39 protein-coding genes (1 of these 39 running past the window's edge) are annotated in these 57,671 nt (G+C 43.7%); 15 read left to right on the forward strand and 24 right to left on the reverse strand.

The window, feature by feature from the left end:
* The 9 genes from BLQ81_RS15555 to BLQ81_RS15595 all read right to left on the reverse strand — a co-directional run.
* Positions 1-3,656: MBG domain-containing protein (locus BLQ81_RS15555; protein WP_175454249.1), on the reverse strand; the 3,656-nt coding region annotated here is incomplete at its 3' end.
* A 325-nt stretch (positions 3,657-3,981) separates the two neighbouring features.
* Positions 3,982-5,655: a pseudouridine synthase gene (locus tag BLQ81_RS23030; protein ID WP_092731742.1), complete on the reverse strand. Its 1,674-nt coding sequence runs from the start codon at positions 5,653-5,655 to the stop codon at positions 3,982-3,984.
* 314 nt (positions 5,656-5,969) lie between these two features.
* Positions 5,970-6,782, reverse strand: coding sequence for an N-acetylmuramic acid 6-phosphate etherase (gene murQ, locus BLQ81_RS15565; RefSeq protein ID WP_092731745.1), 813 nt, complete (start codon positions 6,780-6,782; stop codon positions 5,970-5,972).
* On the reverse strand, positions 6,779-7,621 hold the full coding sequence (locus BLQ81_RS15570; protein ID WP_092731748.1) for an N-acetylglucosamine kinase: 843 nt from the start codon (positions 7,619-7,621) through the stop codon (positions 6,779-6,781). The genes murQ and BLQ81_RS15570 overlap by 4 nt, the downstream gene beginning before the upstream one ends.
* Before the next feature lies 1 nt (position 7,622).
* A complete protein-coding gene (locus tag BLQ81_RS15575; protein ID WP_092731751.1) occupies positions 7,623-7,850 on the reverse strand; it encodes a cytochrome b5 domain-containing protein in 228 nt (75 codons plus the stop codon).
* The gene (locus tag BLQ81_RS15580) at positions 7,850-9,004 is read right to left on the reverse strand and encodes a formimidoylglutamase (RefSeq protein WP_092731754.1); all 1,155 of its coding nucleotides are present in this window, start codon (positions 9,002-9,004) and stop codon (positions 7,850-7,852) included. Before BLQ81_RS15580 ends, BLQ81_RS15575 begins: the two co-directional genes overlap by 1 nt.
* 82 nt (positions 9,005-9,086) lie before the next feature.
* Positions 9,087-10,388: an NADH:ubiquinone reductase (Na(+)-transporting) subunit F gene (gene nqrF, locus BLQ81_RS15585; protein ID WP_092731757.1), complete on the reverse strand. Its 1,302-nt coding sequence runs from the start codon at positions 10,386-10,388 to the stop codon at positions 9,087-9,089.
* 134 nt (positions 10,389-10,522) lie between these two features.
* Positions 10,523-11,365, reverse strand: coding sequence for an acetyl-CoA carboxylase, carboxyltransferase subunit beta (accD, locus tag BLQ81_RS15590; RefSeq protein ID WP_092731760.1), 843 nt, complete (start codon positions 11,363-11,365; stop codon positions 10,523-10,525).
* Between the two features lie 207 nt (positions 11,366-11,572).
* On the reverse strand, positions 11,573-12,121 hold the full coding sequence (locus tag BLQ81_RS15595; protein ID WP_092731763.1) for a protein N-terminal glutamine amidohydrolase: 549 nt from the start codon (positions 12,119-12,121) through the stop codon (positions 11,573-11,575).
* 267 nt (positions 12,122-12,388) lie between these two features.
* On the opposite strand from BLQ81_RS15595, the gene BLQ81_RS15600 reads away from it, so the two are divergent.
* Complete coding sequence (locus tag BLQ81_RS15600) at positions 12,389-14,023, forward strand: carbon starvation CstA family protein (protein WP_092731766.1); 1,635 nt, start codon at positions 12,389-12,391, stop codon at positions 14,021-14,023.
* 9 nt (positions 14,024-14,032) lie between these two features.
* Here the strand turns inward: BLQ81_RS15600 and BLQ81_RS15605 are convergent, their stop codons facing one another.
* The 8 genes from BLQ81_RS15605 to BLQ81_RS15640 all read right to left on the reverse strand — a co-directional run bounded on the left by BLQ81_RS15605 (position 14,033) and on the right by BLQ81_RS15640 (position 22,848).
* On the reverse strand, positions 14,033-14,260 hold the full coding sequence (locus BLQ81_RS15605) for a hypothetical protein (RefSeq protein WP_175454250.1): 228 nt from the start codon (positions 14,258-14,260) through the stop codon (positions 14,033-14,035).
* Positions 14,261-14,356: 96 nt separating this feature from the next.
* Complete coding sequence (locus tag BLQ81_RS22340; protein WP_175454251.1) at positions 14,357-14,533, reverse strand: hypothetical protein; 177 nt, start codon at positions 14,531-14,533, stop codon at positions 14,357-14,359.
* A gap of 28 nt (positions 14,534-14,561) precedes the next feature.
* Positions 14,562-16,103: a phosphatase PAP2 family protein gene (locus BLQ81_RS15610; RefSeq protein WP_092731769.1), complete on the reverse strand. Its 1,542-nt coding sequence runs from the start codon at positions 16,101-16,103 to the stop codon at positions 14,562-14,564.
* 12 nt (positions 16,104-16,115) lie between these two features.
* Positions 16,116-17,036 carry a transporter gene (locus tag BLQ81_RS15615; protein WP_092731772.1) on the reverse strand — a complete coding sequence of 307 codons (921 nt, stop codon included), beginning with the start codon at positions 17,034-17,036 and terminating at the stop codon, positions 16,116-16,118.
* A 162-nt stretch (positions 17,037-17,198) separates the two neighbouring features.
* Entirely contained in the window at positions 17,199-17,744 is a 546-nt protein-coding gene (locus BLQ81_RS15620) for a hypothetical protein (protein ID WP_092731775.1), read from the reverse strand.
* 381 nt (positions 17,745-18,125) lie between these two features.
* Positions 18,126-21,062 (reverse strand): translation initiation factor IF-2, encoded by a 2,937-nt coding sequence (gene infB / locus BLQ81_RS15630; protein ID WP_092731781.1) that lies wholly within the window; start codon positions 21,060-21,062, stop codon positions 18,126-18,128.
* A gap of 62 nt (positions 21,063-21,124) precedes the next feature.
* Positions 21,125-22,369 (reverse strand): transcription termination factor NusA, encoded by a 1,245-nt coding sequence (gene nusA / locus BLQ81_RS15635; RefSeq protein ID WP_092731784.1) that lies wholly within the window; start codon positions 22,367-22,369, stop codon positions 21,125-21,127.
* Between the two features lie 5 nt (positions 22,370-22,374).
* Complete coding sequence (locus tag BLQ81_RS15640; RefSeq protein WP_092731900.1) at positions 22,375-22,848, reverse strand: ribosome maturation factor RimP; 474 nt, start codon at positions 22,846-22,848, stop codon at positions 22,375-22,377.
* 319 nt (positions 22,849-23,167) lie between these two features.
* Here BLQ81_RS15640 and BLQ81_RS15645 point away from each other — a divergent pair, with 319 nt between their 5' ends.
* Genes BLQ81_RS15645 through rodA form a run of 5 tightly spaced genes read left to right on the forward strand, consistent with a single transcriptional unit; the run spans position 23,168 to position 28,630 of the window.
* The gene (locus BLQ81_RS15645) at positions 23,168-24,196 is read left to right on the forward strand and encodes a rod shape-determining protein (RefSeq protein ID WP_092731786.1); all 1,029 of its coding nucleotides are present in this window, start codon (positions 23,168-23,170) and stop codon (positions 24,194-24,196) included.
* A 7-nt stretch (positions 24,197-24,203) separates the two neighbouring features.
* Positions 24,204-25,043 carry a rod shape-determining protein MreC gene (gene mreC / locus BLQ81_RS15650; RefSeq protein ID WP_092731789.1) on the forward strand — a complete coding sequence of 280 codons (840 nt, stop codon included), beginning with the start codon at positions 24,204-24,206 and terminating at the stop codon, positions 25,041-25,043.
* Positions 25,033-25,557, forward strand: coding sequence for a rod shape-determining protein MreD (locus BLQ81_RS15655; protein WP_092731792.1), 525 nt, complete (start codon positions 25,033-25,035; stop codon positions 25,555-25,557). Before mreC ends, BLQ81_RS15655 begins: the two co-directional genes overlap by 11 nt.
* Positions 25,554-27,356 (forward strand): penicillin-binding protein 2, encoded by a 1,803-nt coding sequence (gene mrdA, locus BLQ81_RS15660; protein WP_092731795.1) that lies wholly within the window; start codon positions 25,554-25,556, stop codon positions 27,354-27,356. Before BLQ81_RS15655 ends, mrdA begins: the two co-directional genes overlap by 4 nt.
* Positions 27,356-28,630, forward strand: a complete 1,275-nt coding sequence (rodA, locus tag BLQ81_RS15665; protein WP_092731798.1) for a rod shape-determining protein RodA — start codon at positions 27,356-27,358, stop codon at positions 28,628-28,630. The genes mrdA and rodA overlap by 1 nt, the downstream gene beginning before the upstream one ends.
* Positions 28,631-28,744: 114 nt before the next feature.
* Here rodA and BLQ81_RS15670 read toward each other — a convergent pair whose 3' ends face one another.
* Positions 28,745-29,860 (reverse strand): hypothetical protein, encoded by a 1,116-nt coding sequence (locus BLQ81_RS15670; protein ID WP_092731801.1) that lies wholly within the window; start codon positions 29,858-29,860, stop codon positions 28,745-28,747.
* A 33-nt stretch (positions 29,861-29,893) separates the two neighbouring features.
* Between BLQ81_RS15670 and BLQ81_RS15675 the strand changes: the two genes are divergently transcribed.
* From BLQ81_RS15675 to BLQ81_RS22965, 5 genes are all read left to right on the forward strand, one after another.
* Entirely contained in the window at positions 29,894-30,220 is a 327-nt protein-coding gene (locus BLQ81_RS15675; protein WP_092731903.1) for a 2Fe-2S iron-sulfur cluster-binding protein, read from the forward strand.
* A gap of 2 nt (positions 30,221-30,222) precedes the next feature.
* Positions 30,223-30,807 carry a thymidine kinase gene (locus BLQ81_RS15680; RefSeq protein WP_092731804.1) on the forward strand — a complete coding sequence of 195 codons (585 nt, stop codon included), beginning with the start codon at positions 30,223-30,225 and terminating at the stop codon, positions 30,805-30,807.
* Between the two features lie 459 nt (positions 30,808-31,266).
* Entirely contained in the window at positions 31,267-31,956 is a 690-nt protein-coding gene (recO, locus tag BLQ81_RS15690) for a DNA repair protein RecO (RefSeq protein WP_092731811.1), read from the forward strand.
* Between the two features lie 204 nt (positions 31,957-32,160).
* On the forward strand, positions 32,161-33,990 hold the full coding sequence (gene rho, locus BLQ81_RS15695; protein WP_092731814.1) for a transcription termination factor Rho: 1,830 nt from the start codon (positions 32,161-32,163) through the stop codon (positions 33,988-33,990).
* 635 nt (positions 33,991-34,625) lie between these two features.
* The gene (locus tag BLQ81_RS22965) at positions 34,626-39,905 is read left to right on the forward strand and encodes a T9SS type A sorting domain-containing protein (protein ID WP_139183649.1); all 5,280 of its coding nucleotides are present in this window, start codon (positions 34,626-34,628) and stop codon (positions 39,903-39,905) included.
* 658 nt (positions 39,906-40,563) lie between these two features.
* Here BLQ81_RS22965 and BLQ81_RS15740 read toward each other — a convergent pair.
* Positions 40,564-44,847, reverse strand: coding sequence for a hypothetical protein (locus BLQ81_RS15740; RefSeq protein ID WP_139183650.1), 4,284 nt, complete (start codon positions 44,845-44,847; stop codon positions 40,564-40,566).
* A 1,131-nt stretch (positions 44,848-45,978) separates the two neighbouring features.
* On the reverse strand, positions 45,979-47,013 hold the full coding sequence (locus tag BLQ81_RS15745; protein WP_092731845.1) for an RluA family pseudouridine synthase: 1,035 nt from the start codon (positions 47,011-47,013) through the stop codon (positions 45,979-45,981).
* Between the two features lie 17 nt (positions 47,014-47,030).
* On the opposite strand from BLQ81_RS15745, the gene BLQ81_RS15750 reads away from it, so the two are divergent.
* On the forward strand, positions 47,031-47,978 hold the full coding sequence (locus tag BLQ81_RS15750) for a 1-aminocyclopropane-1-carboxylate deaminase/D-cysteine desulfhydrase (RefSeq protein WP_245693280.1): 948 nt from the start codon (positions 47,031-47,033) through the stop codon (positions 47,976-47,978).
* On the opposite strand, the gene BLQ81_RS15755 is transcribed toward BLQ81_RS15750, so the two are convergent.
* The 3 genes from BLQ81_RS15755 to BLQ81_RS15765 form a co-directional block, all read right to left on the reverse strand.
* Positions 47,968-48,603, reverse strand: a complete 636-nt coding sequence (locus BLQ81_RS15755; protein ID WP_092731848.1) for an AlbA family DNA-binding domain-containing protein — start codon at positions 48,601-48,603, stop codon at positions 47,968-47,970. The genes BLQ81_RS15750 and BLQ81_RS15755 overlap by 11 nt on opposite strands.
* Before the next feature lie 147 nt (positions 48,604-48,750).
* Entirely contained in the window at positions 48,751-50,793 is a 2,043-nt protein-coding gene (uvrB, locus tag BLQ81_RS15760; RefSeq protein WP_092731851.1) for an excinuclease ABC subunit UvrB, read from the reverse strand.
* A gap of 57 nt (positions 50,794-50,850) precedes the next feature.
* Positions 50,851-51,993 carry a lipoprotein N-acyltransferase Lnb domain-containing protein gene (locus tag BLQ81_RS15765; RefSeq protein ID WP_245693281.1) on the reverse strand — a complete coding sequence of 381 codons (1,143 nt, stop codon included), beginning with the start codon at positions 51,991-51,993 and terminating at the stop codon, positions 50,851-50,853.
* An 88-nt stretch (positions 51,994-52,081) separates the two neighbouring features.
* Between BLQ81_RS15765 and BLQ81_RS15770 the strand changes: the two genes are divergently transcribed.
* From BLQ81_RS15770 to BLQ81_RS15780, 3 genes are all read left to right on the forward strand, one after another.
* Entirely contained in the window at positions 52,082-54,385 is a 2,304-nt protein-coding gene (locus tag BLQ81_RS15770; RefSeq protein WP_092731856.1) for a T9SS type A sorting domain-containing protein, read from the forward strand.
* A gap of 77 nt (positions 54,386-54,462) precedes the next feature.
* On the forward strand, positions 54,463-55,776 hold the full coding sequence (locus tag BLQ81_RS15775; protein WP_092731858.1) for a gluconate:H+ symporter: 1,314 nt from the start codon (positions 54,463-54,465) through the stop codon (positions 55,774-55,776).
* A gap of 179 nt (positions 55,777-55,955) precedes the next feature.
* Complete coding sequence (locus BLQ81_RS15780) at positions 55,956-56,429, forward strand: RidA family protein (RefSeq protein ID WP_092731861.1); 474 nt, start codon at positions 55,956-55,958, stop codon at positions 56,427-56,429.
* Here the strand turns inward: BLQ81_RS15780 and BLQ81_RS15785 are convergent.
* Positions 56,426-57,671 carry the 3' portion of an MltF family protein gene (locus tag BLQ81_RS15785; protein WP_092731864.1) on the reverse strand. 146 nt of this gene lie beyond the right edge of the window, so the window shows 1,246 of its 1,392 coding nt (coding positions 147-1,392); the start codon falls outside the window, past its right edge — the gene reads right to left on this strand; the stop codon is at positions 56,426-56,428. The genes BLQ81_RS15780 and BLQ81_RS15785 overlap by 4 nt on opposite strands.

Genomic DNA, 57,671 nt, shown 5'->3' on the forward strand with positions numbered 1-57,671 from the left:
ACGTTCGAGGACTGGGTAGCTGTCGTGCTGATGCTTGGCTCGGTCGTCACCTTCGTGTCTCCGTTGACCAGACCTGTGTAGCTGAAGGTCAGGGCAGGATTTGCTTCGCCATACGTTTTCTGCTTGTCATCAGCCGTGATGGTCAATGCCTTTTTATCGATGGTTAGCGTACCGTTCACCAAGGTGATCGCGTAGTTATCGTCCGATCCGCCTTCTAGCGTGATTGGGTACGTGCCTGCGTTCGAGCTTGCCAGAGCAGTCGTGCTGATGCTTGGCTCGGTTGTCACCTTCGTGTCTCCGTTGACCAGACCTGTGTAGGTGAAGGTCAAGACAGGATTCGCTTCGCCGTAGGTTTTCTGCTTGTCATCGGCGGTGATCGTCAGTGCTTTTTTGCCTACCGTCAGTGTTCTCTCGACCGGCTCTGCCGCAAAGTTCACCTCATCCCCATCCTGTGTTGCAGTGATCGTAGTCGAGCCTGCTTTCAGAATTGTTGCCTGATTTCCAATGATGCTGACTACTGTCGGATCAGTGGCAGTGTAGGTTACCGTCAGCCCTTGGTCTGTCTCAGCATTTCCTAAGGTAAAGGTAGGATCACCATAGGTCTTGGTTTCGATTTCAGGGAAGGTAATGGTCTGATTCAGTTTGTTGATGGTCGTAAATGACCAAGTGTAGGTATAGGCACTAAAGCCAACAAAGGAATTTCCAACCAAGTCCGTTACAAAGCCTGTCGGAATCGCCAGGATCACCTGGGTGTTTACCGGCAGGTTCTCTGTGAGAACCAAGGACACCGTAAGCTTATCCTCAGATAAAGTAAACAAGGACCTTTCATCCGGATCACTCAGGTCAAATTCCAAAATTGAAGTAATGGTACATCCATCCCCGTCGACTTTGCCAAGACTGAAAATCCCTATATTTCCCAGAGTTACCTCATCATCAAATGTGATAATCAAGGTAGGCTGCAAGGCAACCCCAGTTGCGTTATTCCCCGGCACAAATTCGGAAACTATTGGAGCAACATTATCGACTGTGGCATTGGACGTATCAGCCGTTGTCGTTGTTTTACTTGAACTGTTGGTTGCTGTCACACTAACATTCCGATTTGCGGCATTAATCTCCCCCGCTGTTAGGGTATAGGTAGCTGTCCAGATGCCACTATTATTGGTAGCAACAACAGCTGAACCTCCTCCAAACTGGGAGAAGTCCATAGTAACCGAGCTTATAATCTCGGTGTTGTTATCACCAGCTAAGGTATTGTTCCAAGTTGCAGTTATTGTATTCCCTATTTTGAAAACACCACCTGTACCTGTAGCACCGGAAATAATAATATTTGCATCAGTCACTGTCGGAGCAGGAATAAAAATCTCCAGCCCCGGTATCGGATTCACTTCCGGCTCCTCGCCAGGGGAATCATAAGTAAGGGTTCTTAAGTAAGGATAAGAACTATATCCGGCAGGATTGATATTCCAGATGTCCTGAAAATTCCAGTCTGTAAAATTTCCCTGAGTTTTCATCTCAGCTGTAGTCTTTCCTTCACCGCCTGATGAAGTTGCACGATCTGATGTTTCAGTATCCCAAAAGGAATTCACCACTGTACCGCCATCATTTTCACCAATCAAGCCTCCGGGATTAACCGCCCCGGTCACTTGACCTATTGCGTAACTTTTATTGACTGAGCCTCCATTATAACCTACTAATCCTCCTACAGAACTTCCAGCACCTGTCACAGACCCCGTTGCATAACTGTTGCTGATTGCACCACCATTGAAGCCTGCCAATCCACCAATTCCAGTCCAGCTTTCATCTGATCCCTCTACTGCTCCGGTAGCATAACTGTTATTGACTGTTGCGTTGACATTTACAGCACCTATTAGTCCGCCGATTTGATAAGTCCCTATTACATTAACAGAAGCAAAGCAATTGACTACTGTTCCATAAACACTGCCTGCCAAACCTCCCGAGGTATCCTCTTCGCTTTTTACATATCCTTTGGCATAACAATTATCTATAATCCCTTCCGTTGCCATAAAACCAACCAAACTCCCAACAGTAGCTTTGCCCTCTACCATAACTTCTTCAAGGCCAACATTGGAAATAGTAGCTCCATTAGCAATACCGAACAAGCCTACTCCAGATAAATTGAGCCGCTTAATCTTGAGGCCCCTAATTGTTTTAACACGACCATCAAAGTTTCCGGAAAAGGCATTCGTAGTATTACCATAAGTACCAATCGGCAACCAACCTAAATTTTCATTTGCTGCAGACGAAGCATAGGTGGCATATCCGGTTGAATTTTGGTCCAGATCATTTAACAGGATGAAATACGATGAAAGATTCTGCCGGACATTGTGTAGATGTCTCCAATCACTGATCTGATATGGATCCAGTTCTGTCCCGGAACCTCCGGCATATAATGATGCTGGTGCCTCTATGGTAAAACTCTCCACTCCCCCATAACTCGTCCCCACACTATTGGTTGCAAATGCTCGTACGAAATATGTTCCTGGCATCAAAGCAGGAGTAGATCCAGAAAAAGCACCAGTTCCTGAGCCAATTATGATTTTATTATCTGTTGTTGTTGGATTCGTTGAGGTTCCATAAACAAAACCCCTTTCTGTCACTGTTTCTCCATTGTCACTTGTGACATTCCCATTAACTGTAATCACACCATTGCTTTCAGAAACTGATTCAGTTAGAATCACAGGAGCTCCGGCTTGAATCTCAGTCGCACCTTTCAAGTCATAGCTAAAGTTGTCAAATTTGGTTACCCGATGACCGGAGAAATTGAAATAACTATAGAGTTGTGAAGCACTCGAAAGCGTTGAATTTGTGACCCCATTAACTTCAAAGATAGCAGTAGCCTCTGATGGAAAACGTAAGGTTCCATCTTGATTTGCAGGCCAAACTTCAACTCTCATATCAAAGTTGGAGATGGTAGACCTCGTTACTTTGAAAACTATTTTAAACCATTTGTCCGGAGATCCACAACTTGTATTGTTGTTAATTAAATCACTACATGTAGATGCCTTGATAGTAGTAATCGATCCACTAGAATAGGTTACACCCCAACTTCCTGAGTAGTTTACAGTTCCATTATGGAATTCAAAACCGCCTCCATGTACCGAAATACCAAGGGCATCATTTGGTCTGTAAACAGGAGAAGTATGAAACGATGTCGTAGGTGAGCTTGCAGTAAATCCTACTCCACTATAGCCACTATTTCCCTCACTTTTAATAAATGTTTCAAAAGTGTAAGAGCTACCAACTACTCCCAAACTATAACTATTTTTAGTAGTGAAAACAGCATTAGTTGAAGAATTTGGTACAGAGACGGAACCGGAATTATTCAAACCGCCATCTGAGGCTTGAACCACATTAGAGACATGCGTTCCGGAACCGTTAAAATTGTTACTCAGTTGCCCAGTTGTATTAAAGTTAAATTCGCTGGTTTGAGCCATGCTTACCTGTGAACTAAAAAATAGAAACAATAAAAACGGAAGATTTTTAAATTTGAATAACTTGGAATCCACTCTTTTCAAAAGCGGGAAAAATAGGTTTTCTTTCAATGTGTCTTTACTAAAATCTGCTAATTCATCCATAAAATGGACTATTCCAGTGGAATTTTGAACACAAGTTTCGGAGTAAAAACTTCCTTTCATAGATCTAAAATTTAAAGTGAGCTGAGGATTAAAAGCAATAATTTCGGGTGTAAGCCGAAACATGCATCGAAGAACTCAACATTCTTTTTCGTTTCAAACCCTTGCCTTGGCAAGTGCAGGGATTAGTAAATGAAGTGCAGCACTATTATTAAAAAAGTAGAGTTTAACTCCGCCAATTGGGGATTTTTTTACCGACTGACAAGGAATCCTTTTACTCTATCCGATAAAACAAAAGATCATTCTCACCTAAAAATCACTTGAATGGGGAATTTTCCAAAAAATTAAAGGCATAAAAAAAGGCCCCAATTAGGAGCCTTTACTATTTTTAGGTGAAGAATTTCAAGCGGATCACTTCCTGTTCGGTGAGGAATCGATAATGCCCGCGCTTCAGATCTTTCTTGTCCAAACCGGCAAAAATAACCCGATCCAGTGCCGTAACCTCGTAGCCCAAATGGGCAAAAAGCCTTCTTACGATCCGATTTCTTCCGATGTGGATTTCCAAGCCCATGATGGTGCGATCCAAGGATAGCACTTGCATATCGTCCACTTTCACGTCACCGTCTTCCAATGTCAATCCTTCCCGGATCTCCAATTCATGATTATGTGTCAAGGGTTTGTCAATCGTCACCTGATAGATTTTTTTCACCTCATTGGAAGGATGCGAAAGCTTGGCTGTCAACTCTCCGTCATTCGTAAAAAGCAGCAACCCTGTCGTATTTCTATCCAATCTTCCCACAGGGAATATTCGCTCTTCGCAGGCATTCTCTACCAATTTCATCACCGTTTTTCGTTCCATTGGATCATCAGTAGTGGTGATGAAATCTTTCGGCTTATTCAAAAGCAGATAGACAGGCTTTTCAGGATTGATTTTCTTCCCCTGATAGATGACACGGTCTGATTTTTTGACCTTGTAACCCATCTCTGTTATTACTTGCCCATTGACCGTGATCAGCCCTTTGGCAATCAAGTCATCCGCTTCTCTGCGTCCGCAGATGCCAGAATTGGAAATGTACTTATTCAGACGGAATGAGTCTGTTTCTTCCTTTCCTTTGACCTTTCTTGCCGGTAGGGCCTCAAAATTATAATCCGGTCTATCCAGGTCTAAGGCCTGTCGGTTGGGACGGTTTTTACCAAATCCTCTTTTTTCGCCTGATTTCTCTTCTGCTGCTTTCGGTTGTTCGGGTGCAAAAACCGGCTTTTGATCCCGTCCTCTGCCTTTATAAACCAATCGCTCGCCGTGCTCCTTTGGAGACTGATCCGGCGTGGAATCCTTCTGGAAAAATTGCTTTTCCGGTCGTGGCTTGGGCTCATCCCCAACATTCCGTCTGTCTGAATCTTTCTTCTCAAATCGGTCCAGCTTATCACCGTAGGTCTTTTTGGGAGTATCCGAACCTTCACGTTTTTCAAACTTCTTACCTGAAAAGCCATCCTTTTTAAACCGATCCGGTTTATCGCCAAAAGTTTTCTTGGTATAGTCTGAGCCTTCTCTTTTTTCGAATTTCTTACCGGCAGCGTCGTCCTTTCTGAAGCGATCCGGTTTATCTCCAAATGCTTTTTTTGGATAGGATGAACCTTCCCGCTTTTCAAACTTCTTCTGGAATCCGTCTCCCTTTTCGAAACGCTTCTCACCAAATGGCTTTCGTTCTGAATCGCCACTGCCCGGGCGTTTTCCAAAAGCAGGCTTATCCGAACCTCTTTCGTCAGATTTGAAAAATTTTCCTCTTGGCTTATCGCCAAAAGTCGGTTTAGAATCGGACTTGAAATCCGGTTTTTTGCCAAAAGAAGGCTTGCTGCGGGAACCATCCCTCTTTCCAAACGAAGGCTTACTGTGGGAGTCGTCCTTTTTACCGAATGATTTTTGGTTGGATGAGAACTTCGAGTCTCCGTTTTCAGATCGACGGCCACCTCTTGCTGAAAAATCTGATTTCCCGGACTTTGAAGAGCCGGAGTCTTTGCGATCGTCGTTGAAAAACGGCTTTCTTGAATTGTTTTTTTTCATAGTATGCAGCATCACTGCTGTAGTTAAATGGTGTAGAATAAGCGACTGAAATCGAGCAAAACGAACAGGTCAAACATTGGAATGAAGATTCATATTGCGAGATTCCATGCGTCCAATGAAAATAAAATCATAAACACATGAAATCAAGCATGACCCAAAGCGTCACACACTGGGATGATTATAATTCATGCGAATATTCCATCTGACAAATAAAAATCAAATTATAAACAGATGAAATACAAACGCTTAATCGGGCTGTAAAGATATGGCGAAAGAAGGTAATTATTGCTATGCATTCAAAATATTCTTAACGATCAAGCCTTGTTTTTATAATAATATTCTGTGGCATTCCGTACTGAACCCTCAGATAGTAATAAATCATTGGCTGTTTGATAGTCCAAGCCTGTGGCTTCCATGATCATTTTCGTGCCGCGATCGACCAATTTTGCATTGGAAAGCTGCATATCCACCATTTTATTTCCTTTCACCCGGCCAAGTTTTATCATGACCGTAGTGGAAATCATGTTCAGCACCAGTTTTTGGGCAGTTCCGGATTTCATTCGTGTACTTCCGGTGACAAACTCCGGCCCAACCACCACCTCAATGGGAAATTCTACAGATCTTGCCAAAAGTGACTCTGTATTGCAGGTAATACATCCTGTGAGTAAGCCGTTTTCTCTCGCTGCTTTGACACCACCAATCACATAAGGTGTCGATCCTGAGGCGGCAATTCCGATCACTGAATCCAATTCCGAAACACCATATTCCTGGATGTCTTTCCAGGCCATTTCCGGATCATCCTCTGCATTCTCCACGGCCTTCCGAATCGCTGCATCTCCACCGGCGATCAATCCAATTACCCAATCATGGGGCACTCCGTACGTCGGAGGGCATTCTGAGGCATCCAAAATCCCCAACCTTCCACTTGTGCCCGCACCGATATAAAAAAGCCTTCCCCCTTCTCTCATTCGGGGAACAATCTGATCCACCAAGGCTGAAATCGCAGGAATATTTTCCTTCACGGCTGGGGCAACTTTATGATCTTCCGCATTGATATGATGGAGCAGTTCGGAAACTTCCATACGCTCCAGATTCTCATACTTCGAGCTACTTTCGGTTGTCTTCATAGTAATTCATGATGGTATAGTGTAAGCCCTGCAATGGGACTTTCGATGATGATGTGGACGTTGATTCCTGAGTCTGCGGCAGCTTTTCTTAGGATATCGCTATTGTAATAAGCGATGGAGCCCACAAAATTCGCCGGTTTATTGCGGTAGTCTTCATACTTGAATAGGTGCTTCGCAAAGAAATCCCTGAAGGAATCATAATACAGTCTATAGCAGTATGGATCGGCCCTGTTTTCAGTAATAAACCTGCAAAAGCTTGCCATATATCGGCTCGGAAAAGGTTGCCTGTAAACGTGATCCTGAATGATATTTTGAGTAATATGAAAACGCTCGATTGCCGCTTCTCGGATATACTTTGGCATCTCCTCGTGGATGAAGTCGATCAAAAACTTCCTTCCCACATAGCAGCCGCCCCCTTCATCCCCCAAGATATAGCCTGCCGCAGGACGCGTGGCAATGATGTTTTTCCCGTCATAATCACAGCTGTTGGATCCTGTACCCAATATGCAGGCCATTCCTGCCTGATGTCCACAGGTAGCATGTGCTGCCGCAGCCAGGTCATGGTCTATTTCAATTTTTGCCTGTCGAAAAATGGTCCGCAGGGCATTGGAAACTTCAGCTTTCCGATCCGGAGCTGAGCAACCCGCCCCGTAAAAATAAATCTGCTCGATTTCGTCTTCCAGATTGACCAAAAAATCATGTCGCATCTGAATCGCCATTTCTTCGGAGGTCATATAATAGGGATTGAAACCCACTCCGCGATGTTGGCTGATTTTGCCGTCACGATGAATTACTCTCCAGTCTGTCTTGCTGGAACCACTGTCTGCTATTAATATCATGCTAGGTAAGTTGGCCTATGGCCAGAAACTTTTCAAATACTTTTTCGGTGTGAGGCGCATCCACAAGTTCGTCAGTCAGATCCTGTCCCGCCCAGTGCTCGTAGTGCATCCCTTTTTTCCAAAGCCTGGAGGTGGTCAGGTCATAGATTGTTCCCTTATATGCCACCCAAATTTCGGGTTTATCCTGACCATTTCGGAGGGCCAACTGCTGCCTGGTGTACGTCTTCATCAATACAACTTGATCTGGGCATTGATCCAGCGCTCGGGGATCTCACCCTTTTGGGCAAGCTGATAATCTGAGTAACTGCAAGGCACAGTACTCACCCGGTCAAAACGATTGGTTTCATTGTGGGGGATTTCCATCCACCATTTTCCACTGCGTTTACTTTTATAAAAAACGAGTACGTTAGGCTTTGCATCCAATGAAACGGAGTATTTAATATAATCTGCGCTTTTGAAGGATAGACTGTCTTTTCTGGAATAAAATCCTTCGATAAAATACCAGATCATCACGGCTGCTACTTTAGCTGTTTTATTATTTGCATCATCGAAATAGGGATCGTAGCCATAGATTCCTATGGAGCTAAGCTTTTCATTCATTCCTGCAAACCAGAAGATCTGACAGGCTTCCTCCGCTGTCAGTCCGAAGGGTTGGGCATCCACTGCGCCGGGTGCATCGGCAGATTGGAGGGCACACAAGTCAAAACTGAGTAAATCCGCATCCCGAATCAATGGCTCGGTTTCTTTGAAGTTGTCACGAACCTGACCGAGCCTGACATGATCAAAGTAAAGTTTCTCCATCACATTGATCAGGGTCGGATCCACAAGAAAACTTTGATAAGCCAAGTGGGTGTATGAAAACAGGAAATTGGGCTGGTGCAGAACGATTTCCTGGGTGTGACGGTCGTCTTCCGGGCCTGTTTCTTCCATATCCACTTTGGCATCGATTGTCACCAGACTAACCAACTTTTTCATTTTTTGATAGGACAAATATTGCCCATAGTCCAGATCGTGTGATCCTCCAAAGAAAATCGGAAGAATCTGCTGCTTCATCAATGCCTCCCCTACCTGTCGCATGTTTTGGTACGTGTCATTCAGAGAAGCGCCCAAAATCAGATCCCCCAAGTCCGCCACCCGATAGGGTACCAGACTTTTCTTGAGTTCATAAAGTTTTTCGCGGATTTCAGAGCCACCCCGCTCGATACTTTCGGATTTCTTTGCCCCCCGCTTTTCTTTGATTCCAACAAGGGCAATTTGCATTCCTTTCAGATCAGGAAAATTTTCGCCGTAAATATGAATCTGATGGAAAAAGGAGTTTTCGGGATATTTTTTTTTCTCGAGAAGGAAATCTGCGACAGGGTCGAAAAAGGATTGAATATTCATAGGGTGATAATGTGGATATAAAAATACTCAAAAATGGCACTAAACTAAAAAATCCCGCCGAAGCGGGATCTTTTTATAAATTTTACCCTCCGAAGTCATCGAAGCGGATGTTTTCTTTTGGAATACCCAAGTCATCCAGCAACTTCAGCACTGCGGCGTTCATCAAAGGAGGTCCGCAGAGGTAATATTCAATTTCATCCGGGTCAGCGTGATTTTTGAGATAGTTATCATACAACACTTGGTGAATGAAACCTACATAACCATCGCCATCGTCATCAAGGGACTTTTTCACCTTCCAGTTATCTTCAGGAAGAGGCTCGGACAATCCAATATGGAATTTGAAATTTGGAAAATCTTTTTCTATATCCCTAAACTGCGGTGTGTAAAACAGTTCCTTCTTGGACCGGCCTCCGTACCAATAAGAGACTTTTCGATGTGTCTTCTCGGTGTGGAATAGGTGGAAGATATGAGATCTCAGCGGAGCCATGCCAGCACCACCACCGATGTAGATCATTTCTCTTTCGGTTGGATTGATATGAAATTCTCCATAAGGACCTGAAATGGTCACTTTATCACCAGGCTTTCTTCCAAATACATAAGAAGAACAAACCCCGGGATTGACATCCATCCATCTGTTGTTTGCACGATCCCAAGGTGGCGTCGCGATACGAATGGTCAACATGACAATGTTCCCTTCAGCAGGGTGGTTGGCCATGGAATAAGCTCTAAAGAGGGGCTCATCATTTTTCATCACCAAACTCCAAAGGCCAAACTTATCCCAGTCGCTTTTGTAAACATCAGCAGGGTGGCCTAAGTCAGGATGTGGAGTGATATCCATATCCTTGAAATTCACGGTGATCGCAGGTACATCGACCTGAATATATCCTCCGGATTCAAAATCAAGGTTTTCGCCCTCAGGCAATTTCACTTTGAATTCTTTGATAAAAGTTGAGACGTTGTAGTTGGATATCACTTCGCATTCCCACTTCTTGATTCCAAAGATTTCGTCAGGAACACGGATTTGCATATCCTGCTTTACCTTAACCTGACAGGCAAGTCTCACATTTCCTTGCTGTTCAGCACGGCTGAGGTGACCCACCTCGGTAGGGAGAACATCTCCCCCACCGTCTTCCACGACACATTTGCACATGGCGCATGTTCCTCCTCCACCACAGGCAGAAGGAAGAAAAATTTTCTGATTGCTCAGGGTGGTAAGTAAGGTTGATCCCGCGGAAGCTACGATCGGATTTTCGCTGTCACCGTTGATGACAATCTTTACATCTCCGGAATTTACCAGCTTAGACTGGGCAAAAAGGAGGATAAATACCAGTAGCAGGATAATAGCTGTAAATGCTACAATGGAGGTAATAATTACTGAACCCATGAAGTTTTGGTTTTACTTTTTGGTATGGATTGAACCTGTTTAAGGAGCACAAATATATTTATTAATCTATAAAACAGGCCATAAAAGGATTCAAATTTGACTTATTTACAGATGGTATTCTAAGGAATAACTGATTAATTGTTCAGGAGGTTTAGCAAAGTGGTTAACCTTGATTTCAACTGTCGTCGATCGATGATGAAATCAAGAAATCCGTGTTCCAACACAAACTCCGAACTCTGAAACCCTTTTGGAAGATCTTTCCCGATTGTTTCCCTGATTACCCGAGGACCCGCAAAACCAATCAAGGCTTCAGGTTCGGCGATATTAAAATCCCCTAACATGGCATAAGAGGCAGTCACACCTCCAGTGGTAGGATCTGTCATTAAGGAGATGTAGGGAATAGCGGCCCGATCCAACAGGGCTAGTTTCGCTGAGGTTTTTGCCATTTGCATGAGCGAAAAACCAGCTTCCATCATCCTTGCGCCTCCTGATTTTGAAATCATGAGAAAAGGAATCTTATGCTTTAGCGAATAATCAATGGCTCTGGCGATCTTTTCTCCGACGACTGATCCCATCGAACCGCCAATGAAATTAAAATCCATACAGGCAACTACGATTTCAAGACCATTCATTTTGCCATGCGCCGTTCGAACAGCGTCATTCAACTCAGTTTTCTTGATGGTGGCTTCAATCCGAGAAGAATACGGTTTGGTATCCGCAAAATTCAAAGGGTCACCGGACTTCATGTCTTGATCCAACTCCGTGAATTTATTTGCATCAAAAAGAATCTCAAAATACTCTTTGGAGCCGATTTTCACATGAAAATCATCATCAGGACAGACGAAAGAATTGTTTTTCAGCTCCCGTGTATGGATAATGTTGCCGTTGGGAGTTTTAAACCAAAGTCCATCAGGAGCATCTTTTTTCTCAGCAGTAGAGGTTTTGATGCCTTTGTCAGTTCTTTTAAACCAAGCCATAGATTGTTGTTAGGTCGTTAATTTGACAAGTCAAGGGTTGCAAATTTAGCCCATATATCCATTAAATAAAATCCTCTTTGAATCCTCAGCCAATTATCCTCAAAGTACCCAAGGATACGATGAGCGAAAAACCAAAGCCTGATCTTTATCTGATCAGAAGAACTAAGTCGATTTTACTTACCTATTCCATGCCCCGGTTCAGAGCTATTAGCCAAAAGCCGCAACCATTGCCGCCATTTCATCGAGATGATAAATTCGCTCCTTGCTTGAATCCGTAAAATCCAGCAAAGAAGGCAAGGATAATCCCCCGGATTTCCCGATTGCAGGCCATTTTGGAGGTGTAGAAAGCCAATTCCCATCCGAATCTTTCATATGGCTTCTGTCAGACTCAAAAGAGTCAAGGTAATCTTTATCCTCTATAGCCTTGAATCGGGGGAGATGAATTTCTTCCCAATTTTCATGTCTTTGAAAGGTCTTTTCGATGTATTCCATTCCCGACAAAGGCACTGGCAATGTCGAATCAAAATCATAAATGAAACTTTGACACCCGTGTGAAGCAAACAAGATCACGTGATAATTCCACCAGACGATTTCATACCCATTAATGGACTTTTGAAATCTAAATGGACAATATTTACTGCTGTTGGATACGATCAATACTTTTTTTGAAAAATGCTCAAGTGCCGGGTTTTGGCAGAGATGCCAGATGTTTTCTTCGCAAAAATTTGCGGAATACCTAAATTCTTTGATTTCCATTTGTCAGCACAAAAGTAGCACACTTAGAGGTCATTGGAACACAAGTAACGGTTAATAGTTTTTGGAAATTTCAACCTGGAAATAAGGAACTTAATGAATTCCAAAAACCCAAGAACATAAATCAGAATTCATGTCCTGAAAAATCTGATTTCGAGCCTAAAATTAATTTGGCCAAGGACAGAAAAGCAGAAACTCTTTTACTTTATATCGAAAAGATTCCCAATTTTCACCTGTGAATCCATCTTTTGACAATATCCCAAAAAATCCATGAGTCTTGCCCTTCTTCTCTTGATATCAGCGGTCATTTTATTTGCCGCATATCGGTTTTACGGTGCCTATGCCTATAAAAAGTTTGGATTGGATGATTCCAAAAAAGCACCTTCTCATTTGCTTCGGGATGGTGTGGATTATGAACCAAGCAAGCCAATTGTAGTATTGGGCCATCATTTCGCCTCTATTGCAGGGGCAGGACCAATAGTGGGGCCAATTATCGCGGTGACTTTTGGTTGGATTCCGGCAGTGATTTGGATTTTGGTCGGAGGAATTTTCTTCGGAGCGGTGCATGACTTGGGAAGTATGGCCGCTTCTTTGCGAACTGAAGGAAAATCCATCGGGGTAATCATCCGAAATCAAATCGGCCCAAAGGGTAAACAACTGTTTGTGATTTTCAGCTTTTCCACCTTGATCCTTGTCATTGGAGTTTTCTCGGATATCATTGCCAAGACTTTCATCGCAAATCCGGGCGTGGCTTCTGCATCCATCCTTTTTATTTTACTGGCAGTAGCTTTCGGTTACGTCAACAGATTAGTCGGAAATGGTAAAATCGCTTTTATCATCATCACGGCAGTAGGTGTGGTGATGATGTATTTCTTCGTGTATCTGGGGACGCAATTGCCATTTGTGATGTCTTATAATTTTTGGATTTTGGCCCTATTGGGCTATGCATTTTTGGCTTCCGTTACTCCGGTGAGCTTACTTCTTCAGCCAAGGGACTACCTGAATAGTTATTTACTTTATGGAATGATGATCGCTGCAGTAGCCGGCGTTTTCATTGCAAATCCTCAGATCGAGATGACTTCTCAGATTCAAACCTCCAGTGAAAGTTTGGGTTACATGTTCCCTGTTTTGTTTGTCACCATCGCCTGTGGGGCCATATCAGGTTTCCATTCTTTGGTAGCTTCCGGCACCACCTCAAAGCAGTTGGACAAAATAAGTGATGCCAAGGTGGTAGGATTTGGCGGCATGTTGATTGAATCCTTCCTCGCCATTATTGCTGTCGGGGCAGTGGCAGTGCTATCAAGAGAAGACTACGCCAGCAGGCTGGGCACGGAAGGCCCTGTAGCTCTTTTTTCCAACGGAATCGGAGGGATGATCTCCTCCTTGGGGATTTCTGAACCCTTTGCCATAGGTTTTGTCGCACTTACTGTTTCAGCTTTTGCCTTGACCACTTTGGATACATGCACGAGACTGGCGCGATTTACCTTACAGGAATACTTCGAAGACATGCCCCAAGCCACAGCTCAAGTAGTGGCCAAAAATCGTTACTTGTCCACCACAGTGGTTGTGATTTTATCCATTTTGCTTTTAGCTTCAGGAGAATTCAGTACGCTCTGGCCGATTTTCGGTTCGGCCAACCAGCTTCTGGCCGCTCTGGCTTTGTTGACAATTGCAGTATGGTTGATCAAGAAAAAGATCCCTGCGACCTTCGTGACTATCCCCATGTTTTTTATGTTCACCGTGACGCTCGCGTCTTTGGGGCTTTTTGCCTGGAAGAATTTTCAGGAAAAAGGATATGTTTTGGCGGTGATCGCAGCCTTACTGTTTGTGCTGGCTATTTCGCTGATATTCTTGGCGTTCAAAAGCCTGAAAAATGAGGTCAAAGAGCCTGTGAAAGCGCTTTGACCGCCAGAATTAAAGTGAGTTAAATAGCACCGGAGTCTTTTTGGGAATCCTCCACGCGGGTGAAAAGTTGAGCAGATAATCTGCAAAAGCAGCATCACCATGACGGAAGTTATCAGGTGTAGAATCCGAAATGTCCGTGAGACTTCGGGTTCGATTTCGTACCAGTGCGAGCGGTACATTTAAGATAGCAGTCACATTGCCCAGCATGTAGCTGGCACCGGGTTCGACGGAAATCACCTATCCGGGACATCTGAATCAGCCACTTTCTCCGATCAAATCCCTAATCGGAACACCTTCGAGTCGACCTCCCAGGAAATTTCGAAAAGATTTAAATTATCTGTAGGTCAAACCGACATTCAGATCTCCTTTGGTCTGGACACTGAGTTGGCCGACGGCATTTCCGATACCTGAAAATTGCCGGATCGCTACACAACCTTGGGCAAATGACAGCTGACAAAACAGCATTAGGGATCCCAAAGTAAATACAGCTTGAAGTATATATTTTTTCATTTTTTTCCTGAATAATTGGTTGAATTTATTAATCTACTTGGTCGCGTTTTGCTTTGGCAACTGTAAAAGCCGCCACAGCTCGACCCTGGGCTAAGCCCTCTTCTGCATCAAATCTGTAATGAATGCCACCATAGATTCGGGACATAGCGGCTTCATCGGCCCATTTTCTGAATTTCGCGGCATCGGAGGGGAAGAAATGTGCTAAAACCTCTGAAGCCGCCGCCGAAAATGTACTATGCCCAGAAGTATAGGCAGGAAAATTTGGTGTTCCCAAAATCGTCTTGAACCCCGGAATGGTCTGAATAGGCCGTGGATAGTGATAGTAATACTTAGCATCCCAACAACTGATACCTGCATCTACTATGGCCATGTTCATGTAAGCAAAAACACGGGCAGTACGAACTGGACTCAAGCGGTATTTTACCACCGCCTCTTTGGCAAATCGATTCCAATGCCCGGGAGGACTGTAGGTATTTATTCCGTCATTCCAGAAGTTGGCTATCCTGCGCTGTTCGGTGGTCAGTTTGGCTGCAAATCGCTTCAGCTCTTCTGCATCTCTATTGAACTCTTCAGAACCCGGTGCCGGTGGTACTCTTGGCCTCACTTCCTCCACTGTGGGGACATTCCACATTTTCACTTTTCCGAATAGGGGTGTCAGCCCAACCGGTCTTTGAGGAGATTCCATATTTTCCCATTTCCATCCAAAGTGTTGAAATGCAGCGTTTTTGATGGAATCAGATACTGACTTAGGGGTTTGAGCGCTTTTCATCCCATCGGTGTTTGCTCTGGCAAGGGCTATTTTGGAAACTTCGGTTCCGATTATTTTTCCTGCTTCGATGTCACTGCTGACATTAATTCCTGCCAGCACCAGAGATTCCAAGTGCGCTTCTGCGAGCTTATTGAGGTATTCTTTTTCCAAAGGAAACATCACAGAAAGAATATCTCTGGAAGTGATCGCTACAACAGCACCATCCGAAGGATAGGAATTCAACCCGTTCTCTTCATAGGCGGATTTGATCTGAGGATCGAGCTTATAAGGGGCGGGTCGGCCAAACTTCTTTTTGTAATGCCATGCGGTAATCAGTCCGTCGTACTGGGCCACACTGAGGTATGCAAGCATTCGGCTGATGTAGGGAGGATGGGCAAAAGGAAAGTTTGGTGTGGCTGCCGGATTTGCCGGATTTGGAAGCGTGTAGGTCCCGTCAGAATTTGGGCCAGGAATCAAGTTGTATTTTACGGATAGTTCCAATGCAATTTCATTCCATCGAAGCAAAGAATTGTTAGTCCAATAGTTCGCAGACTCTCGTTGAGCAGCTGTAGAATTTGCGATTTTAGATTTTACTTCCTGCAATTGCTGATTCAATGCCGCTGAACCCACCGCAGCAGGATCAGGAATGGAGACCTGTTCTTTGCCTGCCATCAGAATTAAATTCCATGTTCCGGCATTTTCATCCAATTCAGAATATTCATACCCTTCGTACTCCAGTCGTGTCGGCAACTCCTCCATACAGGAAACAGTCAGGGCCGCAAGTGAAGTAAAAAGGAAAAGGTATCGTAGTTGTATTTTCATTTTTCCGATTTTTTAGAAGGCTTTAAACTGATAAGTCAATCCTAGACCCAGGCCAGAAAACTGACCCATATTTCTGCCTGAAAACATGTGATTGTAATAGGCCAAGACTCCGAGACCACCGTCTTTTTTGAAATAGTACTGTGCAAATCCACCTACTTGATCAAAATCAACCTTGTTGGTTGGCTGTGGAGCATTGTAAGAACGGATATCATCTCCTGTCGCACAACGGAGCGAAGTCAGCGATGCTTCGACGCGGAGTTTTTTCTGCAAAAACCAGGAACCAATGGCAATCTGAGCCTGAACAGCATCAGGTACGTCCATGGTAGCTGTGTAAAAACTGCCTTCCTGATAGTAAAAATCCCGCTCAGCTTCAGTCGTCCCTCTATGGAGGTAGGCAAATGATCCTCTTGCATAAGGACCTTTGTTTAGTTCAAACTGTCCGATGACTCTGAGTCCCAATTCCCTGGCACCAAACCCCAAACTAAAAGGCATATAATCTGACAGATAGTTGGAGGCAGGAGTACTAAAACTTAGGTTGGAAAAAACCATCAGTTTGCTTTTTTCCATTTGTTTATCAACTAGCTGAGCCTTCAGCGATAGACCTAAGTCTTGTATCCCCTCCACTCCTGCCAGTTGCCCGCCCGTAGCAGCTGTTTTTACATAAGGCAAACTGACAATAAAATTGATCTTGTCAGTAATACCGCCCACGATCATTGGCATGAGCATTTTTCTTGAGAAAGTACCAATGTTGCCATTGGTTCGGAGGTAAGTACCCTCCCAATAGTGATCCCAGTTGGCATCCTCGTAGACTACGGCGATGCAGATTTCACCTTTAGGCATCATCAGTCCATCGATAGGTGTCTGAGCGATAGCCAATTGTATCATTCCCAAGCCTGCAAGCAGCAAGCCCGGGAACTTTGAGTTAAAGTTCATAAGAATTGATAGTGTGATTTGGAAAATGTTGTTTCCCGCACAGGAATACGATTTTCAGCCAAACAGCCGAAAAAACAGATCCAGTGCAGCAATAAGCGGAACACCAAAATTCACCACAGAAATGCCCGGCATTCTGCGATGGAGGTGGTATTCAATAAAAAATCAGGAAACCTGCGGAGGTGGTGAATCTAAAGTGAAATACGGACTCATGTAAGGTGAAAAAATAAACCCAATCTTATTTTCAATGGCATCCTTCGCAACAAAGCCTATTTGGAATACCTCCGGCTCGAGGTAATCTTTTACAAACAATTTGAGCTGAGTTTGTCCACTTTGATCTTGAGGCAGTTCGTCCTCGGTCAAGGATGAAATCCAGCTTTTCACAGTGGATTCAAGAACCCTTCTGGCCGTATCCGGCACGTAAACAACCTGTAGTGTGTCGTTTTGATAGCGTTGTTTAATGGCACGAAAGTATTTTCCTTCCTTTTCAAAACGGGTATTTGTAGCCTGAAATTCATCCTGATTGGCCATGTAAGGAGCTGAAAGCGGGATCTCCATCAATCGCTCGTCCAAGGTCCCGGATTGTTCCCCATAGATTTTATCCTTCCAATTACTTTCCATGGTGTATTGGTAAGAATAATAAAATGCATAGTAGCCAAAATGATAGATGGCGAAGCATAATAAAAGTGCTATGGCTACTGCTTTTCTCAAGGGGAAGAGTTAGGAAATTGAAAATTGATTTAAAAATCCGAGAAAAAGAAACAAGATTTCTGAAAAATTAAAAAAACGGGGCAATATTCCGAAATAGGCAGAAATTCCTTTTTTTATTTGGTCAAAAGAAAAGAACCTTCAACCCAAGCCAGATTATAAGGCATAAAGTAATTAAAGCACCATAAATCTGAATCACCTTTAACCGATTGAAGCGGTCCAAAAACCAAAGAACCAAAACTGGGCGATACAATCCAATAACCAAGTTTAGGAGGAAAAAAACGGCAAGACCCAAAATAATAACAAGAAGTGCTTCCATCATTCCTTAAAAATAAAAAGGAACGACTGCTGCCGTTCCTTTTTGTATAAACAAAATCGTTAAAATTATTTTTTACGCTTAATTTCTTTCATCTCGTATCCTTCAATGGTATCATCGATTTCGATGTTATTGAAGTTTTTGATCGAAATACCACATTCGTAACCCGCTTTCACTTCAGAGACGTCGTCTTTGAATCGCTTCAACTGATCGATTTCTCCTTCGTGAATTACAATACCTCCTCTGATCACGCGGATCTTGTTCTTTCTGGTAATGTAACCATCCGTCACGTAAGAACCTGCAACAGTTCCGATTTTAGTGATTTTGAAGATTTCCCTTACGATAATGTTACCGGTGATGACTTCTTCAAAAGTCGGCTCAAGCATTCCTTCGATCGCATCCTTGATCTGATTGATTGCGTCGTAAATGATGGAGTAATGACGGATTTCAATTTCTTCCTGCTCTGCAAGTTTCTTTGCATTGGAAGAAGGTCGAACCTGGAAACCGAGAATAATCGCATCAGATGCTGAGGCTAACAAAACATCGGATTCGGAAATCTGACCCACCCCTTTATGAATGATGGATACTTTGACTTCGTCTTTGGAAAGTTTCAACAATGAATCAGAAAGTGCTTCGACCGACCCGTCCACGTCACCCTTGATGATGATGTTAAGCTCCTTGAAGCTTCCGATTGCCAAACGACGACCGATTTCATCCAAAGTAATGTGCTTCTTGGTACGTAAGCTTTGCTCGCGCTGAATCTGCTCTCTTGAATTGGCGATCTCGCGCGCTTCGCGTTCTGTGTCATACACTTTGATCGTATCACCAGCCTGTGGAGCTCCACTGAGACCTAATACCTGAACAGGTGTAGAAGGTCCGGCTTCTTTCAGTTTTTTGCCTTTGTGATCAAACATGGCCTTCACACGGCCATAGTGTTGGCCTGCAAGCATAATATCACCGATTCTCAGTGTTCCTGCCTGAACCATGATGGTAGCGACGTAGCCACGACCTTTATCAAGAGAAGCTTCGACTACTGTGCCGACTGCATTTTTATTCGGGTTAGCTTTTAACTCAAGGATTTCAGCTTCGAGCAAGACTTTTTCAAGGAGCTCGTCGATACCTTGGCCAGTCTTGGCGGAGATATCCTGAGACTGATATTTTCCTCCCCACTCTTCTACGAGAAGGTTCATTCCTGCGAGTGCTTCTTTAATCTTTGCTGGATTAGCATTGGGCTTATCTACTTTGTTGATTGCAAAGATCATGGGTACTCCACCCATTTGAGCGTGATTGATTGCTTCTTTGGTTTGCGGCATGATGCTATCATCTGCTGCAATCACAATGATTGCCAAATCGGTGATTTTAGCACCACGAGCACGCATCGCTGTAAATGCCTCGTGACCCGGTGTATCCAAGAACGCTATTTTATGACCTGTTTGGGTCATTACATCATAAGCTCCGATGTGCTGGGTGATTCCCCCCGCTTCTTCAGTAGTTACCTTAGCCATCCGGATGTAATCAAGCAAGGAAGTCTTACCATGATCTACGTGTCCCATGATGGTAACAATCGGGGCTCTTTCAATTAAGTCTTCTGCTTCATCTGGTGCATCTTCAACCATCTCATCTTCGATGGATTTGGTGAATTCTACATCATACCCGAATTCATCTGCTATTATGGTAATGGCTTCTGCGTCCAATCGCTGATTGATAGAAACGAACATCCCCAATGACATACAGGTTGAGATGATCTGATTTACAGAAACATCCAAGAGTGCGGCCAAATCGTTGGCCGAGATAAACTCGGTAACCTTTAGGATTTTTGCTTCTTCGCCCTCGACTTCAACTTCTCGATCCCTGTCGGCACGTTTATCTCTTCGGGTTTTGGATTTGCCTGAGCCCGGCTTGGTTCCCTGCAGACGAGCAAGTGTTTGCTTGATCTGGTCTTGAATTTCTTTTGGTGTTGGCTCCGCCTTTTGAACGCGCTGCTGTGGAGCACCACCTCTTTGCTGCGTACCTGGTCTGTGAACAGCAAGTTTTGGAGCACCTCTTTGTTCTTGCGGCGGCCTATTTGCTCCGCCTGCTTGTCCACCCTGATTTCCGGGAGTTCCCGGTTTATCGATCCTTTTACGAGGACGTTTTTTATCTCTATTTCGCTCATCAGAGGAGGCTACTGGGCCACCTTTTTTCTTAGGTCGATCTACAGGAAGTTCTATTTTTCCAAGGACTGTTAATCCTTTGAGCGAATCTGCTTTTGCAGAGATCAATTGCTCCGGTGCTGGTGTTTCTACTGGCTTTTGTACAACCTGCGGCTTGGGTGGCTGTGGTGCCTGAGGGGGAGCAGGAGCTTTAGGCGCAGATTGGGCTGGTTTAGGGCCTTGGTGCTGCGGCTTATTTTGTTGTTGACCACCTTGTCCACCTCTATTAGGTTGCTGACCGGGTCTTGGCTGCTGTTGGTTCGGATGTTGCTTTCGCTGATCCTGAGATCTCTCATTCCGCTGCCCCGGTGCATATTGTGGAGCCTGTGCAGGTTTAGGTGCTGGCTTTTTACCCAGGTCAATTTTGCCCAGAATTTTTATCCCCTCGTGTTTTGGAACCTCCTGTGATACTTTTTCCGGTTCCGGCTCTGATGCTGGAGCAGGTGCAGGAATTGGCGCCGGCTCAGGAGCAGGGCTTGGACTTGGAACAGGTATAGTTACGGCAACTTTTGGTTCTTCCTTATGAACCGGTGCAGGAGCTGGATCAGGTGCTTTTTCCTGCTTTGGTGTTTCAGGTTCGAGCGAAATAGGCTCATGACGCTTTCCGATTGAAAGGTGGGAAGCTTCCTCTTTATCAAGGGCAGAGGATTTGAATTCCTTCTCCAACATCCCCACTTGCTCCATGGAAATTTTGGAATTAGGATTATTCTCAACCTCAAAGCCCTTTTTAGCCATTGACTCAACTATGGTTGCCGTACCCACGTTGAGCTTTCTGGCTATTTGGCCTAAACGCATCATTTTCTCTTCTGACATAAGCAAAAACCTCTTTCGAAATTCTAAATATAAATAGGGTAATCTAAGGGGGAAGTCCCCCGTTATTGATCAAATTCTTGTCTGAGGATTCTGAAAATCTCATCGACCGTCTCTTCCTCCAATTCTGTACGTCTAGTCAGGTCTTCTTTGGTCAATGCCAATACACTCTTGGCAGTATCCAAACCCGTCTTTTTCAATTCTTCGATGATCCAACCGTCGATTTCGTCCACGAATTCGCTCAGATCTACATCTTCGTCATCGTATTCGTTCAACTCCCGGAATACATCAATCTCGAATCCCACCAATCTGCTTGCCAACTTAATATTAAATCCGCCTTTGCCGATTGCCAGTGATACCTGATCCGGCTTAAGAAAAACCGAAATCCGCTTTCTGTCCTGATCTACCGTGATTGAAGATACTTTGGCAGGGCTAAGTGCTCTGGTGACGTAAAGATCGAGATTCTCCGTGTAATTGATTACATCAATATTTTCATTCTGCAATTCCCGGACCACGGCGTGAATTCTGGAACCTTTCATTCCGACACAGGCACCTACCGGATCTATTCGATCATCGTAGGACTCTACCGCAACTTTAGCTCTCTCTCCCGGTTCACGGACGATCTTCACGATGGTAATGAGGCCATCGTAGACTTCCGGTACTTCATTTTCAAACAATCTTTCCAAGAAAACCGGAGAAGTTCTGGACAAAATGATCTTCGGGTTGCCATTATTCATGTCAACACGATGTACAATTGCCTTCACGGTGTCTCCTTTTCTGAAACGATCCTTGGAGATTTGTTCCGTTTTTGGAAGAATCAATTCATTGCCATCTCCATCTATCAGGAGGATTTCTCTTCCCAAAATCTGGTAAACTTCAGCCGAGACGATCTCTCCAACTTGTTCTTCATACTTATTATAAAGAATGTCTTTCTCCAGATCTTTTATTCGTTGGATCAAAGTCTGACGCGCCATCTGCACGGCCCTGCGTCCAAACTCTTCCAATTCAATCTTTTCATAAACCTCTTCACCAATTTCGAAATCGGGCTCTATTTTTCTGGCCTCCGTGAAACTGATTTTATCGAAATCCCAAATATCCTCAGAATTGTCGTCAACAATTTCCCGGATACGGAAAATCTCGAGGTCTCCCTTATCAGCATTGATCGTGACGTCAAAGTTTTCGTCAGTCTCAAACTTTTTACGGATCATGGCTCTGAACACATCTTCCAGAATACGGATCATGGTAGGTCGATCCACATTTTTAGATCTCGCAAACTCTGCGAAAGATTCTATTAAGATTTTGGCATCCATTTGAGTTATTTAAAAGATACTTGTACGATAGATTTTTTGATTTCAGCAAAAGGAAGATGAAGCTCTTCTTCGGTAGCTTTTTTCCCTTTTTCTTTCTTCTTAACCAATAACTTTACCCCAGTGGCGTCTATTTCGAGCAGTTGGCCCAAGACATCGATCCCGGAGTTCAGCGTCAACTTCAGCTCGCGTCCTATATTTTTTTGATATTGCCTTGCACTGCTTAGAGGGAAGTCAAGGCCGGGGGAAGAAACTTCAATCACGTAGGCTTCTCCGATCATTTCATTTTCTTCCAATTCTCCAGACACGGCACGGCTTAGTTTGGCACAAGCTTGGATAGTGACTCCCTGATCTGCATCAATTAGAATCAATATCTTGGTTTTACCGGCATTTTCTTCCAATTTGACCTCCACAACAAAGTGCGTCTCATCTGGAAGATGCTTTTCAACCAACTCTCCGATTGCTTTTCTAAGCTCAGTCATACGTTTGAATAATGAAAGAGGGGACTTGTTGTCCCCTCCAGAAACTTTCGAATACAGTGCAAAAGTAATATAAAGAAATCCGAAATGCAAAGCAGGAGCCTCTAATCCAAATCGAGCAGAAAAAAATAGTGTGAAAACCCCAAAAAAACTTTTGATTGTGCCAATCACTAAATCATTTGCCCCCAGACAACAAAAAAAACTTCTTTATCTGAGTTTTATCGATTTAAGATAATAATTTTGCCGACCCGCGTTTAAAAACGGTACCTAGGTACTACCTTAAACACCAAACTCCAACACAAAGCCAATCAATCAGCACAAAATGGGATTATTTGATTTTTTCTCTAGTGATATAGCCATTGATTTGGGTACTGCAAATACCCTCATCATACATAAAGATAAAATTGTCGTGGATGAACCATCCATCATCGCTATCGATAAGACAAACAACCGGGTACTTGCTGTGGGCCGAGAGGCCATGAACATGCACGAGAAGACCCATGAAAACATCAAGACTATCCGTCCGCTTAAGGACGGGGTGATTGCTGATTTTTATGCAGCCGAGCAGATGATCCGTGGATTAATCAAAATGATCCCCGGACAGAAGAAGGGGTTGTTTCCTCAATCGCACCGAATGGTCATCTGTATTCCTTCCGGAATCACAGAAGTAGAAAAAAGAGCGGTTCGTGACTCTGCAGAGCATGCGGGAGCCAAAGAAGTGTATATGATCTATGAACCGATTGCCGCGGCAATCGGTATTGGAATTGATATCGAAAAACCGATGGGTTCCATGATTGTGGATATTGGAGGTGGTACGACAGAGATTGCCTTGATCGCCCTTTCGGGAATTGTCGCAGATCAGTCTATCCGAGTTGCAGGCGACACTTTCACCAAAGATATTTTAGATTACATGCGCCGTCAGCACAACTTGCTGATCGGTGAGCGATCTGCCGAAAAAGTAAAAATCGCGATCGGTTCGGCACTGACTGAGTTGGATGATGCACCGGATGACTACGAAATACGCGGACGTGACTTAATGACCGGTATTCCCAAAGTCATTAAGGTTTCCTATTCCGAAATTGCTTTTGCGCTGGACAAATCAGTCTCAAAAATAGAAGAGGCAGTTTTAAAGGCCTTGGAGATCGCTCCGCCTGAGCTTTCTGCTGATATCTATGACAATGGAATTCATCTTACAGGTGGAGGAGCACTTTTGAAAGGTCTTGACAAAAGACTACACCAAAAAACCAAGCTGCCTATTCACATCGCCGAAGACCCGCTGAGAGCAGTGGTACGAGGTACAGGTACAGCCCTGAAAAATATTCAAAACTTCCGAACCGTCCTGATGACTTAAACACTGAATGCTACGCATCCTACAGTTCCTTTATCGAATAAGGGCATTTATTCTTTTCGTTTTTCTTGAGGTGTTGGCAATCTGGATGATTGTCTCCAATAATTCTCCACAGGGTGCAGCTTTCTTCAACAGTTCCAGTGTTTTGATAGGCTCTGTGCTGAAGAAACAGGCTGACGTAATCCAGTTTTTTTCACTTGCCGAGGCAAATGAAGCATTGACTTCCGAAAACGCCGAAATCCTACAACAGCTTCGGCTACTGCAGATCAAGCCGGATAGCATTTCCATTAAGCTGGATTCTGCTTTAGCCGCTACTTATCAATTCAAAGGAGGGAGGGTGATTGGCAATTCTTTGAGATTTTCTCAGAATTATCTAACCTTAAATAAAGGATCCAAACATGGTATCAAACCCGGAATGGGGATCTTCAATCCGGAAGGGGTAGTTGGGCGTGTAAAATCTGTTTCCGAAAATTATTCTGTGGCATTTTCCCTGCTGAATACAGGATTATTGGTTTCTTCAAAAATTAAATCCTCGGATGTCTTTGGATCAGTGCAATGGGATGGAAAAAGCGCCTCAGAAGCGCGTTTACTTTTCGTGCCAAGGCACGTGAAAGCAGTAGAAGGAGATACCGTTGTTACTTCCGGGTTTAATGCAGTGTTTCCGGAAGGAATTTTGATCGGAGTTATTTCCAAAATTTCCCCGGATGAAAAGAACCCCAATTACCTTTCCCTTACTGTCAAATTAAGTACTGATTTCAGCAAAGTAAATTATGTTTACCTCGTTGAAAATACGCTATTCACAGAACTGGATTCGCTTCACCGCCAATCTGAGATAAGTAATGAATATTAGAAATCTGATTTCCTACCTTCTGCTGATTCTCTTCTTGGGAGTGATTCAGGTTTTGTTTTTAAAAAATCTGGCGCTTTTCGGAATTGCCTTTGTCTTCATTTATCTTTTGGGCATTTTGATTTTACCCGTTTCGGTTAAAACTGTGCCACTGTTGCTCATTGCATTTGCATTGGGCTTTTTCCTCGATGTCTTTTACGAAACAATAGGTATGCATACCGCCGCTGCGACCTTTTTGGCATTTACCCGATCGATTTGGCTGAGGGCGATCAGTCCGACTGGGGGGTATGTGGATACGGAAGAGCCATCGCTTAACGAAATGGGTTTGGTCTGGTTTCTGAGCTATTCATTTCCACTGGTTTTTGCATATTCCATGGTGTTTTTCGTGGCGGATCAGTGGGGCACAAGTGGCTTTTTAGGTGTGCTAAACAAAAGCTTTTTTTCCTCGATTTTCACTTGCCTTTTGGCTATACTTGTACAACTCCTGTTCTTTAAACGCAGACGGGGAATCCGATGAAAGACCAAAGACCTGTAGTCATACTCATCTTTATTTTTCTGGTGAGCATAATCCTGCTTATCAGACTTTTCATGATTCAAGTCGTGGACGACAGCTTTATGAAACGGGCTGAAAGCAACGCCATACAGCGAATCGTGGACCATCCCTACCGTGGACTTGTCTATGACCGAAACGGGAAGCTTTTGGTCTTCAACAATCCGATCTTTGATGTCATGATTGTGCCCAAGGAATTTAAAGTAGGCGACACCACACGTTTTTGCGAACTTTTCAAAATTTCCAAAGAGCAACTGATCGAATCTTACACATCGGCAAGAAAATATTCCTCAGTAAAACCATCCACATTTATCAAGCAAATCTCCACGAGAGATTTTGCCAGAATTCAGGATTTTTTGGTTGACTATCCGGGACTATTCATCATGACCCGTGCCGTCCGGTCTTATCCGAATGCCACTGCAGGTCATGCCTTGGGTTACATCGGTGAAATCAGTTCTACGCAACTCGAGCGGGATACCCTGAAATACTATTCACAGGGTGACTATGTGGGATTGAGCGGTATGGAGCGGTATTATGAAAACGAACTCCGAGGAAAAAAAGGGGTCAAATACAAAATGGTCAATGTCCGTGGTGTGGACAAAGGACCCTTCAAGGATGGAGAGTACGATACCGCATCCGTTGCCGGAAAGAACATCACCTCCACTATCGACATGGAACTTCAACTCTATGGCGAAATGTTGATGGCTGGTAAAACTGGGTCTGTGGTGGCTATTGAACCCGGAACAGGAGAAATCTTGGCGATGATCTCAGCTCCATTTTATGATCCTAACAACTTGACAGGAGCTGACTTTTCAAAAAACTACCGGAAGCTAAACAATGATCCGATCAAGCCCCTTTTCAACCGCCCGATTATGGCGACATACCCTCCGGGATCCATTTTCAAAATTGTGCAAAGTTTGGTCGGTTTACAAAAAGGCATCTTGTTTCCCGAAACCACTTTCGCCTGCAACAGATCCCTGGTGGCCTGCCACAATCACCCAAACCCTGTCAATCTCTTTGGGGCCATCCGAAACTCCTGCAATCCATACTACCATCAGGCTTTTCGTCAGATTATCAATCGGGAAGTCTCCAGCAACACCTTCAAAGACACACAGATCGGACTTGATGAATGGAGGGAAAGTGTGATGAAATTTGGACTCGGAGGAACGCTCGGAGTAGACATGACCAATGAAAAAGGCGGCTCCATTCCATCGAGTAAGCTATACGACCGAGTGTATGGAGTAGGCCGTTGGAAGTATTCGACCATTTACTCGCTTTCCATTGGTCAGGGAGAAATGCTGGTCACCCCGCTACAGATGGCAAATCTTGCGGCTATTTTTGCGAATAAAGGCTTTTATTACACCCCTCACCTAATCAAAGAAATAAACGGTGATCCTACTTTGATTCCTGCGAGATATCAGATCAAAAATGAAGTAGGCATCGATGCCAAACATTTTGATCTCATTCAGGATGCAATGGCTGAGGCCCTCTATGGTACAGCAAACCGTGCGGTGCTGAAAGATTTGGTTATTGCCGGAAAAACAGGAACCGCTCAAAACCCGCATGGTGAGGATCACTCGGTTTTCATTGCTTTTGCGCCAAAGGACAATCCAAAGATTGCCATTGTAGTGTATGTGGAAAATGCCGGATGGGGTGGTAGAGCAGCTGCAAGTACCGCCTCGCTGATGATTGAAAAATACCTGAAAGGTACCATCACGCGTCCTGCGCTTCAGGACTATGTTTTAGCCGGAAACTTTATCTACTGATGCGGGAAGCTGACATACAAATCAACCGGGTAGACTGGATCGCTGTGTCGATTTATTTCGCATTGGTGACCATTGGCTGGTTTAATATTTATGCCGCTGTTTATGATAGCCAAGTCGAAAAAAGCATTTTTGATGTTTCCATCAATTCGGGTATCCAGTTAGTTTGGATTGGGACAGCCATTGTGTTGATTACCATTATCATGGTGGCAGATTCCCGGTTTTTTGAGAATCTATCTTTGGTTATTTACCTGATATTTATGGTTCTCCTCATCCTCACTCCATTTATAGGCAAGGAAGTAAATGGGCAAACGCTCTCCATTGGATTTGGAAGCTTCCGGATTCAGCCAGGGGAATTTGCTAAATTTGCAACGGCGCTCGCTTTGGCAAAAGTTATGGAGCGACCGACTTTTGACCTTTCGAAAAAGAACTATCAGCTGATTGCCTTTGGGGTTCTCTTGCTTCCTGTAATTCTGATTATTCTGCAACCTGACACGGGTACCGCTATGGTATATTTTGCCATGTTGCTGATGTTTTATCGCGAAGGACTTCCTTCCGGTTATTTTGTCTTGGGCATCGGGATGATTGCAGTCACCCTATTGGCTTTAGGAGTGGAAAACAATCTGTACTTAGCTGGAGCAGTTATAGCAATTACCCTTATTTTAATTTTTCTTGGAAAAAGGACCTGGCAGCGAATTTTAGCTTTCTCCCTGATCGGATTGGGATTGATCGCCTACATCTATTCCTTGGATTTTGTGGTGTCCAAACTCCCTCCACATCAGCAAAATCGAATCATGGTACTCTTCAACCCCAATTTGGATCCATTGGGTGTAGGCTGGAACGTGACTCAATCAAAGATTGCAATCGGATCAGGTGGATTATTAGGGAAAGGTTATTTAGAAGGAACCCAGACAAAATTTGATTTTGTACCGGAGCAACATACAGATTTTATTTTTTGCACACTTGGTGAAGAATTTGGATGGATAGGAAGCTTGGTGGTGATCAGTCTTTTCACCGGACTCTTGTATCGCCTAATCATTATGGCCGAACGACAAAAGACAAGATTTACCAGAATTTATGGCTATTGCGTGGTCTCCATCTTACTTTTCCACTTTATGATCAATATCGCAATGACTATTGGCTTATTCCCTGTGGTGGGGATTCCACTACCCTTTTTCAGCTACGGAGGTTCCTCACTTTGGTCATTTACTGTGCTTTTGTTCATTTTTATCAAAATGGACTCGTCCAGAGCCACTCAATTGGGAAGGTTGGGATAATCCTGAATTCGATACGTGGAGACACAATCCGGGCGTCTTTTGCAGCGAGGCAATTGGGAAGATGGCATCAATCTAAAAAAAAAGGAGCAGTCTCAACCGCTCCTTTTTTTAGGTTTAATCTGAATGTTTTCTGTAGACCAGCTGCATAAATTCCCGCACCGCATCCGATTCCGCTTGCCAGCCCAACTCTGACACAAACCTTGAGTTGATTAAGTCAACTGCTGAATCAAAAGATCCTGCTTCATCAATCGCCTTGAGGGCATGTCGGAGCAAATCAGCATTTCCGTCAAAAAGCTCTTTGGTAAACATAAACCGCTGATTGAGGGCAAGGCTTTCAGAAAGTTCTCCCATGATCCCTTTCATTCCTTTATAGGTCTCGGTTGCAAAATATGCTTTCAACTTTGATGCATTGAGTTGGGTGCCATTGCTTGTGATTGTGGTTTTTTCTACCTGTAAATATGTTGACACTTCTTTTTCGGGCAAAGTTTCATGGACAGGAAGGGTGGCTTCTCGAACAGGCTCACTTTTATCTACCGTGTCAAAAAAGGATCCGTCTGCGGTCTCAGCTTTGATGATAGGTTCGGGAACAGAAGCAGATTCATATTCTCCTGCTCCTAAATACAGGTCAGAATCGAAAGCTTTGATATCTCCCAAGGTGGCCAGTAAAAGGTTGACCGATTCCAGGGAATCCCTGACCACTTGGTAGTTGGCGGCAATCGCTCTCAGATAGGAATCCGAATCATGACCGAACCCCGTTTTGTCAATCAAAAACAGAATCACCCTATCATGCCATTTGTAGTACTTCTTATTTTCCCTGAGAAAATCATTAATCTTTCCCTGAGGCGCTTTGTTGATTTCTTTTTGATAGAAGGAGACTGGATCTGTGGCTACCTGGATAGCCTGGGCGACGGCGGTTTTGACCATTGGTTCCAAATTAGAACGCTCCACCTTGATCCTGCGGGATAGCACATTCATAAATTGAGTCAAAGCATCGTGTACTCCTATATCCCGGTAATCAAAGTAAGGACTGCTTTTTAGCTTGGCTAATTCTTCCTGCCAAAGTTCAAAAAGACGTTTGATAATAAAAAAATTGACCTGTGTACTGCTCGTCAACTGAATGATTTCTTGGCCCGTAATAAATTGTCGGCCTGAGAAAAATCGTTCACAAACTAGCTGTGCATATTCACGAGAATAATTTTCTAAATAATTGCTGTTAATTTGAACTGTCATGAGTAGGTCTTGTTTTCAAATGCAAACGTAGAAATGCCCCGAATAGTCATTGAAAACCTGAGAAATCTTAGTATTCATTCGGAGGACACTAATCGTAAAGTTATCGAAATTATTCATGAAAACGGTACGGATTGGATGCATGCCTGCGGGAAAAAAGGGCGCTGCACCACCTGTAAAATGATCGTGGTGCGCGGAATGGAAAATTTAAGTCCAGAAACTGAACGGGAGCTATTTTACAGAAGCCAAAATCAACTCAGATCAAACGAGCGGCTTTCCTGTCAAAGTCAACTTCTGAAAGACGAGCTTATCATCCGTGTCGCTGATGTCAATAAATTTCCTCATATAGATTATACTAGGTAATAATGTTTATAGAACCTTCCCTAAACAGCCGTAGACAAACCGATCGAAAGGGACAGATCGAGGTGATTTGTGGCTCCATGTTTTCCGGGAAAACAGAAGAATTGATCCGAAGACTGAATCGGGCGCGATTAGCCCGACTCAAGGTAGAAATCTTCAAACCCTCTGTGGACAAACGCTATCATGACTTGGATGTCGTGTCCCACAACGAAAACAGCATCCGTTCCACTCCGGTCAATTTCGCAGGAGACATTTTACTGTTGGCGGGGGATTGTGATGTGGTGGGAATAGATGAGGCACAGTTTTTCGATGAAGAAATTGTCCGGGTAGGGCAGCTGCTGGCCAATAAAGGGAAACGGGTGATTATGGCAGGTTTGGATATGGATTTTGAAGGAAAGCCCTTTGAGCCCATGCCGAGGTTGATGGCAATCGCTGAATATGTCACCAAAGTTCGCGCGATCTGTATGAAATGCGGGGATTTGGCAGCTTTTTCTTTAAGGCTTTCGGAAGCAAAAGAGAAAGTGGTACTAGGGGAAAAGGAAAGCTATGAGGCCAGATGTCGCAGGTGTTTTTTTGAGGATAAGAAGTGATGGATGACCGATGTCGGGTGAGTTTTATTGGAAAATTGAAAAATTGAAAGATTGGAAAATTAAGAGTGCAGCCAGAAATGAACGTGGGCTGAAATGGTTAATGGACAGTGGTGTGCAGACAGTTGGGTCAGGCCGAGCGGAGTCGATACCCGGAACCTGGTATCTGGTATCAAGTGTCAAGACGGGAGACCGAAGTAGAGGAAAGAATTGTAAGTCGTAAATAGTAAGAGGTAAATAGTGAAGAGGTCCAAAAAAAGCGAGGCTTTTAGCCTCTGTCCCCTTGAAAAAAGCCAACTACAACTCAAAAACCAAAAAGTCCTTAAGGAGGTAACCCAAAGTCTTCCTTAAAAAACTCCCTGAACTTTGCGGTAAAAAAGGCACACGGGAGAAAGAGACCGATGTCCGATTCCCAATGTTGAATTTCAAATCTCAAATTTCAAATCTTATCCCTTCAATCCAATGATCCGTAAAACTTCAGGATTAGTGCTCAGTTCGATCCGATACAAGGACACGAGCATTATTGTGAAGATTTTTACCCGTGAACTGGGTCTTAAGTCTTACCTGATCAATGGGGTAAGAAGCATGGGGAAAGGCTCCAAAATGGCACTTTATCAACCGCTGACTTTGCTGGACTTAGTGGTGTATAACAAAGAGAATTCCGGGTTGCAGCGAATTTCGGAAGCCAGGCTCCAACGAGCTCATCAGCGGATTCCGTTTGATTTTTCCCGAACAAGTATCGCACTTTTCATGACCGAAGTGATCAATCGCAGTATTTATGAAAACTATCAGAATGAATCCCTCTTTGATTTTCTTTCCGAAAGCGTTGTCATTCTGGATCAGGGTGAAACACTTCTCTCCCATTACCCCTTGGTGTTTTTGATCGAAAAGGCGAAGTTTCTTGGTATTGCTCCGGAAGAGGCCGAAGGCTTTATTTTGGAATCAGACAAGCAACCTTTTACAAATCAGGAGCTTCCGGTCACCTTGGAATACCTGCAAAACCTTTTGGAAGAAAAGTATCATTGTACCCACAAAATTCCCGTAATTATCCGGAGAAAACTTCTTGATCACCTACTCGACTTCTATGCCCAACAGATGGAAAATCCCAGTGCTTTCAAATCACTTGCGGTGATCAGACAGGTAATGGAGTGAAGGGCCTGACTTTCAAAAAACTATAACATCAAACAAAAAATTTGTTAAATCCAAAAGCATCGGTTAATATTGTGCCATCACCGTGTAAGAACAAGTCAGCCCGCTTTGACTTGAGCTTTTCCTGCAGACCTTTTTTGCTCAGAAAATCAGACACGTTCCCAAATAGCACATTTTACAATATCTTATTTATTTCATACACTCTTTATGTATAACATAGAAGAACTCCGAATCAGGCTTTTATCTGAATTGAAGGAGATTGCGGAGGAGCTAGGAGTGAAAAACTTCAAAAGCCTCAAGAAAGACGAATTAGTCTATGCAATTCTAGACCAGCAGGCCATCACCCCAGAGCAGGCCCTTCCCAAGAAAAAGCCATCTGCCGTGGAAACTTCATCCGCCGAAGCAAAAAAACCCATCGAGTCCCCCGCCCCTAGCTTACCACCCGCTGGAGAAGCGTCTGAGTTCAAGACAAAGTTCAGAAGACAAAACGTCACTGAAATCCCCACTACTCCAGAAACGGAAAAACCTGCTCCCTTTCAGTCTGAAATCCCTGCAGAGCCCAAGCCTGCTAAGCCGGAGTGGAAACAAAAGCGGGAAGAGCGACCAAGCTTTGAAAAGAGAGAACCGCGTCCGGCACCGGAAAGAAAAGAACTGCAACCTGAGCGCAAAGAAGCTCCGGCAGGTGAGGAACCAAAAACGTTCAGGCCACGAAGAAGAGCCTTTGAAGAAGTAGAAGTCAGTGGTAACACAACAGAAACAACTGAAGTCGCTACGCCTCCTTCAGGAAATTATGTGAAACAAGAAACTGAAATTGAGCTACCAAAGCGGAAAAATTTCAGATCGCCGGATGAAATCCTGGCTCCTGCAGCCGAAACCGTCCACAATCCCAATCGCAAAAAGTCTTTTGTAAGCCCTCGTGAATTTGACGGCGTGATCGACAACGAAGGTGTCTTGGAGATGATGCAGGAAGGATACGGTTTCCTCCGCTCATTGGATTACAACTACCTGGCTTCTCCGGATGATATTTATGTTTCCCCGAGTCAGGTGAAACTTTTTGGACTGAAAACCGGTGATCATATCAAAGGCTCCATCCGTCCACCTAAAGAAGGCGAAAAATATTTTGCGCTTCTGAAAATCGAAACTGTCAACGGTAAGACCACAGATGAAATTCGTGACCGGGTTCCATTTGAATACCTCACCCCGCTTTTTCCTGAGGAAAGATTAAACCTTTCTACCAAAGCAGACGGGTACTCAACGCGTATTCTTGATCTCTTTGCTCCTATCGGAAAAGGTCAGCGTGGGATGATCGTGGCACAACCAAAGACAGGCAAGACAGTATTGCTTCAGCAGATCGCCAATGCGATCACTAAAAATCACCCGGAAGTTCACCTGATGATTTTATTAATCGACGAACGTCCGGAAGAAGTTACGGACATGGCTCGCTCGGTAAATGCAGAAGTGATTTCCTCGACATTTGATGAGACTGCCGACCGTCACGTGAAAGTTTCCAACATCGTTTTGGAAAAAGCCAAGCGAATGGTAGAAGTAGGTCATGACGTGGTGATCCTTTTGGACTCCATCACTCGTCTCGCCCGTGCGCACAATACCGTGGTGCCAAGCTCCGGTAAGATCCTTTCCGGTGGTGTAGATGCCAATGCACTTCACAAACCAAAGCGCTTCTTCGGCGCGGCAAGAAATGTAGAGAATGGAGGTTCATTGACCATCATCGCAACTGCCCTGGTAGAAACGGGTTCCAAGATGGATGAGGTTATCTTTGAAGAATTCAAAGGAACCGGCAACATGGAACTTGCCCTTGACCGTAAATTGGCCAACAGAAGAATCTATCCTGCTATTGATGTCTTGGGATCTGGTACTCGAAGAGAGGATCTACTCATGGACAAAGAAGAAATGCAGCGTGTATGGATTCTGAGAAAGCTGATGAGCGATATGAACTCACAGGAGTCTATGGAATTCCTTCTCAACCGAATGAAAGGTACCCGAGACAATGCTGAGTTTTTGATCAGTATGAACGGGTAAAACTCCTGTCCCAAAAAGAAAATACTAACCCCGGCTGGAAAAGTCGGGGTTATTTTTTTTGTAATTAGTCCAAAGGTCAGAAAGCCAACAAATCATAAAATAGACTTCAGTTTGGAGTTTAAAATACCCAACCTTTTGGTAGGTGTATCAGGAAGGTTTTATCAATTCAATCCCTTCTAAAATTGCCAATACTTATCACCAAGATTCTAAAATTCTTACAAAAACCTAAGAAAAGGGAATTCCTAAAGTTGTTTTTATTATCATCCAAAATGTAACTTTTTTAATAAAAATAAAATAAAATTTGTTTTATTCTTTCCAAACAGTAAATTTCAAGGCTATATTGAAGTGTAACTGAAAGAATATTTCTTTACCTCTTTAAAATGCATTTTATATACAAAAAAGAGTCTTAGGTTTTTGAGAAAAAAGAAAAAAACTAACCCTAAGTCCAATCGATTATAAAGTATCAGTCATAAGGGAAAGAAAATTACTGCCTGAAAGCACTTACTAAACGAACTATCGTAATTCCTTGAAGTTCAATCAAAAGCTATGAAATGATTTGAAATATCAAGATTCAGGTGTAATTTTGAAATACATTTTTACTGGTTTGAAAGACATATTCTCAGCAGTGTGAGCCTATGAAGGGAAATTTACTTAAAACGTTATTTTTTGCGTTTCTCGTTTTGACGGGCTGGGAGGCATTTGGGCAGTGTACAAATACACTACCTGCATTTACTTCTCCAGGAACCGCAACTTGGACCGTCCCAGCAGGAGTAACTTCAATAACTGTTGAAACCTGGGGCGGGGGAGGGAAAGGAGGAGGAACAAATTCTGCTGGCTCCTATGGCGGTGGGGGCGGTGGTGGATACTCAAGAAGTACTATCGCTGTTACTCCAGGTCAAACTTATTTTTTTAATGTTGCGACAGGTAGTACCAATAACACTAATCCGGGTGGAAATTCTTGGTTCTCACTCACTAATAATGAGGGGGCCGCAATTGTTCGTGCTTTAGGTGGAGCCTCAGTACCCGCTAACGGAACAAATGGAGCGGCTGGAGGGGGACTGGGGACGGGAACGGACAGATTTATTGGAGGAAGTGGAGCAAACGGAGTAACTGATGGCGGCGGTGGTGGATCTTCTGCGGGAACTGGAGCAAATGGTAATAATGCAACAAGTGTAACAGGCGCGAGTGCTCCATCTGGGGGTGGAAATGGTGGAAATGGAAGAAGTGGAAATGGTAATGGCTTTATTGGAACTTCTCCTGGAGGAGGAGGAGGAGGGGCAGTTAGAACATCGGGAAATCCAGAAGGGGGAAATGGTGGAAACGGCCAAGTTATAATTACCACAACTACTCCTGCAAACACATCCACATCTGCTGTACCAAATCAGACAGTCTGTATCAATACTGCACTTACACCAATCACACACACCACTTCAAGAGCAACTGGGATAGCCAATAATGGAGTAGCAGGAGCAAATGGCCTTCCTGCCGGAGTTACCGCTACCTGGGCTTCAAATACCATCACCATCTCTGGTACTCCCACTGTTTCAGGAACATTTAATTATTCCATCCCGATGACCGGTGGCTGTACTACTAATCAACTCCCTGCTACTGGTACAATAACTGTAACTGCCAATAAAACTGTTGGAGCTGCCTCGGTTCCTCCTACTCTTTGCGTAAATACTGGACTAAGCCCTAATATTACACACAGCACGGCAAATGCTACTGGTATAATAGATAATGGAGTAGCTGGTGCGAATGGCTTACCCGCAGGAGTTTCTGCCGTTTGGGCTGCCAATACGATTACTATTTCAGGAACTCCCACTGCTTCCGGCACTTTTAATTATTCAATTCCTGTACAGGGCTGTGGACCAGCTGTTTTCGCTACTGGCACAATAACAGTAACACCAAACAAGGCTGTTTCTGCTGCATCTTCTACTCCAGCACTGTGTATTAATTCACCACTTACTTCAATTACTCATACGACAACGTCCATCACCGGAATCGGAGCTCCAGCAAACCTGCCACCCGGAGTGACAGCAAGCCTTAGCGGGAATACCCTTACGATTAGCGGCACACCTACTGCCTCTGGTACTTTTAATTATTCTATACCCTTGACTGGCGTAAGCTGTGGACCGAATGTTTCAGCCACAGGAACTATTACTGTCAATCCTGATAAAACAGTAGGACCTGCTTCTTCTGCTCCTACGCCCTGCATTAATAGCCTCATGACCGCTATTACCCATACCACAACAAATGCAACGGGTATAGGCCCAGCAACCAATTTACCCGCAGGAGTTACTGCTGCTTTCAATGTTTCCACTCAAACTATAACTATTTCAGGAACACCCACAGCTTCTGGCCCATTCAATTATTCCATACCAGTTTTGGGATGCGGACCAGCAATATCAGCGACAGGTACAATTACAGTCACTCCAAACAATACAGTCGGGGCATCTTCATCCTCTCCTACCCTTTGCATAAACACTCCGCTTTCTCCGACCATAAGCCACACCACTACCGGAGCGACAGGAATCGGTGCAGCAACAGGTTTACCGACGGGAGTCACCGCTTCATGGGCAGCTAATACGATCACCATCAGTGGCACGCCTTCCGTTTCAGGGGTTTTCTCCTATTCCATTCCTCTAACAGGGGGCTGCGGAACAGTAAATGCTACAGGTACTATAACTGTCAATGCCCAAGCAGCCATCCTCACTCCAAACCTCAGCCCTACTGGCCAAATACGCTGTCAAAATGTGGCCTTTTCTCCAATCTCAGTAGCTCCTGGTCAAGGATTAACTTACCAATGGTATAGCAACGCAGCCAATAACAACTCAACAGGTTCTGCAATTACAGGAGCTACTTCCAGTACCTATACCCCTCCTTCAAGTACAGTTGGAACAACCTATTATTATGTATTGGTTACCTCAGCAACTTGCGGAACAACTGCCACTAGTGCGGTTTCAGGAGCATTTCTGGTCAATCCTTTACCAGTAGTGAGTTTCACTTTTCAGCCGAGTGGTACTCCATGTGTTGAGACAGACTTAACCTACACTACGCAAGCAAGTCAATCGGCGTATGTCTGGACGATACCAGGTGTAGCCGGAACTGATTACACCATCACGTCGGGAGGCAACGGAAGCAACACTTTAGTAATTAGATGGCTTACACCAGGGGATAAGTCTGTATCAGTCAACTATAATGATGTAAATAATTGCGGAGCGACAACACCAGCTACATCTAATACAATTACTGTTCAAAGAAGCACTGTCACTCCTTCCTCAAATCCTAATCCAAGTTCCTGTTTTATTGATAGAAATGCGCTACCGGCTAATTCCTTTACCTCATTTAACCATACCACAACCTTAGCCACAGGAATCGGAACACCAACAGGACTTCCAACAGGACTAAATGCAGGCTTCAGTGGAAATACCATTACAATCAGTGGTACTATAGGAGCATCTGTTGCTCCGGGAATCTATCCTTATAGTATTCCACTTACCGGAGGTTGCGGAACTGTGGCTGCAACTGGATTTATTGATGTACAGCCTGAGTTTAAACTGACCTCTATTTCCTCAGTTTCTCCGTCAAGCACAGGTGGTTCGGCAACAATAACCATTGAAGGAAATCCGTTACTTTTTCCTAATGGCTCATCATTTGAACTTAATTATACATTAGGTCTGTCGAATGCCGGTTCCGGAACCCGAACAGTGACATTCAATAACGGTCGAGCTGTATTTATTGCAGGACCAATTAATTCAGAAGACCTTACAAGCCTTACAATCACTGGAATCAAGAAAGCTACCGATCAATGTTATGTCCCATTAAGTGAGAATAATGTTACTTTTTTCGGTATCAAGGCCGCTACCTTTACCACATCAGGCACTTATTTCGTACCTGCAGGTATTTTTGAAATTACTATTAAGGTTTGGGGTGGTGGTGGTGGTGGTGGGAATAATACTAATGGTGCCGGAGGTGGTGGTGGCGGTTATTCTGTTCGAACTCTTTCAGTTGTTCCTGGTGAGCCAATTGGAATTTTCATTGGTCAAGGAGGAAATGCACAAACATCTGGAGGTGACAGTTGGGCTACTAGAGATTCAAGTCCTCCAAATGCAATTAGTAATAGCCTTGTCTATGCAAAAGGGGGAGCAGGAGCTTCCGGTCCCACACCAGGAACACACAATCCAGCTTTACCAAGCCTTACTAGTTTAGGATGGGGAAATACTGCTGGAGGAGGAAATGGTCAAACAGGAAACGGCGGAACTGGTGGAAATGGAGGCGGAGCTACAGGAGGAGCCGGAGGTCCCGGAGGTTCGGGATCAGGTAATGATACAGGAAAGCCAGGTTTAGCTCCCGGTGGTGGTGGTGGTGGTTCCAAAGGAAACAGTAGTGGTGGAAGAGGAGGAAACGGATTAGTATTAATTTCTTTTCCATTGCCTCCGATTGGCCCATGCTTTACAGTTATCGACGACGGATCAGTAACCGGGACTGCAATTATCCGATTTACATGCAATACAACATGGACAGCACCTGAAGGACTAACCCGATTTCAAACCACGGTAGGCGGTGCCGGTGGTGGTGGTGGCTTTGGATCTGGTAGCGGTGGCGGAGGTGCAGGTCAACTTGTGCATAACTCGACTTTCTCCACTACTAGTCCTATTGGATTCCCAGCAAATACTCAATTCCAAATTACAGTGGGTCAAGGAGGTTTAGGCGCTACAGCCTTAAATACCAAAGGAGGCCTAGGAGGAACATCTTCAATCACTGGTATAATAGATGGCTCTACAAGATCTGTTTTTGCAGAAGGCGGTGGAGGCGGTGGATCAGGAGGAAATGGACTAGGAATGAACGGGGCATCAGGAGGTGGTGGAGCTGCAATACCTACCCCAGCAACTAATTTTAATGGGGGGAACGGAAATGGATCAGTTGGATCTGCCGGAGGAAGAGGAGACGCATCCGGCGGTGGAGCACATGCAGGAGGAGGCGGTGGCGGTATTGGTTCTTTGGGCCAAAATGGACAAGGTGCCGGTGCCGGACAAGGAAAAGGAGGAAATGGTGGAAATGGACTGCAATTTTCAATAGGAAGTTTATTAATAAATTATGGTGGAGGCGGAGGCGGTATCGGAAACAATTTTAACGGTGCAAACAAATTCAACGGTGAGGGAGGAAGGGCAGTAGGGGTGAAAATCGGAGGTGACGGAGCTCAGGATAATGCCGGTTCAATAGGACTTCAAGGTGTAGATTTGACTGGCTCAGGTGGTGGAGCAGGAATAGCCGGAGGAGGTAGAGGCGGAAATGGTGTAGTTTACATTTATTACGATGTATTCCGTATCCTCAGCGTCGAATACCAAGACTTTACCGCCAAATACGATCCTCAAAACCGATCTGGCGAGCTAAAATGGGCCACAACCAAAGAATGGGAAAACTCCCATTTCGAAATTGAGCGTGCGGTGAATGACATCAAAACTTGGACAAAAATCGGTGAAGTAAATGGCGCAGGTAATTCCGATGCTCCGGTTGATTATTCCTTCACAGACTCCAATCTTCCTGCAGCAGGAGGTAATATCTTTTATCGATTGAAGCAGGTAAATCTCAGCGGGACTTCTGAATACAGCGTGACTCGTTCCATTCAGGTCAATCCTATCAAAGGAAACACAGCATGGATAAGTTATCCAAATCCAAGTGATTTGAAAGCACCGGTGACGGTGGCAATGATCGATAATACGGGCTACACCGATGGAACTATCCAAGTGAGAATTTCCGACATTCGAGGAATCTTCTCTTCCTATTCTGTCTCATCCCCGGATGCAGTATCCAACGTGGTTAACTCCCATCTGGAAAATGCCAGACCGGGAATGTATATCGTTCAACTGATTTGGGGCAGTCAATCGGAACAGCTTAAACTGATCAAAAAGTAAAACTTTTATAATTAAAAAAACTTGAAGGGCTGTGGTACATACCATGGCCTTTTATATTTTGGCCCTTCCCTATCGTTGATTCAAGTCTTCAGACTTGGACCATTAATGATGCAGTCTCCTGACTGCTAGTGAGATCATTTCTTTTCTGGCAGTCTGAAGACTGCAGTATCGTAGGCACACAAGTCGAAAGACTTGCGCTAACCGTTGCTAAAGCTTTTTGGTTTTGCCAAAATGGTCAAAAGGCACATAGAAAATCCGCGAAATTCAGCGAGTTTTTCAGCGCTGATCAGCGGGAAAACAATTTTTTCAAAAAAAGCCCTTCCTCAGAGAAATAAGTTCCTAAACTCTTTTTTTTCTGTGGCCTCCGTGGTGAAATTTCTTTGCGTCCCTTTGCGATCTTGGTGGTTAAAAAAACCCGCAAAAACTTTGGAGATGTACGAATTACTTCATTGAAATTGGATTGAAAATACTACTCCTTTCCTTCCTCCCCAAGCCAAGCAATAACGACCAATAAGCGAAGCGTATATTCTTTGTGAACTTGAATAAGGTCAAATGACCGACTATTAAAAAGACAAATTCAAGGACTGATCCCTCAACCTCCTTTTCTCCGAGTCCTTAGTGGTAAAAAAACATAGAGTTCACCGCGGTGAAAAAATCTCTATTCCTCCTCCCTACCCTTCGGGACTTTAGCTCTGCCTAATCCAAAGGTACCCTTCAATCCGCTGAAGGTTGCTTTCCACCAAGCGTTAAAAACGAACTTACGCTTGTCTCGCTCTTGATATATCCTTCGTGAAACCACTTTGGAAGAAAGGCCCCGTGGATTATTATTTCTGGCAAAAAGGTTGGCTCCAAAGGTGAAAATCTTGAGTTTACCCAGGCCCTGTTCTAAAGTTAGTGAGTCTAAAAACTGGATTTTCAAGTTCGTATAGGCGAATTCCATTTCACCAATTGCTTCATCGTCTGTCAGTCTAAACTGCCAATTACCATCCGTCACGGTACCATCCAATGCTTTCACAAACAAGGTTTTGGACAGGAAATCATTCACCTCGCTAAAGGCAAATTTGTCCACACTCGCGCTGACATCCATGGGATACTTCCCTGTAAAATACAGCACTGCATTCAGGTTAAGTTTAGCCGTATTCATCAGATAGGCCTCCATATTCAATTGCAGGCGATCAGCCGGATACTCCTGTTCCGGTTTTCGCAGATAAAAAGGTGCCATATTAGCGTTGATACGACCGAATTCCAGCATACCGGGGACCATTCCCTTTTGGGCAAATTCAAAATACCTCACCATACCATCCTTTAGGATAAGGGAATCCAAGTCCGCGTTAATACCGGCGTGCTCCAACAAAAACTGGGGCATGGGCTTCAGCGCAGCACTGTCGATCGGGTATCTTTTGTCTCTAAACAGGTCCACCTGAGGTCTTTCAATGATCAGTTCATTTGCCTTGAATATATTGGACTCCAAATAACTTTGAAGATCTATCCGATTGAGTCTAAGCGCGTCAATTCGCGCCGTAACGGCATCTGCTTGATAAGGAAGTTTTCGTAATAAGGCATAGTTCCCATCTACAGGGCGATAGTAAATCTTTTCTAACAACAGACTTTGATCGCTGTAGTCAACACTTCCAATATCTACTTTGTAGAGACTGTCAGGTGTGAAAATGGAGTAATTTTTAAAGCCAAAGCGGGAATTTACTTCTGCCAGTTTTTTTAGATCGAGGGACTGATTTTGATCCAATAGATTAATATTCAATCCTTCCACATCCACTGCTATTCCCTGAAAATCCATTCGTGGAATCGGCCCTTTCCCTTTCTTATGAATCGTAAGCTCACCGTTTTCAAGATGAACGTCGCCCAACAAGATGGATTGGACCAGTGCCGTTGCGGATTTTAATCTCCCTGGTGAACTGGCTTTTTTGTCCATTTTGACAGAATCCAGATACAAATGAACTTTGGGATTTACCATTCGAATATCCCTCAGGTCAAAGATCCCTGTCTCTTGTATCTCAGCAATCTGATTGTTTCTTAAAATCAAACGGTCAATTTTGGCATCTAAAACCGGATTTCCAGGCTTTCCGAATTGGTCTTTCGGAGTCATGTAGAAATCCGAAAAAGTAATCTCATCTCCAAGTGTCCCGATGGCCACTTGAGAAAAACCTAAGGTATGCACACTGTCAGGCAGCGCAAACTTAAACGCGTTGAGCTTCAGATTGACTTCCTTGTACATTTCCTCCACATTTTTTCTGGTGGTAATGGTTGAGTCCAATCGAAACTCACGAATCATCAATTCAAACCCCGTTTCTATGGAGTTCAGCACCGATTCGTTCACTTGATAGTTGATTGATACGGTCGCGTTTTTAGCCTGAATGGTATCAATTACTATCTCATCCAGGGTTCTTTTTTTGAGATTTTTTCCTTGGATAGTGGATGATTTTGAGGCAACCTTCCGATCAATTCCTATTTCAATGGCCCCTTGATCTATTTCGAGTTTGTCCAAATCAAGTTTGTTTTCGAAAAAGAACTCTTCTATATCAAGCCCTTTAAAACCCACCTTTGGAAATTGCAGTCCCAATTGAATTCTTCCGGCGGCTTGTTCATTGGGTACCAACTCTAAATCTTTGATTTCAATCGACTTCGTTTTTGAATTGTATTGCAGCTTGTCCGTGGATACTTCGTACTTTCCTCCGGCAAGGCTGAAGGAATAATTGTTGAAGACAAGGTCAATTTCATCTGAAAACAATGTTTTATTCTCTTTGATCAAGGCATCCTGATCGAGAATGACGTTTTTCAGGTTAAGCGAAAAATTATCCTCTTCAAAAACAGAACGCTTATTTTCTACCAAACTTTGATACTTGATCTGAGCATTATCCAAGCTGAGGGAGTCAATTTGAATGACCTTAAAATAGCCCAAAAGCAGATTTTTGACCTCATCCGGTGACTCGGGTGTTTCGATGGATCTGGCTTTTTCTCTGTAGTTGGAAATCGTGAAAACAGGTCCCGGAAGAAATATCTGTCTTACGAAGAGTTTTTCATCATAAAAAGCCGACTTGATATCAATGCCTTCGGCCCGGAAAACAGGCACAAAAAAATCAATTGCGGCAGTTTGCCCATAGGTGTCCAAGGAAGCCTGAATCTGTTCCTGATTTTCGGGGCGAATGGTCAGGTTAACTACTTCAAGAAGTTGCCTTTTAGAGTCCACTACCAGTTTATCCGCCAAAATGGAGTGCAGGTTATCTCTCAATTTCAATCGATACTGATCAAGGGAAAGGTAGATTTCACCGATTGACAATTTATCAGAAAGCGGCAATTCTGGCGCATCAAACAGTGTCAAATCCTCCAGACGAATACTGAATTTTTCGAATCCGATGTCATTGCTTCTTTCCCCGCGATCATCTTTAAATTGGATTAATCCTTCCTGCACCTCGAACCTTCTGATTTCAACCCGACTGACCAAACTTGAAATAATCTCTGCAACAGGTACCTGATCCTTCTCCAGGGAATTGGAATCCATAAGATCCGTGAACTCTACCTGAGGACGATAAACGAGAATTTGATCGGCAACCAATATCCCCTCATTATATAGTTTTCTGAGGTTGATGCCCTCTATCGACAACTCCGTCAACTCAACCTGAATAAGATTTTCCGGATTCAGGGAAGTGAAGGTTCTTATCTTGGGTTTTATGGTCAAGTTGCGAACGAGCAGCTCATCCTTAAATGAAGAAAAGCTCACTTCTTCACCCTGTAAAATATGAATCTGATCACCCAGGTACACCCGGCTGCCTTTGATGTTCATTGCCGCATCTTTCCCGTAGAAAAATTGATTTTTGCGCCGGATTGAATCCTCACCGAGGTAGAATTGAATCATTTTGAAATCCAACTCATCAAACTCAATGCGGTTTTTCAGGGTATCATTTACCTCCGACCTGATAAACCTCCCTTTGTTGACCGATAACTCTTTGATCAGAACAGATTCTAGGCTGCCTCTGATGAAATCATTCAGATCACCTGAGGCTGCACTGTCGGACTTTGCCCTGGGATTATACTCTACTTTAAAGTCCGGATAGTCCAGAATTAATTCGTCAATATTCAATACCGAAGTCATGAACGCCTTGTTGAGGTCCACGTTACCGACGCGCAACTGATCCAGTGCTACTTGGTAATAGGCCATACTCTCCTTGCTTTTGTCGGGAGTCAGAATGATATTTTGGATATCGATCAAATTATTCAGGGAAGAAACCCTCACACGCTCCGCACGAATGATATGTACCCCGTCGGGCAAGGGAAAAGTAACTTGATCCAGATCAAACTCAAATCCTTTGGCATTGAATGGAGTTTTCCATTCCTTTTGAGTGGAAAAGTCAATGCCCCGAACGATCAAGGAGGTGTTTTCAGCCTGAAGTGCGCCTTGGCTTAGGAAGTTGAAAAAGAAAATGTTTGCATGATCAATTTCAACTTCTTCAATCATCAGGCCAGTAAGATTGGCTCTTTTTACGGTTTTTTTGATTTCTTCTTCCAGTGCCTTAATCGGAGACACTTTTTTCATATTCCCCTTTGATGGATCCGTATTTTTCTGCTCTTGTGTATCAGTATTTGGAGGTAAATCAAGAACGATATTCGGGTTGTCAATGTAGATTTTGCCAATTGTGAATCTTCTTTCACGGAAATTATACCAAAGGCCAGTGAAGGCAATCTGATCCAACCTCATATCAAAAAGTGTCTGATCTTCTCTTCTGATTTCAGGATTGATAGGTCTCATGACTATCCCATCCATGAAAAACCCTCTTCTCAGGAGCGAAAAACTAAATCGATTGAAATCAATCTCATAAATATTCCCCGTGGCTTCATTGATTTTCCGTTGGGCAAATTTTGAGAGAAAAAGATTGGATCCGAAATAGACAACAAATTCCAAAAAAAGCAGGGAAAGCACTCCTATCATCCCCCAGCGAATTATTTTTTTTCGAATAGGATGGGTAAAATATTTCTCCCTTTTCCCAGGTTCCATAAAAGTCAAGTAATCTTAAGCGCTGAAAAGATAGTATAAAAAAAGCCCAAAAACACCAAAAGCAATGCTATGCATTGCTTTTGGGTATTGCTGTAGGAGAAGGATTCGAACCTCCACGAGGCAGTTAGGCAGTAGTCCGGTAGAATTACGCTTTATCCAGTCCCGATCCCGATAGTTACCGGGACAGGATCCTCACCCCCGAGACAGGAGGGCATGTCTGCCAGTTTCAACATCCTACAAGATGTGGCACTTTTAATCTGTTTAGAACTTGTTTCTACACTTTAGCAGAAAATCCTCTAACCGACTGATAATCAAAAAGCTCTTTCGAGCTTTTTGCAATAGGTTGAATAGGTTTGAGAACATTATGACCCAAAATTAGAAATATGATTGGTTTATTAAAATTTTGGCAAGTTTTATTTTATTTTTTTACATTATTTTAAATATTTATTCATTTTTTACTACAAAAAGGAAATGAAACGTGCTGAATCTTCATTTTAATAATCAATTTGTCAATTGCTCGAAGTCTCGACTATTAGTTGGGATTTAATCTGATTTTAATGGTTTTATCAAAATTTAATTTGCCGATTTAAAAATTGGGCAATAAAAAAACCATGAAATAAAATTCCATGGTTTTAGTCAATTAACAATAAACCCAAAATAACCTGCTGTAGGAGAAGGATTCGAACCTCCACGGAGTAGTTAGGCAAATTTACGAGCTCGCTAAATGCTTTATTCTATAATCTCCACCCCCGAGACAGGAGGGCTTGTCTGCCAATTTCAACATCCTACAATGTGTATCAGAGATCTTTTATCTCTATCAACGAATCAAAGATAGGGCATCAAGAAGCGTTATTGCAAATATTTCAAAGAAATATGTGAATTTTTACAGTTTATTTAATGAAATCGATTGAATTATGACGATTCGTCAAATAAATTAAAGTCAAAGCCATTAATTTTAACGATTCATTAACAATCTGGTCTATTTTTATAGATAAATTATCATTTAAGATATTTTGTTGTGTTTTTTATATCAAACAAACTATTTCATTGCCATATACGCAATTCCTATTCGTATTTGACATAGTCTTCCCATTTTTGGAGCACCCCTTTAAAATCATCAGGAAGTGGAGCTTCGTAATAAATTCGCTCTTTGGTCACAGGATGTAAAAATCCCAAACTCATGGCATGCAGCGCCTGACGCGGCATCAGACTGAAACAATTATCTATAAATGATTTATACTTCACAAACTGGGTTCCTTTACGGATTTTATCTCCTCCATACATGGCGTCATTGAAGAGCGGATGTCCGATAAACTTCATGTGTGCACGGATCTGATGGGTTCGGCCCGTTTCGAGATTACACTGGACGAGAGTCACATAGCGCAATCGCCGCAGGACTTTCCAATGTGTCACGGCATGTTTACCCTGACTTCCATCAGGAAATACGTCCATCACCTTACGATCTTTGGCACTTCTACCCACATGACCTGTAATTGTACCCGAGTCCTCTGGAAGTTCTCCCCACACCAATGCGACGTAAGTTCTGTCAATGGTATGGTGAAAAAACTGGGAGGCCAAGGGAGTCATGGCATCCTCCGACTTGGCAATCACCAAAAGTCCGGAAGTATCTTTATCGATTCGATGCACCAACCCCGGCCTTCCTTCATTCCCTTTCATCTCCGGCAAATGATGAAAATGAAAGACCAAGGCATTCGCCAAAGTACCATTCCAGTTGCCATGAGCAGGATGGACCACCATTCCAGGGGGCTTATTGACTAGCAGAAGATACTTGTCTTCGTAAACAATATCTAATGGAATATCCTCAGGGATAACCTCGGTATCACGGCGCGGCTTATCCATGAACACCTGAATATCATCCAAAGGTTTGATTTTGTAATTGGATTTGACAGGTTTGCCATTTACCAACACCGTCTCGTTATCAATCGCTTGTTGGACTTTGTTTCGGGTGACGAAGGCAATTTTCTCAGTCAAAAACTTATCTATACGTACTTGCGACTGGCCTTTGTCCACCACAATTCGTTGGCGCTCAAACAATTCTAATTCGTCTTCTTCAAACTCTTCTTCGGGCTGCTGATTCATCTCGCAAAAATAGGAGGATGTGGCTTAACTTCGGCAAAAGACTTCAAATGCTTCACCCTGAACTCATCGCACTTCAACACCTCACTCATTCTCTTTTAGAGGAAAAGGGAATTCAGGTAGCGGTATTAAGACTGGATCAAATTCATCCTCTGGTTTCTGGGAATAAGTTTTTTAAGCTTAAATACAATCTCGAAGAAGCCAAAAGACAAGGAAAAAAGACAATCCTGACCTTTGGAGGCGCTTTTTCCAATCATATTTATGCAACAGCTTCAGGTGCACAGCTGGCTGGATTCCACAGCGTCGGAATCATCAGAGGTAAGGATTCGGATCAAAACAATCCCACTTTGGCACACGCTCAAAAAATGGGGATGCAGCTTCATTTTGTAGATCGAGAAAGCTACCGAAACAAGAATTCATCTGAGTTTTTGGAGGATTTAAAAGCTCAATTTGGGGACTTCTATTTAATTCCTGAGGGAGGCACCAACGAATTGGCTATCCAAGGCACCAAAGAAATTCCGGGAGATCAAGCTCATGATTTCACCCATCTCTGCGTCTGCGTTGGTACTGGAGGAACATTTGCCGGAATTGCATCCAGTCTAAAAAATCACCAAAACCTAATTGGATTCTCTTCCTTGAAAGGAGAATTTATCCATCAGGAGACTGCAAACCTGCTTGAGTCAAATCAGATCCATGCAGCCGGTTCTTTTGAAATTAAAACTGATTATCATTTTGGAGGATATGGAAAACACAAACCCGAACTGATTGAATTTATAACTTGGTTTTACGGGGAATTTGAAATCCCGCTGGATCCGATTTATACCGGAAAGATGGCTTTCGGAATTTGGGATTTGATTAAAAAAGATCATTTCCATCCCGGTTCAAAAATTCTTTTGATCCATACCGGTGGTCTTCAGGGAAATGCCGGATTTGCCACCCAGACTGGAATCAATCTTCCTATTCTTTAAGAGTAAAATAGTCCTCAGACTCTTGAGGATGAATTTTCAGGACATTGGCTGACACAAGCCGTACCAAAGTTTTGGAGGCTAAGAATCGCGGAACTTTAGCAATTCTGGCAAATTCCTTGAGCGTGATTTTTTCGCTTTCTTCCAAAGCTTTCATCAAAATCTCCTCCTTCCAGCCATAGGTAAAAATTGTGTCTTTTGGGATTCTTCCCTTTTTCAAAACTTCCCAAACCTCCCGACTGGCTTGGACACTTCGATCCTGCACTCGGATATAGGCTTGTTTTCGGTCTTTTTCCTGTAAAAAATGCGGCCGATCCGGGCTTTTGGGAATTTTGAATACGGCTACCCCCTTTTTCTCCGATAACTTAATGGTGAAAATGGAATATTCCAGCTTGGGCAAAATCAACTCCCGGATGGCTTTTTCCATCACAAAAATCTCCTCCTCAATAAACCGCTGACCGCTGACCGTCCCATCGTCATCCACCCCAATCAGGAGATCTCCGCCTTCAGTGTTGGCCAAGGCAATCACCTCTCTGACAATTTTCTCAGGAAAAGCTGCTTTCTTTTTGAATTCAATCTTAAGCCCTTCGCCTTTTGCAGCCAAAGCCTTCACTTCCTGAAGGGTCATAGTATCAAACAGTTGGATTTCTACAAGTATCGTGTTAAATTTACTTTTGCGAACAAACCTGTCAGGTTTTGCTTTCAGAATCGCAAATATGAATGAATTGTGAAAAAACCTTTGGGATAAACCTGACAGGTTTTATGTATCACAATACTAGTTTCCAAGTCCCCTGCTGAGTTCCGACAACCTGTTTTTTTGTGATTGCCAATCGTCTCTCAGGCGAGCAGCCTCCATGAAGTTGAGCTCCTTGGCCGCCTTCTCCATTTGTTTTTGAGTTTGCTGAATCAACTTTTCAAGCTTGTCTTTGCTGAGGTACTGAACTACAGGATCCGCCGCAATCGGTGAATCGCCCGGCATAGGTTCTGCGTAGATTTTGGCGTTTTTCTTGGAATCTGCCACTTTGGTTTGACCCATGATCCTGTCTCTCGACTTGATTACTGTGGTAGGCGTGATACCGTGTTCTGCATTGTATTCGATTTGGATCACCCTTCTTCTCCTTGTTTCATCCATCGCTGATTGCATGGAATCAGTGATTTTATCGGCATACATGATGACCCGACCCTCGGAATTTCTCGCCGCACGGCCAATGGTCTGAACCAATGATCGCTCGTTCCGAAGGAAACCTTCCTTATCTGCATCCAAAATCGCAACCAACGAAACCTCCGGAAGATCAAGCCCTTCTCTCAGTAAGTTGACTCCCACGAGCACGTCAAAAACCCCCAATCTCAGCTCCCGCAAAATCTCCACACGATCCAGTGTTTTTACTTCTGAGTGAATGTAGCGGGACTTCACTCCTGCCCGTTCGAGAAATTTCTGAAGTTCTTCGGCCATCCGTTTGGTCAGAGTAGTCACCAAGACACGGGCATCGGATTTTATAGTCTGATCTATCTCTTCCAATAAATCATCGATCTGATTTAAGCTGGGACGAACTTCAATGGTCGGATCCAACAGGCCTGTCGGACGGATAATCTGTTCTACTACGACACCTTCAGTCTGTGCCAGTTCATAGTCGGCAGGGGTCGCAGATACGTAGATCAACTGACCAGCCATCTGCTCAAACTCCTCAAACTTCAGGGGACGATTATCCAAGGCAGATGGTAATCGAAAACCATAATCGACCAAATTCACTTTTCTGGATCGATCTCCACCCCACATGGCACGAATCTGGGGAATAGTCACATGACTCTCATCGATCACTAACAGGTAATCATCCGGAAAGTAATCCAACAAACAGAAGGGTCGTGTTCCCGGTTGTCTTCGATCAAAGTATCTGGAATAATTTTCCACACCCGAGCAATAGCCCAATTCCCGGATCATTTCCAAATCAAATTCCGTTCGTTCCTGAAGACGTTTTGCCTCCATGAATTTCCCTTCTTTTTCGAAAAACTTAACCTGAGCGACCATGTCGTCCTGGATCTCGCTGATGGCCACATTGATTGTGTCTCGCCCAGTGACGAAGAGATTGGCCGGGAAAATAGAGATGATCTTTTCGTCGGAAATCTTCTTCCCTGTGTCCGGTTCCACCCGTTGGATTGCTTCAATCTCGTCCCCCCAAAAGAAAATCCGGTAGGCAAAATCCCCGTAGGCTACATGAATATCCACGGTATCTCCTTTCACCCTGAATGTGCCGTGAGTCAGGTCTTGCTGCGTCCTGCTGTAAAGGATATCGACAAATTTGAAGAGCAATTGATTCCTTGGAATCCGATCTCCTTCCTGAAGGCGGACTACATTTTTTCCAAATTCTTCAGGATTTCCAATGCCATAAATGCAGGAAACCGATGCGACGACAATCACATCCCGCCTACCGGTCAAAAGAGAGGAGGTTGCACTCAATCGAAGTTTTTCAATTTCCTGATTAATACTCAGATCCTTCTCAATGTAAGTCCCCGAGCTTGGTATAAAAGCTTCCGGCTGATAGTAGTCGTAGTAGGATATAAAATATTCGACGGCATTTTCCGGGAAAAACTGCTTGAACTCCCCGTAAAGTTGAGCCGCCAAGGTTTTATTATGACTCAAAACCAGCGTCGGCTTTTGCGTGTCCTGAATGAGATTGGCAATGGTAAAGGTTTTTCCAGAACCTGTCACCCCAAGCAGAACTTGGGCAGCATCACCTGCATTGACACCTTCAGTCAGTTGTTTGATGGCTTTAGGCTGATCGCCTGTGGGTTGATAGTCTGAGGTAAGTTTGAAATCCATAGCTGTTACTTCCTCCCAACAACGAATGTGAGTGAAAAGGTTTTCAAAAGGCCAAATTCAGGTTGATTTTAAAGTCTTGCTCCCCAGATTATAATACAAGTAATTAGTCCTTAGGATAATCACCAAAAGAATCGGGATCAAGCTCGGGTGAAAAGACTGCCAGCCCAAAATCCAGAAAACCACTGCAGCATCGGCCATAATCAAGGCAAAAAGCAGATACTTCCTCACCCAAGGCTGAAGTGTTTTTTTCATCAATCCCCAGACCAAGACCAGGTGACCGGGGAAAACCCATAGGATATTCCAATTCCACTTGGTGGCCGAATGGTCGGTGAAAAACCAAAGAAAGGTAACCACCAGGCCCAAAATCCCAAGAATGGAAAAAAGAGCAACATCGAATCCAACAAAGTGTCGCTTCTTTTTATGTCCAAAGAAAGTAATGCCTGTAAAAAGGATGGCAATTCCCCAGAAAATCAAATAGGGATTGATCGGGTCCATCTTGAATTCCTCATCTGGATATTCCAGAATCACCCGCGATTCTTTGACAAGAGGTCGAGTCGGCCCGTCTCCCACAATTGTGGCGTTGGCAAAAGCAGCTTCCATGTAATCCGGCAAAAACTGCCTCTCCCGCTCGGTTGCATTCCGATCAATGACTGATCCCAAAGCAAGATCGATCCCCAAATCTGCCCAGGGGAGCAGGTACACATATTCGTCTATCAGATTCCGAAAGGTTTTCTCCTCCACTTTTGGTGGGTCGTTCCAAACTAATTGATTTCCCAGAGAAATCTCAAAAGCATCCCGGATTTTGGTTGCACAATTATTGAAAAAGAAATCATATCGGTAATACCTCCTAGCCGGGTCATATTGGGTCCAAAGGTGCTGGATCAATAAGTCCATTTGCGTTGCATTCAAGCCTAAGATCTGCTCTCTGACATCCCGTCTGTAATAATCATACTCCCGGATAAATTCCGCATAAGTACTCACGCTGAGCATGTAATCCAGCTTTCCTGTGGCAAATTTTCCATAAAAATTAGGCGTTCTAAAGTCGAAGGTCCCAAAATTAAATACCAGATCCTGACCCTCAGACCCGATCTCACGCAGCCGGATCGCACTGTGCCCAAAGCTGCTGTAGAGTTCTTTACCAGGGTCACATGTCAGCAGGCTTATCTCATATAATTGGGCTTTTGCCTGGGTTAAACCCATGATAATCAGCAAAAAAACGAAGACGGTTATTTTACTTTTTGAAATCATTTTATTAACTTAAAATACTTTTTTCAAAATCTGCTTTTTTATGGATGCTATTTGCTTTACAGCCTCCCTGAGTGCATTTTTTACCTGCCGAATATACAGGTTATTCCTGTCAGTTGCAGGGGTATGTCTGGTTCTGCAATTCTCCTTTTCCCAAGAAATCAATGCTTATAAGACGATCTCCTCTGGCGATTTTCACAATATTTTCATTTGGGTAGTTTGGGATGGAACAAGCTGGAATCCGGCTGTAGTCAAACCCGGTCAAGCCAATGATGTCTACATCAATCAAACACATACGCTTAGGCTTCTTGGAAATGAGGAAATCAAAAACTTGTTTATCAATGCTGAAACCGGGGCGGGTCAAAAATTAAACCTGAATGGATATAATTTAAATGTATTTGGTAGCCTGCAGGCCTTTTCCGGCCCTGCTCCGGGCTCTCCGTCCAATGCTTGGAATAGTCAAAACTGGATAGGAAATTCAATTAACAGTACCCTGACATTCAAAGGGAGCAGTCGGACACTAATTGAAAAAAACAGTTGGAGTGCTCAGACTACGCAAAGTAGATTTTCGGTGATTTTCGAAGCAAATGCCGGGGAACAATTTGTTTTGGAGGCCCCATTCAAAACTCTTTCTTTTACCGTACGTTCGGGCCAAGTGTTACAAAAGCTGGATGTTTCAGTCATTCCAAATGTCTGCTTTACGCTTTCTTTCAACACGGAAACAGCGGTTTATGGGGCCGGTCCATTTGGAGAAATGATCATTGAACCGGGTGCAACTTTTATCTCAGAATGCAATGCAAACATCCTTAACAGATCAACCAGCGGAACGGTAAGCGCACTAAACTTCGATCTCCGAAATGGAGGTACTCTGATTTTGGAAGGGGCTAATCCTCGAATTGAATCTGCAAATTTTCAACTTAACGGCAGAATAATCCATCGGGGTGGCACTTCACCCAAAACGTTTCTATCTAGTTCCTATGCCGACTCCGCTACTCCTACAGCTGTTCGCGATCTTGAACTTCAAGGTTCGCAGAACTTAAGCCTTCCAAATCAGCTCACACTTTTGGGGAATTTGGAAAAAAGCGAAACAGGTAATTTTATCACCAATGCCACGACATTGACACTCGCCGGTGCAAATGCTCAGCAGATCTTGGGCTTCCCGCTTGTCATCCGAGATTTGATCCTGAGCAAAACCGGAGGGGACTTTTTTCCCAACTCAAATCTGACCATTCTGCGGAGCCTGACGCTAAATCAGGGAAGTATGGATCTGCAGGGAAATAACCTGCTGATAAATACCGGGCTTGCAGGATCACTCAATTATTCAGCTGGATCATGGAAAAATTTGGGGCAGTTTACCTATTTCGGAATCCCGGCAAATCTTAACGGGACCAATTCTACTTTCCCTTACGAGGACACCCGAAATGGAGGAATCCGAAAAGTCCAACTTCTGGGAACTTCAGCAGGAGGAAACCTCTCCATCAATTTTACAGAATACAAAGGAGCAGAATATAATTCGGGATTTGATGATGTGGATGGCACTCCAATATTGTATCGCCTTTTCAGCTATTTCCATTTTTCAAATCTTAGTCCAAGTACCAATACCTTGGAATTACGGATATCTGCCAATGACCTGATTGTGGACAATGTGGATGATCTACGCATAGTAGGAACAGGATATGCCGCCCCGGGCAATCATTTGGCAGGTTTGGATCCTGATGAACTCTGGGCGAGACGAGAATTGACTTTTGCTGACTTATTGGGAGTGAACTTCACGGTGGGAAGTTTTCGGACTTTATCAATTTTGCCTCTTACCTGGCTGGAATTAAATTCCGAATCGACCAAAGATGGAAATCTAATCAAATGGAAAGTCGCCCGGGAAAAGGAAAACTTACTTTTTGAAGTGTACAGGAGTGAGGTATCGAACTTAAAATGGAAAAAAATTGGAGAAGAGGGGTCAAAGGGGGATTCTGATTTGATTCAAGAATATTCGTATTTGGACAGAACTGCTGAAAAATTTCAATCTTATTTTTATAAAATCAGACAAATCGATAATGATGGCAGAGACTCCTGGAGTCATGTAATCAGAAAAAATAAGGCAATTACCATCCAGTCCAATACGATTCAAATCTTCCCAAATCCACATGCTTTTGGAGAAATTTCCATCAATCTTAAAGCGGGATCGGAGTATGAAATTTCAGTGTTAGATTTCTCAGGAAGATTAATAAAACGTTTTGTTTATTCAAAAATTGACTTTTCGACTACACTAAAAGACCTCAGGCCCGGGGCATATATAGTATGGATTAGTGATGGGAACTATTTTCACCAGATTAAATTTTTTAAGAACTAATGATTTGATTTCAAAGTTCAAATTTTATATTAAAAAAATCATTTCCCTATCTTACTTCCCTAACTCCCACCCAACCTATGACCTTTGTTTTAGTACTTCTCAGCATCGCGATCCTGGTACTCCTGATCGTGTGGGCCAAGCTCAATCCCTTCCTTGCTTTTCTTATCGCTTCCATAGCCGGAGGCCTGATGCTCGGCCTGCCTGCCGACCAAGTCGCCAAGTCCGTCCAAAAAGGTATGGGTGCCATGCTCGGGGACTTGGTCATCGTCATTGTAACCGGAGCGATGCTTGGTAAGCTCGTCGCCGAGAGCGGTGCGGCACAACGAATAGCCGGTTTTCTGATGAACATTTTTGGTGAAAAGTACATCACTTGGGCAATGGCATTCACGGGTCTGATTGTCGGTATTCCCTTGTTTTATAATGTGGGTTTCGTCCTGTTGGTCCCTTTGGCTTTTACGGTTTCTTATCAATACAAGCTGCCTGCCGTATATGTGGGAATTCCTTTGTTGGCTGCTCTTTCCGTGACGCATGGATTTTTACCTCCACATCCTTCTCCTGCTGCTTTGGTAGCACAATTTGGTGCAAATATGGGACTTACACTTTTCTATGGGTTTCTGATTGCCATACCTACCATTATCATTGCAGGCCCTCTGTTTGCCCCATTTCTTAAAAATATCAAATCCCAGCCTCTAAAGACTTTTCAGGCGGAACCCAAGGCTGATCATGAACTTCCCGGAATAGGCAACAGCATTTTTACTGCGTTGCTTCCGGTAATCCTATTGATTGGAACCACGGCCCTGAGCCTGAATATCGCGAAAGAAGATCCTTTGAGCCCCATCGTCAATTTTATCGCCGATCCGGGCATAGTCATGCTGGTTTCTTTGCTTTATGCAACGTATTCGCTGGGACTTAGCCGCAAAGTCAACATGGTGAAGTTGATGGACATCTATACCATAGCTACAAAGGATGTCTCTATGATCCTGTTGATTGTAGCAGGTGCAGGCGCGCTGAAGCAGATTTTCACCGACACGGGGGTAAGTCTTACCATTGCCGAGAGTCTGAAAACCTGGGAAATGCATCCTTTGATTCTGGCTTGGTTCATCACCGCAGTCATCCGCGTTTGTGTAGGTTCGGCGACAGTGGCTGGCCTGACTACAGCCGGAATCATTGCTCCTTTGGTTACCACCATGAACGTTGATCCAAATTTGCTGGTGCTTTCCATCGGTGCGGGGAGCCTGATGTTTTCGCACTTCAACGATGGCGGATTCTGGATGTACAAGGAGTTTTTCAACGTGAGTATCAAGGACACCATCAAATCTTGGTCGCTGATGGAAACGATTGTCGCGGTGGTGGGGCTCTTTGGTGTCCTGATTTTAGATCTTTTTGTCTAATTTAAAATTGATTACCCCGCAGCTATCGATGACTCCTATTCCTAAAAATTAATGCGGATAATGGTGGACAGGCCCCAGTCCACAGTACACCGCTCATAATATGGCACATCAATCCTAATTGAATTTTTCCTCTGATTAATTGGCGGATATTGATCAATTTTAAATCAAATTTTCACACTATGGAAACACCTGAAATAAAGTTTGCAAAACTTGGACTCACCCTACCTCCGGCACCCAAGCCACTAGGTGTCTACAAGCCTTGCCTGATCGATGGTAATTACCTTTACTTATCCGGGCACGGAACTGTAAAGCCCGATGGAAGCCTGATCATCGGAAGAGTCGGATCTGACTTGAATATCGACCAGGGAAAATTGGCGGCAAGACAAGTTGGACTTGCAATGCTGGCTACCATTAAAGCCAATATCGGTTCACTGAACAAAGTAAAACGGGTCATCAAAGTCCTCGGGATGGTCAATTGTACCCCGAACTTTGAGCGCCATCCCTTTGTGATTAACGGATGCAGTGAGCTTTTCGCAAGTGTATGGGGAGATGAAAACGGAATTGGTGTTCGGTCAGCTGTAGGTATGGGCTCACTACCTGATAATATCCCGGTAGAGATCGAAGCGCTATTTGAGCTTCACCAAGGCCATTAAGGTTTCACCAAAGCCTTGTAAGACTCAAAAAGATTTAAGATATCCCGCACGTAATTCACAGCAATGTGTCCTTTGGCGAATCCACTCTTGACCATGGGATCCCGATAAAATTCGGGATCACTTTTAAGCTTTAGAAAGAAGGATACATCTTCCCAGCTTTGGGTACTTTTCCCATATTTCAGGGTCAGTCTCCAGGCATCTTCGACATGACCTTGACCAATGTTGTAGGATGCCAGGATAAAGCGAATCCGTTCATTGGCATCCGGAACTCTCCCCCTCCAAAATTTATCCAAATATTGAAGGTACTTCACGCCCCCCTGAAGCGACTGTTGGGGATCTTCAGGCTCAGTGACTCCAAATCGTTCTAAAGTTACCGGCATCAGTTGAAGCAAACCTTTTGCCCCCGCATAAGAGACAGCGGAAGTATCGAATCCGGATTCTTTATATACCAATGCAGCCAAAAGCCTCCAATCCCAACCTAATTCCCTAGAGCTTTCTTGGATCAGTTCATCAAAAACCGAGATGCGATTTCCTCCCAATGAAGAAAAAGAACTGTTGGTTCGGTAAAAATTATTTCGCGCATTAAGAAAGTATTTTGCGTAAACATCAGGGATGAATCGCTTCTTTTTCTCCGTTAACCAAGAATTGATTTCCCCCAAAAGGACGGGAGCGTTTTTGCGAACAGCCCAAGCCACAGCACCATTATCGGAAACCTTCAAATTCACGTCCAAGCCTTGATAATAGGTCTGATTGGCCTTCGCAATGTTTCGATCTGCTACGGTCCATTTGATCTTTTTGTCGGCGATTTGATCGATAAGGTTCTCTTCGTGATCCACTGATTCCAAGACAGTAAAACTTAGATTAAGGGAATCTTTTATTGAGTTAAGCCGACTGGTATAGATGGTTCCTTTCCTAACAAAGATCGTATCAGCCCCTATTTCTTTCCAGGTTACCGGTTTTTCCATGGGCTTTCTACCTACGACCACAGTACTCATGGTTCCAAGATAATGCGTAAAGGAAGCGCGGTTATTACCCTCTTTAGTGTTTTCAAGATTCATGGCAAGGACATCCACCTTTCCTGACTCCAAATATTCAAAGGCTTCATCAATGTCATCCAATACAACCAACTCTAGCTGAACACCGAGACTTTTACCCAAATCTCTCAGCAGTTCAAATTCATAGCCCATTCTTCTTCCCCGATAGATATAATAAGAAGTAGAGTTGTTATCAACTGCCGCCCGA

The sequence above is a fragment of the Algoriphagus alkaliphilus genome (genome assembly GCF_900103735.1).
GTDB classification, from domain to species: Bacteria; Bacteroidota; Bacteroidia; order Cytophagales; family Cyclobacteriaceae; genus Algoriphagus; species Algoriphagus alkaliphilus.

What these genes read in the sequence shown, in the direction of transcription:
- BLQ81_RS15755 (WP_092731848.1), bottom strand. Translation starts at nt 48,603, where the DNA reads ATGACCCTTCAGGAAGTGAAGGCTTTGGCTGCAAAAGGCGAAGGGCTT.
- murQ (WP_092731745.1), bottom strand. Translation starts at nt 6,782, where the DNA reads ATGAAGACAACCGAAAGTAGCTCGAAGTATGAGAATCTGGAGCGTATG.
- BLQ81_RS15670 (WP_092731801.1), bottom strand. Translation starts at nt 29,860, where the DNA reads ATGACAGTTCAAATTAACAGCAATTATTTAGAAAATTATTCTCGTGAA.
- BLQ81_RS15600 (WP_092731766.1), top strand. Translation starts at nt 12,389, where the DNA reads ATGAGTCTTGCCCTTCTTCTCTTGATATCAGCGGTCATTTTATTTGCC.
- BLQ81_RS15595 (WP_092731763.1), bottom strand. Translation starts at nt 12,121, where the DNA reads ATGGAAATCAAAGAATTTAGGTATTCCGCAAATTTTTGCGAAGAAAAC.
- uvrB (WP_092731851.1), bottom strand. Translation starts at nt 50,793, where the DNA reads ATGGATTTCAAACTTACCTCAGACTATCAACCCACAGGCGATCAGCCT.
- BLQ81_RS15580 (WP_092731754.1), bottom strand. Translation starts at nt 9,004, where the DNA reads ATGAATATTCAATCCTTTTTCGACCCTGTCGCAGATTTCCTTCTCGAG.
- BLQ81_RS15675 (WP_092731903.1), top strand. Translation starts at nt 29,894, where the DNA reads ATGCCCCGAATAGTCATTGAAAACCTGAGAAATCTTAGTATTCATTCG.
- BLQ81_RS15575 (WP_092731751.1), bottom strand. Translation starts at nt 7,850, where the DNA reads ATGAAGACGTACACCAGGCAGCAGTTGGCCCTCCGAAATGGTCAGGAT.
- BLQ81_RS22965 (WP_139183649.1), top strand. Translation starts at nt 34,626, where the DNA reads ATGAAGGGAAATTTACTTAAAACGTTATTTTTTGCGTTTCTCGTTTTG.
- BLQ81_RS15750 (WP_245693280.1), top strand. Translation starts at nt 47,031, where the DNA reads ATGTGGCTTAACTTCGGCAAAAGACTTCAAATGCTTCACCCTGAACTC.
- BLQ81_RS22340 (WP_175454251.1), bottom strand. Translation starts at nt 14,533, where the DNA reads ATGAAAAAATATATACTTCAAGCTGTATTTACTTTGGGATCCCTAATG.
- BLQ81_RS15640 (WP_092731900.1), bottom strand. Translation starts at nt 22,848, where the DNA reads ATGACTGAGCTTAGAAAAGCAATCGGAGAGTTGGTTGAAAAGCATCTT.
- rodA (WP_092731798.1), top strand. Translation starts at nt 27,356, where the DNA reads ATGCGGGAAGCTGACATACAAATCAACCGGGTAGACTGGATCGCTGTG.
- BLQ81_RS15765 (WP_245693281.1), bottom strand. Translation starts at nt 51,993, where the DNA reads ATGGGTTTAACCCAGGCAAAAGCCCAATTATATGAGATAAGCCTGCTG.
- mrdA (WP_092731795.1), top strand. Translation starts at nt 25,554, where the DNA reads ATGAAAGACCAAAGACCTGTAGTCATACTCATCTTTATTTTTCTGGTG.
- BLQ81_RS15745 (WP_092731845.1), bottom strand. Translation starts at nt 47,013, where the DNA reads ATGAATCAGCAGCCCGAAGAAGAGTTTGAAGAAGACGAATTAGAATTG.
- BLQ81_RS15655 (WP_092731792.1), top strand. Translation starts at nt 25,033, where the DNA reads ATGAATATTAGAAATCTGATTTCCTACCTTCTGCTGATTCTCTTCTTG.
- BLQ81_RS15740 (WP_139183650.1), bottom strand. Translation starts at nt 44,847, where the DNA reads ATGATAGGAGTGCTTTCCCTGCTTTTTTTGGAATTTGTTGTCTATTTC.
- nusA (WP_092731784.1), bottom strand. Translation starts at nt 22,369, where the DNA reads ATGGATGCCAAAATCTTAATAGAATCTTTCGCAGAGTTTGCGAGATCT.
- nqrF (WP_092731757.1), bottom strand. Translation starts at nt 10,388, where the DNA reads ATGGGTTCAGTAATTATTACCTCCATTGTAGCATTTACAGCTATTATC.
- BLQ81_RS15615 (WP_092731772.1), bottom strand. Translation starts at nt 17,036, where the DNA reads ATGAACTTTAACTCAAAGTTCCCGGGCTTGCTGCTTGCAGGCTTGGGA.
- infB (WP_092731781.1), bottom strand. Translation starts at nt 21,062, where the DNA reads ATGTCAGAAGAGAAAATGATGCGTTTAGGCCAAATAGCCAGAAAGCTC.
- rho (WP_092731814.1), top strand. Translation starts at nt 32,161, where the DNA reads ATGTATAACATAGAAGAACTCCGAATCAGGCTTTTATCTGAATTGAAG.
- recO (WP_092731811.1), top strand. Translation starts at nt 31,267, where the DNA reads ATGATCCGTAAAACTTCAGGATTAGTGCTCAGTTCGATCCGATACAAG.
- mreC (WP_092731789.1), top strand. Translation starts at nt 24,204, where the DNA reads ATGCTACGCATCCTACAGTTCCTTTATCGAATAAGGGCATTTATTCTT.
- BLQ81_RS15770 (WP_092731856.1), top strand. Translation starts at nt 52,082, where the DNA reads ATGGATGCTATTTGCTTTACAGCCTCCCTGAGTGCATTTTTTACCTGC.
- BLQ81_RS15775 (WP_092731858.1), top strand. Translation starts at nt 54,463, where the DNA reads ATGACCTTTGTTTTAGTACTTCTCAGCATCGCGATCCTGGTACTCCTG.
- BLQ81_RS15780 (WP_092731861.1), top strand. Translation starts at nt 55,956, where the DNA reads ATGGAAACACCTGAAATAAAGTTTGCAAAACTTGGACTCACCCTACCT.
- accD (WP_092731760.1), bottom strand. Translation starts at nt 11,365, where the DNA reads ATGGCTTGGTTTAAAAGAACTGACAAAGGCATCAAAACCTCTACTGCT.
- BLQ81_RS15610 (WP_092731769.1), bottom strand. Translation starts at nt 16,103, where the DNA reads ATGAAAATACAACTACGATACCTTTTCCTTTTTACTTCACTTGCGGCC.
- BLQ81_RS15645 (WP_092731786.1), top strand. Translation starts at nt 23,168, where the DNA reads ATGGGATTATTTGATTTTTTCTCTAGTGATATAGCCATTGATTTGGGT.
- BLQ81_RS15680 (WP_092731804.1), top strand. Translation starts at nt 30,223, where the DNA reads ATGTTTATAGAACCTTCCCTAAACAGCCGTAGACAAACCGATCGAAAG.
- BLQ81_RS15570 (WP_092731748.1), bottom strand. Translation starts at nt 7,621, where the DNA reads ATGATATTAATAGCAGACAGTGGTTCCAGCAAGACAGACTGGAGAGTA.
- BLQ81_RS23030 (WP_092731742.1), bottom strand. Translation starts at nt 5,655, where the DNA reads ATGAAAAAAAACAATTCAAGAAAGCCGTTTTTCAACGACGATCGCAAA.